Here is a 56518-nt window from a genome sequence, read left to right as displayed (position 1 = left end):
CTTCGGCACGCAGGTCAACTTCGACGCCGTCGAGATCGAGGGGATCGAACGCGTCAGCATCGATGACATCCACCGCGCCCGCGACATGGGCTATCGCATCAAGCTCTTGGGCGTGGCGCAGATGACCGCGCGCGGGCTGGAGCAGCGTATGTCCCCCTGCCTCGTGCCCGCCGACAGCCCCCTGGGGCAGCTGGTCGGCGGCACCAACATGGTGGTGATCGAAGGCGACAGCGTCGGTCAGATCGTCCTGCGCGGCGCCGGTGCCGGCGAAGGCCCCACCGCCAGCGCCGTCATGTCCGACATCGTGGAAATCGCCCGCGGTGTCCGCCTGCCGGTCTTCGGGCAGCCCGCCGATACGCTGACGGTGGCCCAGCCCGCCCGCACGGCCGTCCCCGCCGCCTATTACATCCGCCTGGAGCTGCAGGACAAACCCGGCGCCTTGGCCAAGGTCGCGACAGTCCTGGGCGATGCCGGCATCTCGATCGACCGGATGCGCCAATACGGTCAGCACAGCCCCGCCAGCGTCCCGGTCCTGGTCGTCACCCACAAGACCACCCCCGAGGCCATCGATTTCGCCATCGAGGCCCTGCCCCGCACCGGCGTCCTGGTCAGCGACCCGGTGGAGCTGCGTATCGAAGAGGTGTGAAAAAGGGGGCCGAAAGGCCCCCGTCCTGCGCCGTCAGGCGCTTGATGGCGTCGCGCCCCCTCGGGGGCGCGTCCGCTGGATCGCTCAGGTGTCCGCCGATCAGGCGCCCCCCGGATCAGGCACCCTTGTAGATGTCGACCAGCTTGCCCAGCATCTCCAGCGCATCCTCGCGCGACCGCTGAAAGCTGTTCCGCCCGATGATCGAGCCGTTGCCGCCGCCGTCACGGATCGCACGCGCGTCGTCGAACACCGCATCGACCCCCTTGGCCGCACCGCCCGAGAACACCACGATACGCCGCCCGCCAAAGCTGGCCTGCATGCAATGCGCGACCCGCTTGGCCTGGCTGGACACGTCGATGCCCTTTTCCTCATAGACCTTCTTGGCCTCGGGCAGCATCAGGTGGTCGGTGGACAGCTTGATCTTGATGATATGCGCGCCGATCAGCGCCGCGATCTGGGCGGCATAGGCTGCCACGTCGATGGCCGTCTCGCCGTCCTTGGTCACGGCCTCGCCGCGCGGATAGGACCAGATGACCGTGGCCACGCCCTTGGCGGCGGCCTCGCGGCGCATCTCGACGATCTCCTCGAACATGTCCAGCGCCATGTCCGAGCCGGGATAGATGGTGAATCCCACCGCCGCACAACCCAGACGCAGGGCATCGTCCACCGACGCGGTGATCGCCTGGTTCTTGCCCGCCGTGTCCGACATCAGGCTGTTGGCGCTGTTGACCTTCAGGATGGTCGGGATCTGGCCCGCGAACGTGTCCGCGCCCGCCTCGATCATGCCCAAGGGCGCGGCATAGGCGTTCAGCCCGGCATCGATCGCCAGCTGATAATGATAATGCGGGTCGTATCCGGCCGGGTTGGCCGCAAAGGACCGTGCGGGGCCATGCTCGAACCCCTGGTCGACGGGCAGGATGATCATCTTGCCGGTACCGGCCAGCTTGCCGGTCATCAGCATGCGCGCCAACTGCGCCTTCACGCCCGGCGTCTCGCCTTCGTAATTGGCCAGGATGCGGCGCACCGTGTCGGTCATCTGCATGGGACTCTCCTCTATTTCGGCTGCTGGATAGCATGCAGACCACCCGCGGCAATGCTGGTTACGCTAACAAATACAGGGGGATTTGCGAACGCCGCCAGCCCGCGCACGTTATCGCTAAAACCTTAACGACAGTTGAATCGAGTTTCAGGCGAATTTTCGTCATATCATGGGGTCAGGCCCGTGCCCGAAAGGAGAAGCCATGTTCATGACCACGACCCTGGCGCATTACCAGGTGCCGATCTTCGGCATCGGGTCCAGCGCCCTGGAGACCCGGATCGGCGCGGATCAGCGCGCGATCTGGATGCGCCCGATCTCATCCGGCGCCACCCAGACCGAGATGCTGCCCGCCCTGACGGTGCAAAGCCCCGAACGCGTCACCCCGCCCCTGGCCTATTTCCAATGGCTCAAGATGCTGTCGGATTATGAGACGCAGGCCCGGGGCCTTCCCCCGGCTGCCGGCCCCGAAGGGCCGACCGTGGTGCCGGGCGATGCAGGCCAGCCCGCATCACCCTAGGGGTCAGCGCCGCGCGGCCTCCAGGGCTGCGACGCCCGGTAGGGTCTTGCCTTCCATCCACTCCAGGAACGCGCCGCCCGCGGTGGAGATGAAGGTAAAGCTCTCTGCCGCCCCGGCCTTGTTCAGCGCCGCCACGGTATCGCCACCCCCGGCGACCGAGACCAGCGCGCCCTGCGCGGTCAGCTCTGCCGCCGCACGGGCTGCCGCATTGGTGGCGGCATCGAAGGGCTCGATCTCGAACGCGCCCAGCGGGCCGTTCCAGATCAGCGTCTTGCAGGCCGTCATGGCCTGGCGCAGCGCCTCGACCGTGTCGGGACCGGCATCCAGGATCATCGCATCCGCCGGGCACTGATCGACCGGCAGCGTCTCGGATGCGGCACCCGCCTTGAATTCGCGCGCGACAACGATGTCCACGGGCAGGTGGATCTTGCACCCCGTCGCCTCGGCCTTCTCCAGGATGGCGCGGGCGGTGTCGGCCATGTCGCGTTCGGCCAGCGACTTGCCGACCTCGACCCCCTTGGCCACCAGGAAGGTGTTGGCCATGCCGCCGCCGATCACCAGATGATCGACCTTTTCCACCAGGTTCGTCAGCAGCTCCAGCTTGGTCGAGACCTTGGCCCCGCCCACGACCGCCATGACCGGCCGCTGCGGATCGCCCAGAGCTGCGTCCAGCGCCTTCAACTCGGCTTCCATCAGACGGCCCGCACCGGCGTTCAGCAGCCGCGCCAGCGCCTCGGTCGAGGCATGTGCCCGGTGGGCTGCCGAAAACGCATCGTTCACATAGGCCCCGCCCAGCGCCGCCAGCGATGCCGCAAAGGTGGCGTCATTGGCCTCCTCTCCGGCATGGAACCGCGTGTTCTCCATCAGCGCGACCTGGCCCGGCTTCAGGGCCGCCACGACCCGCTTGGCCGGTCCGCCGATGCAGTCATCGGCAAAGACCACCTCCTGTCCCAGCGCGGCCTCCAGCGAGGGGACGATCTGGCGCAGGCTCATGGCGTCGACGCGCTGTCCCTTGGGGCGGTCGAAATGCGCCAGCAGCACCGGGATGCCGCCCTTGGCCTGGATGTCCTTGACGGTGGGGACGATCTTTTCGATCCGGGTGGCGTCCGTGACCTGCCCGTTCTCGACCGGCACGTTCACGTCGACGCGGGTCAGCACGACCTTTCCGGCAAGATCCATGTCGTCGATGGTATTGAACTTGGCCATGTCGCATCCTTCGGTGTCGCAATGTCGCGAACTTGTCCCGCATGGCGGTCGCGCCGTCAACCACAGCCGTTCGGCAAAGCCTTGCCGGGACCACCCGCGGCGGGCCTGTTCCGCGCACCGTCACGGTTTCGCGCGTTGCCCTTCGGCGCATCAATCCCTAGATCAGGGGACGAACACGGCAAAAGGAGGCCCGCATGGCCGAGATCAAGGATCCCGAGAACACCATCGTCATCACGCTGAAGGACGGTCCCGTCGTCATCGAGCTGCTGTCGGATGTCGCCCCCAAGCACACCGCGCGCATGAAGGAACTGGCTCGCGCCGGCGCCTACGACAACGTGGCCTTTCACCGGGTAATCGACGGCTTCATGGCCCAGACGGGCGATGTCGCGAATGCCAATATGGAAAAGAACTACAATCCGGGCCGCGCCGGCACGGGCGGTTCCGACATGCCGGACCTGCCGGCAGAGTTCTCCAAGCTGCCGCATGACCGGGGCACCATCGGCGCCGCACGGTCGCAGAACCCCAACAGCGCGAACAGCCAGTTCTTCATCAACTTTGGCGACAACCATTTCCTGAACGGTCAGTACACGGTCTATGGCCGCGTGATCGAGGGCATGGAGCATGTCGACAAGATCGCGCGCGGCGAACCCCCGGTGAACCCCGACCGCATGATCAGCGTCAAGGTGGCCGCCGATGCGTAAGGTCGCCCTGATCCCCGCCCTGCTGATGCTGGGCACCGCCGCCACCGCGCAGGGCACCAACCCGGCCGTCGAGGATACCGACGGCCCGAACATGGTGATCGAGGTCGCCGATGCCGAGGGCAATTCCAAGGGCACGATGGTTCTGGACCTGCGCGAGGACCTGGCCCCCAACCACGTCGCCCGCCTGGTCGAGCTGGCGCAGTCGGGTGCCTATGACGGCGTCGTCTTCCACCGCGTGATCGACGGCTTCATGGCGCAGACCGGCGACGTGCAGAACGGCCGCCAGGATGGCGACACCGCCATGGCCGGCATGGGCGGCAGCGACCTGCCCGATCTGGAGGCCGAGTTCAGCGACGCCACCTTCGATCGCGGCACCGTGGGCATGGCCCGCGCGATGGACCCCAACAGCGCGAACAGCCAGTTCTTCATCGACCTGGCCCCCGCGCCCTTCCTGGACGGCGAATACACCGTCGTCGGTCAGCTGATCGAGGGCTGGGACGTGCTGGACGGCATCAAGAAGGGCAACTCTGCCGCCAATGGCGCGGTCGAGGAACCCGACTACATGCTGTCGGTCACCATCGCCGATGGCAGTGAGCCCGCCGAGGACGCCGCCCCGGCCGAAGAGACCGAAGCCGAGGGCTGAGGCCCCGCGACACAAAGGATCAGGGGGCCTCGGCCCCCTTTTTCGCACTTGCGGCATTGGCGTCGGACCGCCATGCTCTGCCCCCATGGACATGCCCCACCCCTCTCAGGCGACGCTGATCACCCCCTCGGGGCGGATCGACCGTGCCGATCACGGCTGGCGCGCGAAATGCCTGCAGCGCCTGGTCCGCATGGACCTGCCCGTGCCGCGCAGCTTTGCGATCTCTGCCGATGCCGTGCGTATGATCGCGCAGGGGCGCCCCGTGGCCCCCGACGTGCTGAGCGAGGTGTTCGCGGGCAGCGGTCTGGTCAGCGTGCGCCCCTCGGCCGTCATGCCGGAATGGGGCGGGCCGGGCACGGTGCTGAACGTGGGCATCAACGACGCGCTGCACGGGCGGCTGGCCGCAGCCATCGGGCGGCAGAACGCCGATGCGGTCTATCTGTCCTTTGTTCAAAGCTATGCCATCCATATCGCGCGGCTGGACCCCGACATGTTCAGCCAGGATGGCGACGGCGCGCTGGCCGATGCCCTGCGCTGCTATCACGACGAGATGGACCAGCCCTTCCCCCAGGACCCGGTCGAACAGCTGAACCAGGTGCTGCGCAGCATGGCACGGGCCTGGGACGGCCCCACGGCGCGCCTGCTGCGTCAGGCCAAGGGCGCGCCCGCCGATGCGCCCCTGGGCCTGGTGGTGCAGGAGATGGCGCTGGCGCTTGGACCCGGCATCTGCGGCTCTGGCACGATCCAGTTCATCGACCCCGTCACAGGCACACCGCGCGTCACGGGGCGCTTTCGCGGCCAGCGCCACGGCGCCACCATCGGCACCGGGGCCGAGACGCTGTATCTGACCCGCGACGATCGCGGCCCCTCGCTGGAGGAGACCGCGCCCGAGATCTTTGCCGACCTGGTCCGCTTTGGCATCGCCGCGCGCGAGCGTCTGCGCGAGGAGATGCAGATCGAGTTCGTCGTCACCGGCGGCCGGATCAGCGTCATCGACGCGGTGCGCGTGACGCGCGGCAGCCGCGCCAGCGTGCGCATCGCCGTCAGCCTGGCCCGCGACGGCATCATCCCCCCCGAAGAGGCGCTGATGCGGGTCGAACCGCGCGCCCTGGCCGATCTGCTGCACCATCAGGTCGACCCGCGTGCGCCGCGTGACGTGATCGCGCGCGGCATCGACGCCAGCCCGGGCGCCGCCACCGGGCGCATCGTCTTTACCGCCGCCGCTGCGCAGTCGTCGCATGCCCGTGGAGAGCCCTGCATCCTGGTGCGCCGAGAGACCATCCCCGAGGATATCCGCGGCATGCATGCCTCGGTCGCGGTGCTGACCGAACGGGGCGGCACGACCAGCCACGCGGCGGTCATCGCACGCGGCCTGGGCCTGCCCTGCATCGTGGGCGCCAGCGGCCTGACCATCGACGCCCGCGCCCGCACCGTCCGCGCCGGCAGCCGCACCCTGCGCGAGGGCGACGAAATCACCATCGACGGCAGCTCGGGCGAGGTTCTGGCGGGCGCGGCCGTGCTGCTGCCCCCCGCGCTGGACGATGCCTTCACCCAGCTGATGGATTGGGCGGCCGAGGCCGGAGGTCTGGGCGTGCGCGCCAATGCCGACACCCCCGAGGATGCCGAGACCGCCCGCCGCTTTCAGGCCCAGGGCATCGGCCTCTGCCGGACCGAGCACATGTTCTTTGACGCCGAGCGCCTGCCCGCCATGCGCGAGATGATCTTTGCCGACACCCCCGAGGATCGCCGCCTGTCGCTGGATCGCATCCTGCCCATGCAGCGCCAGGACTTCACCCGCCTGTTCGAGATCATGGCCGGGCTGCCCGTCACCATCCGCCTGTTCGACCCGCCGTTGCACGAATTCCTGCCCCATGACCGCGAGGGGCTGCGCGAGCTGGCCGAATTGCTGGACCTGCCCTTGTCCGACGTCACCCGCCGCGTCGAGGCCCTGACCGAGTTCAACCCGATGTTGGGCATGCGGGGCGTGCGCTTGGGGATCACGGTGCCGGAAATCTATGACATGCAGGCCCGCGCCATCTTCGAGGCGACGGTCGATGCCAGCCTCAAGGGCGACCCCATCGTCCCCGAGATCATGATCCCCCTGGTCAGCGCCATGCGCGAGGTCGAGCTGGTCAAGACCCGCATCGACGCCGTCGCCGCCGCCGTCAGGAACGAACGCCGCACCGATTTCACCTATCGTTTGGGCGTGATGGTGGAAACGCCGCGCGCCGCCCTGCGTGCGGGCGACATCGCTGCGCATTCAGCCTTCCTGTCCTTTGGCACGAACGATCTGACGCAGATGACCTACGGCCTGTCGCGCGACGATGCAGGCCGCTTCATGGGCGCCTATGTCGGCCAGGGCGTCTATGCCGAGGACCCGTTCCACGTCCTGGACCAGGACGGCGTCGGAGAGCTGGTGCTGATCGGCGTGCAGCGCGCCCGCCAGCAGAAACCGGGCATCACCATCAGCGTCTGCGGCGAACATGGCGGCAACCCTGAATCCATCGCGTTCTGCCATCAGGCGGGGGTGGATTACGTGTCCTGCTCACCGTTCCGGGTGCCGGTCGCACGGCTTGCGGCGGCGCAATCCGCGATCCGGGGACGGGCTGCCGCGCCCCTGCGCTGATTCTGCAACTGGCAGTTGCGGATTTGCCATCCATATGGTTGCACATAACGCCAGATGCGCCGGAACCCGCCTGTCTGCACAAAACCGGCTGGCGGAATGCTGCCCAAATTCGGCCTGAACGGGCCTGTTCGGGATCTCACGCGGTTGTGGGATGGCCGTGTGGGTCGTGAAAAACCTAATTACTTCGTCAGCCCGCCCGGCGTGACAGTCTGCTCCTGTTCGACCGGGCATTAATGGCCCGTCAACACGGGTCCGATATAGGACTGACCATGCCCAAGCTGCCCAACCGGCTGGCGCGCGCCTGTCTCTGTGCCGTCACAGCCTTGCCCCTTTTGACCACGACCGCCTCGGCCGGAGGCAACGGATCGCTGTTTTCCGCCGATGCCGGGATGTTCGGTGCCCTTCAGGCCGCCGCCAATGCCCCCCGTCCCACGCCCCTGCTGTTCACCGATGCCGAACCCGCTCCGCTGGAGATCGCCCCCGATACCCCGGTCGAGACTCTGCACCTGGCCAGCACGCGCCGCGGCTTTTCGCGCGACGACCTGAACTGCATGGCCGAGGCGCTGTATCACGAGGCCCGCGGAGAGGGGCGTCAGGGCCAGCTGGCCGTAGCCGAGGTCATCCTGAACCGCGTGGACAGCGGCACCTTTCCCTCGACCGTCTGCGGCGTGATCAACCAGCCCAGCCAGTTCAGCTATACCATCGGCGGCGCCAAGCCGATCCGCAACAAGGCCGCCTATCTGCGCGCCCAGGACATCGCCTCCGAGGCGCTGGCCGGTGCGCCCCGGCAGCTGACCGGGGGCGCGACCTATTTCCACACCCCCGCCGTCAGCCCCGCCTGGTCGCACCGCTTCCAGCGCACCGTGCAGATCGGCCGGCACATCTTTTACCGTGGCAACCAGCGCGTCGCCTCGAACTGAGGGGGCTGCGGCCGCGGCGGGGCTTGCCCATGCCGCGGATTTCGGGTGAATGGCGGCTATGGAACATCCCGACCGCATCTTTCTGCGCGACCACGTGCTCTCGGCCGAAATCGGCGCCTTTCAGTCCGAGCGCGGGCAGGATCAGCGCCTGCGCTTCAACTTGACCGTCGACCTGCGCGAGAGCGTCGCGGGGGCCGAGGATCACGTCGATCACGTGCTGTCCTATGACGTGCTGACCCAGGCCGTGGACACGGCCATGGCCGATCAGCGCTATAACCTAGTCGAGACCCTGGCCGAACGCATCGCCGCCGAGGTCCTAGCCCATCCCCGCGCCGCCCGCATCCAGGTCAGCGTCGAAAAGCTGGATCGCGGTCCGGGCGCGCTTGGCGTGTCGATCATCCGCCATCGCGGTCGCGTGCCCGCCACCGGGGTCGAGGCGCCGGTGACGATTCTGGTGCACGGGCCGGACGCACCCGTCCCGCAGGGCGCGGTCGTGGTCGTGCCGCGCCATGATGCGCCCGTCCCGGCCGGTCCGCACGGCCGCAGGCTGGCGCTGCTGGCGCTGGACCAGGCGGCCTGGACCCTGGCCGGCGCGCTGTCGCTGGAGGTGGCCGAGACGCGGACCGAGCTGGACGCCGCGATCCAGCTGCGCCAGCCGGTGATCTGGGCCCCCACGCGGCTGGCCGCCGATGCCATGCCTGCGGGCGACACCGCCGACAGCCTGGCGCTGTGGCTGGCCGGGCGCCTTGGCGCGCATCGCGTTGATTTCGCGCTGCCGCCGCAGGTGCCGCTGCCCGAGGCGCCCGACGGCGTCACCGTGGCCCGCCTTCCCTGAGACTGATCCCTACCATGTCCACGGACCGCCTGTATTACCGCCCGATTCCCCAGGCCCAGGGGGGCCGCTGGCCGCTGGCCGGGGGCTGGACCGGGTTCAGCGCGCTGGAATGCCTGCAGCGCGGCCACGCCCCCCGCGTCGTGACCGACTCCCCCGATGCGGTGATCGCCGCGCTGACCGCGCCCCGCGCGGGCCTGATGGGTTTGGCGCTGGACCGCCCCCGCCTGATGGGCATCGTGAACGCCACCCCCGACAGCTTTTCCGATGGCGGTCATTACGATCCGGTGGCCCAGTGCCGCGCGCTGATGGAGGCAGGGGCCGACCTGCTGGATATCGGCGGCGAATCGACCCGCCCCGGCGCGGAGGAGATTGCCCCGGCTGATGAGATCGCGCGCATCCGCCCCGCGCTGGAGGCCGCGCGCGGGCTGCTGCCCGTATCGGTCGACACCCGCAAGGCGGCGGTGGCCCAGGCCGCGCTGCAGGCGGGCGCGGGAATGGTGAACGACGTGTCTGGGTTCGACTTTGATGCGGACCTGCCCGGATTGGTGGCGCAGGCAGGCGTGCCCGTCTGCCTGATGCACGCGCAGGGCCTGCCCCAGACCATGCAGGACGATCCGCGCTATGACGACGTGCTGCTGGACGTCTATGACGCGCTTGAGGCGCGGATCGCGCGGGCGGTGGCGGCGGGCATCCCAGCCCACCGCATCGTGATCGACCCCGGCATCGGCTTTGGCAAGACCGAGGCGCATAACCTGGCCATCCTGCGCCGGATTTCGCTGTATCATGGGCTGGGCTGTCCGATCCTGCTGGGCGTGTCGCGCAAACGCTTCATCGGCCGGATCGGGGGCGCGGAATTGCCTGCCGATCGTGTGCCGGGTACGCTGGCCTTGACCGTGGCGGCCATCGCCCAGGGCGTTCAGATCCACCGCGTCCACGACGTGGCAGAGCATGCACAGGCGCTGCGGCTGGTCGCCGCGCTGAACGAGACGAGGGAGGCAGGGCAATGACCCGCAAGCTGTTCGGAACCGACGGGGTGCGCGGTCGCGCCAATACCCATCCGATGACCGCCGAGATGGCGCTGCGCCTTGGTGCCGCCGCCGGGCGCTATTTCCGGCGCGACGGGCGCAACCGGCATCGCGTGGTGATCGGCAAGGACACGCGCCTGTCGGGCTACATGCTGGAGAACGCGCTGACGGCGGGGCTGACCAGCACCGGCATGAACGTGCTGCTGCTGGGGCCGGTGCCGACGCCTGCGGTGGGGTTCCTGACGCGGTCGATGCGGGCGGATCTGGGGATCATGATCTCGGCCAGCCACAACCCGGCCGAGGACAACGGTATCAAGTTCTTCGGCCCCGACGGCTTCAAGCTGTCCGACGAGGCGGAGGCCGAGATCGAGGCCATCGTCACGGGCCAGATCGACCCGGCCCAGCCCGGCAATATCGGCCGCGCCAAGCGGATCGAGGACGGGCGCGGCCGCTATATGGAATATGCCAAGACCACCTTTCCGGCGGGCCTGCGTCTGGACGGGCTGAAGGTGGTGCTGGATTGCGCCCATGGCGCGGCCTATCGCGCCGCCCCCGAGGTCCTGTGGGAGCTGGGCGCGGATGTGATCCCCCTGGGGGTCAAGCCGGACGGCTTCAACATCAATGACGGTGTGGGCAGCACCCATCCTCAGGCCTGCGCCGATGCGGTCCGCGCCCATGGTGCGCATCTGGGCATCAGTCTGGACGGCGATGCCGACCGGGTGGTGATCGTGGATCAGACCGGGCGCGTGGCCGATGGCGATCAGATCATGGCGCTGCTGGCGGGCCGGTGGGCCGATCAGGGCCGCCTGGCGGGGGGCGCGCTGGTCGCCACCGTCATGTCGAACCTGGGGCTGGAGCATTACCTGTCGGCGCGCGGCCTGCGGCTGGAGCGCACGCAGGTCGGCGACCGCTATGTGGTCGAGCGGATGCGCGAGGGCGGATTCAACCTGGGTGGAGAGCAGTCGGGCCATATCGTGATGACCGACTATGCCACCACCGGAGACGGGCTGGTCGCGGCGATGCAGGTTCTGGGCGCGATGGCCGAGACGGGACTGGCGGCCAGCGATCTGGTCAGCCAATTCGACCCGGTGCCGCAGATGCTGAAGAACGTGCGCTATGCCGCGGGGGCCGACCCGCTGGCGGCGGAGCCGGTCAAGCGGGTGATCGCGGATGCCGAGGCGCGGCTGGCCGGGTCAGGCCGGGTGCTGATCCGCAAGTCGGGGACCGAGCCGCTGATCCGGGTAATGGCCGAGGCCGAGGACGAGGCCGTCCTGCGCGAGGTCGTCGACGGGATCGTCGCCGCGGTCGAGCACGCCGCCTGATTGCGTCCCGCGACGGCGGGGGGCCAGCCCCCCGCACCCCCGCCGTCGCACTGGGTTCTCAGGGGGTCACGGCAACCGGGTCGTGGTCGTAGAGCCAGTCGAAGCGCCCGGGCACCAGCCCCGGTGCCAGCCGGTCTGCAAGGCGCAGCACGCCGTGCGCGACCACCCGTTTCGCGCCGCCGAGGTGATAGTTCCCGGCATTGGCGTTGGCCGCGTCAATGATCCGCGTGACACGCGGCACGCGCAGCGCCTGATAGCGGGCCAGGGCGCGCGGCTGATCGGCGTCGGCGTCGAGGCAGGCGGCGAGGGTCCAGGCATCCTCGATCGCCATGCCGGCGCCCTGTGCCAGGAAGGGCAGCGTCGGGTGGGCGGCATCCCCTAACAGGACCAGGCGGTCGTCGTGCCAGCGCGGCGCCACGGGGTGGCGGAACAGGCCCCAGAGATGCACTTGAGTCACCGCTGCCAGCCAGCCGGGCACCGGGCCGGCAATTCCCGCGAAATTGCGCCGCAGCAGCGCCGGGTCGCCGGGGTGGGACCAGCCCTCGTCCTGCCAGTCGCGGCGCTCCTCTACGGCGACGATATTGCGCAGGCCGCCGCGCAGCGGATAGCTGACGAGGTGGCGACCGGGGGCCATGAAGACCTGTGCCTCGGGCGGGCCGCCTGCATCGGGGATCAGCGCGCGCCATGCGGTCTGGCCGGTGAAGAACGGGGCCTGCGTGCCGTTCAGCGTGCCGCGATGGGTGCTGCGCAACCCGTCCGCGGCGATGGTCAGCAGGTCGTCCGGCGCGGACGTGGCGTCAAGGCCCAGCCGGAGGGTGACGCCCGCTTGCGTCGCGGCATCGGCCAGCAGGTCTATCAGCCGGGCGCGATGGATCAGCAGGAACCGGGCATCGGGGCGGTGGCGCATCAGGTCCATGCGCAGCACGCGGCGGCCCCGCGCATCGTTCAGCTGCACCGCGCGGTTGCGCAGGGCGGCGGCGTCCAAAGCCGGGCCAAGGTCCAGCGCATCCAGGACCCGGACCGCGTTGGCCGAGATCTGGATGCCCGCGCCGACCTCGGTCAGGGCGGGCGCGCGTTCCAGCACCGTCACCCGCGCGCCGCGCCGGGCCAGCGCCAGGGCGGCGGTCAGCCCGCCGATGCCAGCGCCGATCACGGTCACGGGGCGGTCGCGCAGCGCGGTCATGCGGGTTCCTTTCGGATGTGGCCTCGGATGCCAGAAGGCCCCGCGCGGGGGCGGGGCCTTGCTACGGCGGATCGCCAGCGCTGGTCAGTCGTCGCGGTGGACGCGTTCCTTGCGCTCGTGACGCTCCTGCGCCTCCAGCGTCATGGTGGCGATGGGGCGGGCGTCCAGACGGCGCAGGCTGATCGGTTCGCCGGTCATCTCGCAATAGCCGAAATCGCCGGTCTCGATGCGGCGCAGGGCCTGGTCGATCTTGCTGACCAGCTTGCGCTGACGGTCGCGGGTGCGCAGTTCCAGCGCGCGGTCGGTTTCCTCGCTGGCGCGGTCGGCCAGGTCGGGAACGGCGCGGGCGCTGTCCTGCAGACCCTCCAGCGTTTCGGCCGACTGGTCCAGCAGTTCCTGTTTCCAGGCTTCCAGTTTCCGCCGGAAATATTCGAGCTGACGCTCGTTCATGAAGGGTTCGTCCTCGGCGGGACGATAATCCTGGGGAAGGAAGGTCTGGGCTTTCATACGTCCTCCGGCGGCGCCGGGCGGAGCAAAATTTCCGGCACCTTGCGCGCCCCCATAAAGTATGACGTCCTGCTTGTCACTAGGGTTCAGGGCACAGATCATGCGTTATGTGCAGACCGGCCGCCCCGACCGGGCAGGTTCGGCCAAGCGGCTCACGCAAAAGGAGAGTTTTCATGCAGTTTACCGGCACCGACCGCTATGTGGCGCCACCCGACCTGGCGATGGCCGTCAATGCCGCCATGACGCTGGAACGCCCGCTGCTGGTCAAGGGCGAGCCGGGCACAGGCAAGACCGAACTGGCGCGGCAGGTGGCGACCAGCCTGGGGATGCCGATCATCGAGTGGCATGTGAAGTCCACCACCAAGGCGCAGCAAGGGCTGTATGAATACGATGCCGTCAGCCGGTTGCGCGACAGCCAGCTGGGCGATGCGCGGGTCAATGACGTGTCGAACTATATCCGCCGCGGCAAGCTGTGGCAGGCCTTTGCCGCGCCGTCCCGCGTGGTGCTGCTGATCGACGAGGTGGACAAGGCCGATATCGAGTTCCCGAACGACCTGCTGCAGGAGCTGGACCGGATGGAGTTCCATGTCTACGAGACGGGAGAGACGGTGCGCGCGGCGCATCGGCCGGTGGTCATCATCACCTCGAACAACGAGAAGGAGCTGCCCGACGCGTTCCTGCGGCGGTGCTTTTTCCACTATATCCGCTTTCCCGATGCCGAGACGCTGAAGGCCATCGTGGCGGTCCATCACCCCGGGCTGAAGCCGCGCCTGCTGGAGACGGCGCTGGCGCAGTTCATGGAGCTGCGCGATGTGCCGGGGCTGAAGAAGAAGCCCTCGACCAGCGAATTCCTGGACTGGCTGAAGCTGATCCTGGCCGAGGATCTGGCGCCCGAGGATCTGAAGCGCGATGCGGCGACGATGCTGCCCCGCCTGCACGGCGCGCTGCTGAAGAACGAGCAGGATGTGGCGTTGTTCGAGAAGCTGGCCTTTATGGCGCGCCGACAGGGTCGCTAGGGGGGCGCTGCCCCCCGTCCTGCGGACTCCCCCCGGGATATTTTTCTGAAGAAGAAGGGTCGGGGATTGGCGGGGCGTGGGGTGACGGACTAGGGTTCAGGCGGTTTTCAGGGAGGAGGATGCGATGAGGGGACAGGGATTTGACACGCGGGCGATCCATGCGGGGGCCGAGGCCGATCCCGCCACGGGCGCGCGGCAGGTGCCGATCTATCAGACGACGGCCTATGCGTTTCGCGATGCCGATCATGCGGCGCGGTTGTTCAACCTGGAGGAGGTCGGGTACATCTATTCGCGCCTGACCAACCCGACCGTGGCCGCGCTGCAGGCGCGGGTGGCGGCGCTGGAGGGGGGCGCGGGTGCGGTCTGCTGTTCGTCGGGCCATGCCGCGCAGATCATGGCGCTGTTCCCGCTGATGGCGCCGGGACGCAACATCGTGGCCTCCACCCGGCTGTATGGTGGGACGGTCACGCAGTTCAGCCACACGATCCGGCGGTTCGGCTGGTCCGCGAAATTCGTCGATTTCGACGATTCTGAGGCGCTGCGGGCGGCCATCGACGATGACACGCGGGCGGTGTTCTGCGAATCGATCAGCAATCCGGGCGGCGCGGTGACCGACATTCCGGCGGTGGCGGCCATCACCGATGCGGCGGGGGTGCCGCTGATCGTGGACAGCACGCTGGCCACGCCCTATCTGTGCCGCCCGATCGAGATGGGTGCCACGCTGGTCGTGCACAGCCTGACGAAGTACATGACCGGCAATGGCACCGTCACCGGCGGCGTGGTCGTGGACAGCGGCACCTTCGACTGGTCGGCCAGCGACAAGTTCCCCAGCCTGTCCGCGCCCGAGCCCGCCTATCACGGCACCGTCTTTCACCAGACCTTCGGCGCGATGGCCTTCACCTTTCACGGAATCGCCGTTGGGCTGCGCGATCTGGGCATGACGATGAACCCGCAGGGCGCGCATTACACGCTGATGGGGATCGAGACCCTGCCCCTGCGCATGGCCCGCCATGTCGAGAACGCGCAGAAGGTCGCCGCCTGGCTGGAGGCTGATCCGCGGGTCGAGCGGGTGACTTATGCGGGGCTGGAAAGCTCTCCCTGGAACGCCACGGCGCGGCGGCTCTATCCCAAGGGAGCGGGCGCGCTGTTCACCTTTGCGGTGAAGGGCGGCTATCAGGCGGCGGTCCGGCTGGTCGATGCGCTGGCGCTGTTCAGCCATGTGGCGAACCTGGGCGATGCGCGGTCGCTGGTCATCCATTCGGCCTCGACCACGCACCGCCAGCTCACCGAAGAGCAGCAGCGTGCCGCCGGTGCCGCCCCCGAGATCGTGCGCTTGTCGGTGGGCATCGAGGATGCGGACGATCTGATCGCCGATCTGGATCAGGCGCTGGCACGCGCCACCGCCTGAAGGATGCGGGCCGGGGTAACCCGGCCCGCATGAGGATCAGTTCGCCGGAGCTTCGGTCTCGCCGGCCTCGGGCGCGTCCATCTGGGGGGCGTCGGGCAGCGGTTCGACGATGCCCGGCACGATAGGCTCATTCGGGGTGGGCGCGCCGTCGCCATGCATCGGCGGGTGGACCGGGCCGCCCTGGCGCGGGCCGCGCATTGGCGCGCAGGCGGCGTCGCCCGCCAGGGCATAGTCGATCTCGACCTGGGCGGTCATCTCGACCTGGCCGGGCTGGACGGGGGTGCTGTCAGCCATCGCGGCCTCCATGCGCATCATCGGGCGCGGGCCGCCCTGGCCGGTCTGGATGTCCCGCAGCGTCAGGATCGGCCCCAGCTCGACGCCCGCGGCCTCGGCCAGCAGCTCGGCCTTGCGGCGGGCATCGGTGACGGCGTCCCGGCGCGCGTCGTCCAGCGCCTCGGTGCCGTCCTCGCGGGTGAAGGTGATGCCGTTGATCTCGTTCGCGCCGGCGCCGACGATGGCGTCCAGAACCTCGCCCAGACGGGCCATGTCGGTCACGCGCACCTGCACGGTGTTCGTCGCCTGATAGCCGGTGACGGTCGGCGCTTGGTTCTCTCCGTACTGCATCAGCGGGTTCAGGTTCAGACCGGCGGTCTGGATCTGCGCCTCGTCGATGCCCGCGCCGGTCAGCGCGTCGATCACGGCACGCTGCTGGGCGCTGTTCTCTTCCATCGCGGCGCTGGCGGTGTCGGCCTGGGTGGTCACGCCCAGCTGGACGGTCGCCATGTCGGGGGCGATGCGGGACTGGCCCTCGCCGGTGACGGTCAGGCGCGAGGGGCCGGCATGGCCGCAGGCCATGGGTGCGGCCAGCGCAGGCGCCGCCAGCAGGGCGGTCATGGCGGCGGACAGCGCAAGCCTGCGGGCGGCAGTGGCACGAAGGTGGGGTCGCATCAGGATATCCTTTCCGATGGCGGGGTCACTGCGATGGTTGATGCCCTGCGCCGGGGCGGCTTCCTAGCCCTTTCACGCGCAAAAGCGATCACAGATCTGGCAGTTCTTCTTTCAACACTCCACAATTTGCGGTAGTGATGGAAGATGAACAACGACGTTGCGGGCACGCCCACGCGACGCACCCCGAGCAGTGAAGACAGCCATGAACCAGCACGCAGCGCCTCCCGAATTTGCCATGAGCTTTACCCAGGAGGCCGTGCGGCTGGAATGCCGGGACGGCACCGGCTGGCAATCCCTGGGCCAGGCCCGCTTTGCCGGGGGCGACCTGGCCGCGGTCCTGAACAGCCTGCGCGAGGAGGCCGGCGGCCAGGCCGGAGAGCTGGACACCGTCTTGGTGATCCCGGACGACCAGATCCTGTACACCGTGCTGACGGTGCCCTTCGGGTCGGACACGGCCGCAACCATCGCGCGTGCGCTGGAGGCCTCGACCCCCTATGGCGCCGATGACCTGGCCTTTGACTGGTGCCCCGCCGCCAATGGCGACATCGAGACGCTGCGCGTCGCCGCCGTGGCCCGCCGCACCCTGGACGAGGCCGAGGATTTCGCCCGCGCGCAGGGGTTCCGCCCCTCGGGCTTTCAGGCGCGTCCGGGCGATGACCGCTTTGACGGCCACCCCGATTTCGGCCCCTCGCGTCTTGTGCAGGAGCAGTTCAACCGCCGCCCCTTCAGCGCGCCCGATCTGACCCAGGCCCGCGTCACCGCCCCGGTGATCGAGGTCGAGGCCACCTCCCCGCCCGCGCCCGCCGCACCCGTCGTGTCGCGCATCACCCCGCATGTGGTCATCGCGCCCGTCGTCACGGCAGCCGCCGCACCGGTGGAGGCAACCGCCGCCGATACGGCCCGCGCCGCGGTGATCCGCCACGGCCAGACGCCGCCCCTTTCGGCCAAGCGCCTGTCGCCCCGGGCCGAGGCCGTCCACACCCGCGCCGCCGCCGCGCGGCTGAACCGCACCGACGCGCCCGCAGCCGCCGCCAGCGCCCCCGGCCTGGCCGAGCGGCTGCGCAGGCTGGACCCTGCGCGCCTGCCGGTGATGGTGGGCGGGCTGGCCTTCCTGCTGGTCATGGCGCTGCTGTTTCTGGGTCGCCCGGCCCCCGACCAGCAGATCGCCCAGGCTCCCGTCGCGGCGACCGAGGTCGTGCCCGAACCGGCCCCCGCCCCTGAACCCGTGGCAGAGCCTGCCGCCGCCCTGCCAGCCACGCCCGCGCCTGAGGCCGCCCAGCCCGATGCACAGCCCGATGCGCTGGACATCGCCCTGGCCGAGGCCCTGGCGCAGGCCCGCGTGACCACCCCCGAGCCTGCACAGGCCCAGCAGCCCGCATCGCCCGAACCCACTGCCGCCGCACCTGCCGCCGCACAGGAGGCCGCGGCGCCGTCGGCACTGCTGCCTGCCAGCCCGCCGACCACGCAGGCGGCCGATCCAGCCAGCCCGCCGCCCGCACAGGCGGCTCAGCTGGTCGATCCAGCCCGGATGGCCGGGCCCAACCTGCCCGCCGACCCCGAACCGCAGGAAACCGCAGCGGCAGAGCCCGTGGCCCAGCAGCCCGCGCCGCCGCCTGCGGCGCCCGCTGCGCCCGCCCCCTCGGCCGAGGCCGCTGCCGCCGCGACCCAGGCCGCACGGCTGGCAAGCTCCGCCCGTCCGCCGCGCGCCACGCCGGCAGCGGCCTCGGCACCCGCCGCGCCCGATCCGCGCCCGACCGTGCCCGACAACCCCCTGCCCTATCAGGCGCAGCAGCGCCCCGACGCAGCACCGGTCACAGCATCACGCCCGCCAGCGCGCCCAGCAGCACCCCCCGCCCGTCCGGCGGAGGCCACTGCGGCCCCTGCGACAGCGGCCCCTGCCACCCCGGCACCGGTTGCCGCGCGTCCGCCTTCGGCGCCGCCCGCCCCGGCCCCCCGCCCCACCCAGCCCGAGGCCACCGCCGCGCAAAGCACACCGGCGCAGGCCACGCCTGCCCAAGCCACACCAGCTCAGACCCCTGCCGTGCGCCCGCCCTCGCGGCCCGACCGGCTGTCGTTGCTGGAGGAGGGCAGCCGGGTCGAGGACGCACAGCCCCGCCGCCTGACCGCCGCCGAGCGTGCGCTGATCGAGGCGCAGCTGCGCGACCTGCGCACCGCCCAGGCCGGCGCGGCGCCCCTGTCAGAGGCCGAGCGCGGTCTGGTCTTTCAGCTGGCCGATGCCCGCCCGACCCGCAAGCCGGTCTCGGTCCGCGCGCCGTCTCAGCAGGCCGTCCAGGACGCTGTGGCCGAGGCCGTCAGTGCCCCGCGCCCCTCGGCACGCGCCAGTACCGCCGCCGCGGTGATCGCCCCGCGCGCGGAGGCGCCCGCAGCCAGCGCCCCGGCAGCCGCAGGCACCATCTCGCGCTCGGCCCGGCCCGCCAGCCGCCCGGGCAACCGCACCGTCGCCGCCGCGCCGTCGGGCGCGGATGTGGAACAGGCCATCGCCTCTGCCATCGGCAGCAGCACCGCGACGCCGGGTGCGGTGGCGCTGACGGCGCTGACCTCGTCCCAGATCCCGCCGCGTCGGGCCGGGGGTGCGGCCGCCGTCGCAGCCGCCGCGGGCGCCGTTGCCGCCCCGACGAACGCGATGGTCGCGGCAGCGCCTGCCGCAGCCGCCCTGGCGCCGTCCTCACCCGATCTGCGCGCCGCAGCCGAGGCGCAATCCGCCGAGGCCGCCATGGCCGAACAGCGCCGCATGGACGCCGAGCTGCAGGCCCAGGCCGAGGCCCGCGCCCGCAACCAGGCCGCCGCCGACGCCCGCGCCGATGCCCAGGCCCGCGCCCAGGCCGAGGCCCGCGCCCGCGCCCAGGCCGAGGCCGAGGCCCGCGCCGCCGCCTCGCGCAACCAGCAGTACCGCCCCCCCGAGGTCGACAGCGAACCCGATGTCGTCGCCGCCGTCCCCCAGAACGCCATCGGCAATGCCGGTGCCAGCGCCACGGTCAAGGACGGCATCCAGCTGAACAGCACCCAGATCATCGGCACGGTCGGCGCCGGTCAGGCCAGCCGCGCGCTGGTCCGCCTGTCGAACGGGCGCGTGCTGACGCTGCGGATTGGCGACCGGATCAATGGCGGCACCATCACCGCCATCGGCGACAGCCGCATCACTTATCAAAAACAGGGCCGCGCCCATGCCTTGGGCGTGCTGAACGGCCAGTGACCGACGCGATCACCCGTCCAGGCGGGTGATCGTGAAGCCCTCGTCCTGCAACAGGGACAGCACGCCCGCCTCTCCGGGCAGGTGCAGGGCGCCAAAGGCCGCGACCACGCCCCGGTCGCCCGCCTGCTCTGCCGCCTGCAGCAGGGGCGCGATCCAGGCGCGGTTGCGGTCATCCATCAGCCGGGTCTGGGCAAAGTCCATCTGGCGGTCGACCGCCTCGCGCGACAGGCCGGAATTTGCATAGGCGTCAAAGCGCCCGAACTCCCAGATCTTCCAGACATCGCCGTCGAAATAGGCATCGGTCAGGGTGACCGCGTAATCGTCGGCATAGCTGGCGGCAGGCAGGCCCGCGCGGATCATGTCCAGCTCCTGCTCCGGGGTCAGCCCGGCGAAAAGGCCAAAAATCGTGTCCCAGGCCTCCAGCGAACGCACCGGGACATCCGCCGCCTGCGCCTCGGCGACCAACAGGTGATCGAGGCCCCCCGCATCGCCGATCTCGGCCATGGTCCGCACCATGCAGGGCGAAATGCCCAGCATCAGCGCCACATACCAGGGCCGCAGGCGGGCGGTGACCACGCCGGGCGTGCCGCGTTCGGTCATCGCCTGCGACAGCGCCGCCCATTCGTCGGGCGACAGCCGTTCCGGCAGGGTCGGGCCGTCGGGATCGACCATCAGCGTCGGATCGCTGGCAAGCGCCTCGGCCAGGCGCGCCTCCTCTTCGGGGCCCGCCTCGACATAAAGGGCGTGGGCATCGGCGATGACCGGGCGCAGGCGGTCCACCATGGGCTGATGGCGCGAATCGCCGAAATGATAGGTGCCGACCAGAGTGATCCGCTGGTCGTCGCGGACAGCCTCGAACAGCAGTCCCTGACGGAAGGGCACGTCGCGGCTGGCCTCCTCGATGGCGGCGGCGCGTTCGGGGGGCATCGTCTGGAACAGGTTCTGGCCGGTGCAGGCGGCCAGCGCGGCATGACCGGACAGGGTGAACAAAGCGGCGGCGATCGTCAGGCGCATCGGGGTCCTTTCGGCGGCAAGGTTGGGCGGCAGGCTGTCACATCCGGGCGGCGGGAACCACCCGTCAGACCGCCCGACCCCGTTGACAAGGCCGCGCGCGGAGCCTAGATGAGCGTCATTGGCACTCGCACCCGGTGAGTGCCAACAGAGAAACACTGCAACCTGAATCAAGGAGTGTTCGACAATGGCATTCACCCCGCTGCATGACCGCGTGCTGGTCCGTCGCGTCCAGTCGGAAGAAAAGACCAAGGGCGGTCTGATCATTCCGGACAACGCCAAGGAAAAGCCCGCCGAGGGCGAGATCATCTCGACCGGCGAAGGCGCACGCAAGGATTCGGGCGAACTGATCGCACCGAGCGTCAAGGCAGGCGACAAGGTTCTGTTCGGCAAATGGTCGGGCACCGAAGTCACGATCGATGGCGAAGAGCTGCTGATCATGAAGGAAAGCGACATCCTGGGCGTGATCCACTGAGCCACGGCCAGTGATCCCCGGATCGTTCCATCCTTCCAACCAGACTACAGGAGAATTTTCTCATGGCTGCTAAAGAAGTCAAGTTCGGCACCGATGCCCGCGACCGCATGCTGCGCGGCGTCAACATCCTGGCCGATGCCGTCAAGGTGACCCTGGGCCCGAAAGGCCGCAACGTGGTCATCGACAAGTCGTTCGGTGCGCCCCGCATCACCAAGGACGGTGTGTCGGTCGCCAAAGAGATCGAGCTGTCCGACAAGTTCGAGAACATGGGCGCCCAGATGGTCCGCGAAGTTGCTTCGCGCACCAATGATGAGGCCGGCGACGGCACCACCACCGCCACCGTTCTGGCACAAGCCATCGTCAAAGAGGGCATGAAGGCCGTTGCGGCCGGCATGAACCCGATGGACCTCAAGCGCGGCATCGATCTGGCCACGCTGAAAGTCGTCGAGGCCATCAAGGCCGCGTCGCGTCCGGTCACCGACAGCGACGAAGTCGCCCAGGTCGGCACGATCTCGGCCAATGGCGAGGCGAATATCGGCCGCTTCATCGCCGACGCGATGCAGAAGGTCGGCAACGAGGGTGTCATCACCGTCGAAGAGAACAAGGGGATGGAGACCGAGGTCGAAGTCGTCGAAGGCATGCAGTTCGACCGCGGCTACCTGTCGCCCTATTTCGTCACCAATCCCGACAAGATGATCGCGGATCTGGAAGACGCCTATATCCTGCTGCACGAGAAAAAGCTGTCGTCGCTGCAGCCGATGGTTCCGCTGCTGGAAGCCGTTATCCAGTCGGGCAAGCCGCTGGTCATCGTCGCTGAAGACGTCGAAGGCGAGGCCCTGGCCACGCTGGTCGTCAACAAGCTGCGCGGCGGCCTGAAGATCGCGGCCGTCAAGGCACCGGGCTTCGGCGATCGTCGCAAGGCGATGCTGCAGGATCTGGCGATCCTGACCGGCGGTCAGGTCATCAGCGAAGATCTGGGCATGAAGCTGGAGAATGTCGGCATCGACATGCTGGGCCGTGCGAAAAAGATCACGATCAACAAGGACAACACCACCATCGTCGACGGCGCCGGTGAGAAGTCCGAGATCGAGGCCCGCGTCGCCCAGATCCGTCAGCAGATCGAGGAAACCACCTCGGACTATGACAAGGAGAAGCTGCAGGAGCGTGTGGCCAAGCTGGCCGGCGGTGTTGCCGTGATCCGCGTCGGCGGCATGTCCGAAATCGAAGTCAAAGAGCGCAAGGACCGCGTCGATGACGCGCTGAACGCAACCCGTGCAGCTGTCCAGGAAGGCGTTGTCGTCGGCGGCGGCGTGGCTCTGGTTCAGGGTGGCAAGGTGCTGGAAGGTCTGACGGGCGCGAACAGCGACCAGGACGCCGGTATCGCCATCGTCCGCCGTGCGCTGGAGGCTCCGATGCGCCAGATCGCCGAAAACGCAGGCGTCGACGGCGCCGTCGTGGCCGGCAAGGTGCGGGAATCGAACGACAAAGCGTTCGGCTTCAACGCCCAGACCGAAGAATATGGCGACATGTTCAAGTTCGGCGTCATCGACCCCGCAAAGGTCGTCCGCACCGCGCTTGAGGATGCCTCGTCGGTGGCCGGTCTGCTGATCACGACCGAAGCCATGATCGCCGAAAAGCCCGAGCCCAAGGGCCAGGGTGGCGGCGGCGGCATGCCCGACATGGGCGGCATGGGCGGGATGATGTAATCATCCCCCTGCCCCACGGCAGAGACGGAAAAGGGCGCCCGATCGGGCGCCCTTTTTCATGTCCGGGTCAGTGGTGGGAGTAGGATCAGCGGGTGACCCCTTCGACCCCCATCGACTTGCACAGCGACAGGAACCGCGACTGCGCGACCTCTCCCATCAGATGGCGGCCGGTGGCGGCCAGGCGCAGCTCCACCCGGCCCTCGCTCATGCGCAGGCTGGCGGCCTCGGACGGATCGTCCGTCGCGAACATCGCGCCAAAGCGCATGGCCTTGCCCAGCACCTCCGCATCGCGGATCTGGTCGTCGTCCAGCAGCGCGAACAGCGGCGCCATCTGCGACTGCGCGCGGTTGTTCTTGTAGCGGTGCAGCAGCGCCAGGCCCAGAAACACCCGTTCGGGGTGGCTGAGCGCGGCCATATTGGCGCGGGTGACATTGTCGAAACACGCCTCGGCCCGGTAATCGGGATGCGCCCGCCAGGCGGTGTCGTGCAGCAGGCAGGCCGCCAGCATCAGGCGGTCGCGTTCCGGGGTCAGGCCGGGGAACAGCGGCAGCAGGAACTGATACAGCTTCTTGCCGAAGCCCGGCATGCGGGCCATCTGCTTTTCGGTAAAGCGCGCCGCCTCGATCAGCGGGTCACGCTTGCGCAGCGTGTCGGACATATGCTCATAGAGCAGCCCCTCGCGGATGCCATAGCTGGAGATGGCCAGCTCCCTGGGGCCGAACACCTCGATCAGCTGCGACAGCACCTGCGATGCCAGCGGCACCAGCTCGATCCGCGAGGCCGAGATGCCGACCTTGGCGCGCAGCGCGCCCAGCTCGTGCCGCCCGATCCAGGCGACGGTGTCGGCCACCGCCTGCGGCGTCATGCGGTATTCATGCAGCACGGTCATGGGATAGCCCACGCGCTCCATGTCCAGCCGCGCGATGGCCCGCCATGATCCGCCGACCAGGTAGATGCGATCGTGATCGGTGCCCATCTGGGCGGCCAGCCCCGCCAGGATGCCCGCGATATGGTCGCGCAGCCGCTCTGGCGCGACCTGCTGCAGGCGGAACGGCCCCAGCTGAGAGGTCACGCGCCGACCGACCTTGCCATCCGCGACCTCTGCCAGCTCAAGGGAGTTGCCGCCGATATCGCAGACCAGCCCCCGCGCATCGGGCCAGCCCAGCAGGACGCCCTGCGCGGACAGGCGGGCCTCCTCCTCGCCGTCGATGACGTGGAGCGTCAGGCCGGTCTCCTTCTCGACGCGGCGCTGAAAGGCGGGGCCATCCTCGGCCTCGCGCACGGCGGCGGTGGCCACGCAGGTCAGCGGCTCGATATCCATGCTGCGCGCCAAGGCGGCAAAGCGCGCCAGCGCCGAAAAGCCCCGCTTGACCCCGTCGGGGTTCAGCCGACCGGTGCGGGCCATGTCCTGACCCAGGCCCGCCATGACCTTCTCATTATAGAAATACGCGGGCGACCGGGCCGCCCCGTCGAACACGACCAACCGGATCGAGTTCGAGCCCACATCCACGACACCCAGCCGCTTCAGCGCCCGCTTGGGCAGTTTCCGGAATTTCCGGCCGAACGGGTCGACCTTGTGGCCACTGGTGGTTCGCACGCCATTCATCCTTGCGCCCCTTGGCTTGTCGCTGGTCCTGTCTTGGCCCGGCAGGTCCGGACCGTCAATCCGCCGAATGGGTCAGGGCCGGAACGTCACGCGCCCCCGCCGTGCCCCGCCCCGACAGGGACGGGTTTTCCATGAAGAAACGGTGACAGTTGAACAGATCGTCGCGCCCTTCGGGAAGGTAACGCAGGAAACGGCCATCCGGCTGCAACAGCCAGCTTTGCGCCTCGTCGGCCATGTTGGCGGCCATGACCTGGTTGACGATCTGCGCCTTGACGGTGTCGTTGACGCATTCGACCAGCGTCTCGACCCGGCGGTTCAGGTTGCGGTCCATCCAGTCGGCCGAGCTGATGAACACCCGCGCCTTGGGCGACGGCAGCCCGTGGCCCGACCCGAAACACACGATGCGGCTGTGTTCCAGATAGCGGCCGACAATAGACTTGACGCGAATATTCTCGGACAATCCCTTGATACCGGGGCGAATTCCGCAGATTCCGCGCACGATCAGGCTGATCCTGACGCCGGCGGCGCTGGCCGCATACAGCGCCTCGATCACGTCCTTTTCGATCAGCGAATTCATCTTGGCCCAGATGGCGGCGGGGCGGCCCTGGCGGGCATATTCGGCCTCGCGGCCGATCAGGTCGATCAGCCGCGCCTTGAGGTCGATCGGAGAGATCGACAGATTCTCCAGCCCCGCGGGCTGCACATAGCCCGACAGATAGTTGAACACCTTGGTCGCGTCCCGCCCCAGCGCGGGGTTGCAGGTGAACAGCGACAGGTCGGTATAGATGCGCGCGGTGATCGGGTGATAGTTGCCGGTGCCGTAATGGGTATAGGTCACCAGCCCCTCGCCCTCGCGGCGCACGATGGTGCTGATCTTGGCATGCGTCTTGTAGTTCACAAAGCCATAGACGACATGCGCGCCCGACCGCTCCAGCCGCCGCGACTGGCGGATGTTGGCGGCCTCGTCAAAGCGGGCCTTCAGCTCGACCAGCGCAGTCACCGACTTGCCCGCCTCGGCCGCCTCGCACAGGGCGTCGACGATGGGGCTGTCGCGGCTGGTGCGGTACAGCGTCTGCTTGATCGCCAGCACATCCGGGTCGCGCGCGGCCTGCGCCAGATAGCGGACCACCATGTCGAAGGTCTCGTAGGGGTGGTGCAGCAGCATGTCCTTCTGGCGGATCGCCGCGAACATGTCGCCGTCATGGTCCTGGATGCGCTCGGGGACGCGGGGGGTAAAGGCGGGCCACATCAGGTCGCGGCGGCTGTCCAGCACCAGTTCGCGCAGGTCGGCCATGCCCAGAAGGCCCTCGACCTCGATGACCTCGTCGGGGCTGACCTCCAGCTCCTCCATGATCAGGCGGCGCAGGCGGTCGGGGGCGCCGGCGGTGATCTTGAGCCGGATGACGCTGCCGCGGCGGCGGCGTTTCAGTGCGGTCTCGAACTCGCGGACCAGATCCTCGGCCTCCTCCTCGACCTCCAGATCGCTGTCGCGCAGCACGCGAAAGCTGCAATGGCCGGTGTCGCGATAGCCCGGGAACAGGCTGGACAGATGCATCAGCAGCAGATCCTCCAGCCGCAGGAACCGCTGCCCCCCCGGCAGGGGCACGAAACGCGGCAGCTGCGCCGGGATGGGCAGCAGGGCCTGCATCTTGCGGCCGTCCGTCTCGCGCGCCAGCTCCAGCGCCAGCGAAAAGCCGGTGTTCGGGATGAAGGGGAACGGGTGCGCCGGGTCGATGGCCAGCGGCGACAGGACCGGAAAGACCAGGTTCTGGAAATGGTCGTTCAGGAATTCCTCCTCGGCGCGGGTCAGGCGCTGGCGGGACAGGATGCAGATGCCCGCCTGCTCCATTTCCTTGCGCAACCCGTTCCAGACGCCCTGCTGCGCGCCCATCAGGCGGCGGGCATCGGCATTGATCAGGGCCAGCTGCTCGGCGGGGGTCAGACCGTCATCCGAGGGCGTCGTGCTGCCCTCGCGCAGCAGTTCGCGCAGGCCCGCGACGCGGACGGTGTAGAATTCGTCCAGGTTGGTCGCGCTGATCGACACAAAGCGCAACCGCTCCAACAGGGGGACGCGGGGGTTGCGCGCTTCGTCCAGCACGCGCCAATTGAAGGACAGCCAGGACAATTCCCGGTTGAAAAAGCGCGCGGCGCCTTCGGGGGTGCCTCCGGGCAGGTCCTTGGGTTCGGGAAAGGGCGTGCGGAGGAAGTCGGCTTGGGTCATGGTCATCCGGCGGCTGGCGTGGCCCCGATCATGCGTCAGCCTCGGACAGCTTGTCCAGCAGGTCGGCGGCGATGCGACGCGTGACCGGACCCTTCTGGGCCATGGCGGCGGCGTCCATCGCGGCGACCAGGCGGCGCGCCAGGCCCAGGTCGCGGTCCATGTGCAGGACCAGCCAGTCGATCAGCCCTGCCGGCACCACCAGCTGGCGGTCCGCGAACAGCTTGACCAGCACCGCGGCCAGCAGTGCCTCGTCCGGGGGGCCCAAGCGGACTTGGGGCATGGCGTCCATCCGCGAGCGCAGATCAGGCAGCACCAGCCCCCAGTCGCGCGGCGGCGTGCGCGCCGTCAGCAGCAGCAGGCAGTCGCGCGGTGCGCACAGGTTCCACAGGTGGAACAGCGCCTGTTCGGCACCCGCTGCAAAGCCTGCATGGTCGGCATCCTCGACCACCACCGCGCCGCCCTCGGAGGCCAGCAGATCGGCCGCATCGGGCCGCAGCGCCGAGGCGCTGATGCGCCGGGCGCCGTTCTCGGCCGCCCAGAAGGCCGCCAGATGCGTCTTGCCCGACCCCTCGGGGCCGATCAGCAGCATGCGGCCCGCGGGCCAGTCCTGCGGCCGGTCCAGCGCCTTGAGGGCTGCGTGATTGGCGGGCGCGGGCAGGAAATCGGCCCGCGCATGGGCGGGCGGCGTGGTCAGGTCCAGCGTCAGCTGGCGCGAGGCGGGAAACAGGCTCAACCCGTCAGCCCTTGGCGTCGCGGCGGGCCAGATCATCCTGCATCGCCTCCACCTGCTGGCGGCTGAGCGCGCGGTCGGCGGCCATGCGCGCGTGGCGCAGCCGTTCCGCCACCGTGCCCGCAGGGACCATCTCGACCAGGATGGGCTGGGCAGGCTCATCGGGCAGCCCCTGCCCGGTGAACAGCGAGCTTTCGCGATAGCGCGCGATCAGGAACCGCGCCAGCACGCCAAGGGCCGCGGCCATCGGCACCGCCATGACCAGCCCGACGAACCCGAACAGCGCGCCGAACACCGACAGCGCCAGCAGCAGCCAGACGGGATGCAGGCCGACATGGCCGCCCACGATCTTGGGTTGCAGATAGTTGCCCTCGACGATCTGGCCGATGGCAAAGATCGCCACGACCGCGCCGATCCACAGCGGATCGCCCCAAAAGCTGAACAGCGCGACCCCGATGGCCGTCGCCCCCCCGATCAGCACGCCCACATAGGGGATGAAGGACAGCACCGCCGCCATGATCCCGATGAAAAAGCCGAAGGGCAGCCCCACGAACATCAGCCCCAGCGCGTACCACGTCCCCAGGATGGCGATGACGACGGCCTGCCCGCGCAGAAAGCCCGACAGGGCGTCGTCGATCTCTCGGGCCAACTGGCGGATGGTGGCGGCATGTTCGCGCGGCAACAGCCCGTCCACCGCCGCGACCAGGTGATCCCAGTCCAGCAGCAGATAGAAGGCCACCACCGGCACGATGACCAGCAGCGCCACCGTTCCCAGCACCCCCGTCACCGAACCCAGCACCGTCGAGGCCAGCCGCCCGGCCTGTTCGCCCATCGTCGCCTGCAGGTCGGCCAAGGTCTGCTGCAGCCCCGCGCCCTGCGGGATCAGGTCGGGAAAGCGGGCGTCCAGAAAGGCGCGCCCCTGCTCGATCATCGCGGGCGTGGTCTCGATCAGGGCGGTCGCCTGGCGCAGCAGGACCGGCACGATCAGCAGCACGACCGTGACGAAGGCCAGCACCACCGCCACCGTGATCACCACGACCGACATGGTGCGCGACAGGCCCGCGCGTTCCAGCCGGTCGGCGACCGGGTCCAGCAGATAGGCGATGCCCGCCCCCAGGATGAAGGGCAGCACCGCCTGGCCCAACAGCCACAATGTCAGCAGCAGCGTCAGGGCCGCGATGCCCCACCACATGATCTGCTTGCGTACGGGGATGCGCATGGCTTGACCCTTGTCCAGAAACCTGCGGCGAATGTGCCGCCCCGCGTCTGTGGTTGCAAGCGCGATGCTTGGCAAGGCGGGACCGATCCGGTAACGCTGCCCCGAACCGCTTTGAAGGACTTCGGCCATGCGTCTGTCGCGTTATTTCCTGCCCGTGCTCAAGGAAGACCCCAAGGAGGCGCAGATCGTCAGTCACCGGCTGATGCTGCGCGCGGGCATGATCAAGCAGCAGACGGCGGGCATCTATTCCTGGCTGCCGATGGGCTTCAAGGTGCTGAAGCGCATCGAGCAGATCGTCCATGAGGAGCAGCAACGCGCGGGCCACATCCCGATGCTGATGCCCACCCTGCAGCCCGCCGACCTGTGGCGCGAAAGCGGCCGCTATGACGATTACGGCGAAGAGATGCTGCGCATCAAGGACCGCCACAAGCGCGACCTGCTGTACGGTCCCACCAACGAGGAGATGATCACCGACATCTTCCGCAGCCACGTGAACAGCTACAAGGACCTGCCCCTGACGCTGTATCACATCCAGTGGAAGTTCCGCGACGAGATCCGCCCCCGCTTTGGCGTGATGCGGGGCCGCGAGTTCCTGATGAAGGACGGCTACAATTTCGATCTGACCAAGGAAGCCGCGCTGCACGCCTATAACCGCCATCTGGTCAGCTATCTGCGCAGCTATGAGCGGATGGGCCTGCAGGCCATCCCGATGCGCGCCGATGGCGGGCCGATCGGCGGCGATTACACCCATGAATTCCTGGTCTTGGCAGAGACCGGCGAATCCGAGGTGTTCTATGACAGCCAGATCACCGACCTGACCTTTGGCGACCGCGCCATCGACTATGACGATGTGGCGGAATGCCAGGCCGTGCTGGAGGAGTTCACCAGCCGCTATGCCCGCACCGACGAGACCCATGACGAGGCCGTCTATGCCGAGGTCCCCGAAGAGCGGCGCCGCACCGCGCGCGGCATCGAGGTCGGCCAGATCTTCTATTTCGGGACCAAGTATTCCGAACCGATGGGCGCCACGGTCGTGGGCCCCGACGGCGTGCGCGTGCCCGTCCACATGGGCAGCCACGGCATCGGCGTGTCGCGCCTGCTGGGCGCGATCATCGAGGCCAATCACGACGACAAGGGCATCATCTGGCCCGAGGGCGTGACCCCCTTCCATGTCGGCATCGTCAACCTGAAGCAGGGCGACAACTCCACCGACGCCGCCTGCGAGGCGATCTATGCCGAGTTGCAGGCCCGCGGTCTGGACCCGCTTTACGACGACCGGGATGAGCGGGCGGGCGCGAAATTCGCCTCGATGGACCTGATCGGCCTGCCCTGGCGGATCACCGTCGGCCCGCGCGGCCTGGCCGCCAACAAGATCGAACTGACCAACCGCCGCACCGGCGCATCCGAGGAACTGTCGCCCCAGGAGGCCATCGCGCGCCTGGCGCAGATCTATCAGCCCGTGCTGGGCCTGTCCGTCCAGGACAAGTGACGCAGCCGCGGGCGGCCCCTCCCGGTCGCCCGCGCCGCTGACCTAGCGTCAGCCGTCAAGCTGTCCAAAAACCATGCAAATCCACGCGACAACGCGCTTTCTTTTTCAGAGGGCCGATTATAGCGTGACGCGCAGGACAATGTTCCAACTGGGAGACAACCAATGAAAAAGCTTCTTCTTGCGACCGCCGCCGGGGCGTTGCTGGCCGGTGCCGCGGGCGCCGAAGAAATCAAGCTGGGCGTCTCGCTCGGCTTTACCGGTCCGCTGGAATCAATGGCCCCCGCGATGCAGCAGGGCGCCGAGATGGCCATGAAGGAGGTCAGCGATTCCGGTCTGCTGCTGGACGGATCGACGGTCGTGTCGGTCACCGGCGACAGCACCTGCATCGACGCCGCCGCGGCCACCGCGACGGTCGAGCGTCTGATCGCCTCGGAAGGGGTCAAGGGCATCATCGGCGGCATGTGCTCGGGCGAGACGATCGCCTCGCTGGAGAACGTGGCCAAGGCGAACGGGATCGTCATGATCTCGCCCTCGGCGACGTCTCCGGCGCTGACCGACATCGAGGATGACGGCCTGTTCTTCCGCACCGCACCGTCGGATGCCCGCCAGGGCGAGGTCATGGCCGCAATCGTGCAGGATCGCGGCATCGGCAGCGTCGCCGTGACCTATACCAACAACGACTATGGCAAGGGCCTGGCCGACAGCTTTGCGGCGGCCTTCACCGCGGCGGGCGGCACGGTCACCACCAACAGCGCCCATGACGACGGCAAGGCCGACTATTCGGCCGAGGTCGCGGCCCTGGCAGCGGCCGGTGGCGATGCGCTGGTCGTGGTCGGCTATGTCGACCAGGGCGGTTCGGGCGTCGTGCGCGCGGCCCTGGACACCGGCGCGTTCGAGACCTTCGTGTTCCCAGACGGCATGGTCGGTCAGGCGCTGGAGGACAATTTCGGCTCCGAGATCGAGGGCAGCTTTGGCCAGAACCCTGCCGCCGAGGGCGAGGGCCGCGAGACCTATCTGAGCATGGCGACCGAGGCGGGCTTTGACGGTTCGGGCGCCTTCTCGGCCGAGGCCTATGACGCGGCGGCGCTGATGCTGCTGGCGATGGCCAAGGCGGGCTCGTCGGACCCGGCGGTCTACAAGGACCACATCATGGACGTGGCCAACGGCCCCGGCGAAGAGATCCTGCCCGGCCAGCTGGCGCAGGCGCTGGAGATCATCAACGGCGGCGGCGACGTGGACTATGTCGGCGGCACCGCGGTCGAACTGGTGGGTCCGGGCGAATCCGCCGGCACCTTCCGCGAGATCCAGTTCACCAACGGCGTGCTGGAGGTGGTCGGCTATCGCTGACCCCCACCCCTGACACGATGGCCCGGCACCTTGGGGTGTCGGGCCGTTTCATAACGATAACAGCCGCTTGACGGCACATCTTCACCCAGAATGTGAAGACGGGGATGTAGAAGAATGATCAGGGTCGAGGACCTTCACAGACATTTCGGCGGCTTTCGCGCCGTCGATGGCGCCAGCCTGACCATCGAGACCGGATCGATCACCGGGTTGATCGGCCCCAACGGCGCGGGCAAGTCGACGCTGTTCAACGTGATCGCCGGCGTGCTGCCCCCCACCTCGGGGCGCGTCTTCATGGACGGAGAGGACATCACCGGCCTGCCGCCGCACGCGCTGTTCCACAAGGGCCTGCTGCGCACCTTCCAGCTGGCGCATGAGTTCAGCTCGATGACGGTGCGCGAGAACCTGATGATGGTGCCCGGCGCGCAATCCGGAGAGACCATCTGGAAGACCTGGTTCCAGCGCGGCCGGATCGAGCGCGAGGAGGCCGAGCTGCGCCGCAAGGCCGACGAGGTGCTGGATTTCCTGACCATCCGCCACCTGACCCACGAAAAGGCCGGCAACCTGTCGGGCGGCCAGAAAAAGCTGCTGGAGCTGGGCCGCACGATGATGGTCGATGCCAAGATCGTGTTCCTTGACGAGGTCGGCGCGGGCGTGAACCGCACCCTGCTGATGACCATCGCCGACGCAATCATCCGCCTGAACAAGGAACGCGGCTATACCTTCTGCGTGATCGAGCATGACATGGATTTCATCGGCAAGCTGTGCGACCCGGTGATCGTCATGGCCGAGGGCAAGGTCCTGGCCAAGGGCAGCGCCCGGGACATCATGAAGAACGAGGCCGTGATCGAGGCCTATCTGGGCACCGGCCTGAAGAACAAGGACATGGTGGGCGCATGAGCGACGCAGGCTTTGGCAATCGCGGCAACCGCGACGCCTCGGTGGTCAACCTCAAGGGGATGGGCCAGATTGACGGCACGCGGCGGTCGGGCCCGGTGGGCGCCGGTCGCGCGGGCGACCCGTTCCTGATCGGAGAGAACATGACCGGCGGATACGGCAAGGGCGCCGATATCCTGCACGACTGCACGATCGCCGTCGAACAGGGCCAGATCGCAGTGATCGTGGGCCCCAACGGCGCCGGCAAATCCACCGCGATGAAGGCGATCTTTGGCATGCTGAACCTGCGCCAGGGGTCGGTCCGGCTGAACGGTCAGGACATCACCGCGCTGAACCCGCAGGACCGGGTCAAGGCGGGCATGGGCTTTGTGCCGCAGGTCAACAACATCTTCCCGTCCATGACGGTCGAGGAGAACCTGGAGATGGGCGCCTATATCCGCCGAGACGACATCAAGGCCACGATGGAGCAGGTCTATGAGTTGTTCCCTGCCGTCGCCGCCAAGCGCCGTCAGGCCGCGGGCGAGCTGTCGGGCGGCCAGCGCCAGCAGGTGGCCGTGGGCCGCGCGCTGATGACGCAGCCGCAGGTGCTCATGCTGGACGAACCGACCGCGGGCGTCAGCCCCATCGTCATGGACGAGCTGTTCGACCGCATCATCGCCATCGCGCGGGGCGGGCTGCCCGTGCTGATGGTCGAACAGAATGCACGCCAGGCGATGATGATCGCCGACAAGGCCTATGTGCTGGTGCAGGGTGCGAACGCCCATACCGGCACCGGGCACGAGTTGATGCAGAACGACGAGGTGCGCCGCACCTTCCTGGGGGGCTGAGCCGTGGATATCCTGAACGCCCTCGTGGTCTTTCTGAACTTTGTCTTCATCCCGGCGGCCGCCTATGGCGCGCAGCTGGCGCTTGGCGCGCTTGGCGTCACGCTGATCTATGGCATCCTGCGGTTCTCGAACTTCGCCCATGGCGACACGATGGCTTTTGGCACCGGGGTGGTGATCCTGCTGACCTGGGGGCTGCAATCCTTGGGCATCAGCGCGGGGCCGCTGCCCACCGCGCTGATCGCCCTGCCCTTCGGCATCGCGCTGACCGCGCTTCTGGTGCTGGGCACCGACCGGGCGGTGTATAAATTCTATCGCAAGCAGAAGGCCGCGCCGATCATCCTGGTCATGGCCTCGGTCGGCGTGATGTTCGTGATGAACGGGCTGACGCGCATCCTGATCGGGGTGGATGAATACCGCTTTGACGACGGCGCGCGCTTCATCATGGACGTGCGCACGTTTCGTGAGATGACCGGCCTGCCCGAGGGGCTGGCCCTGCGCTCGACCCAGGCGCTGACCGTGGTGGTGGCGCTGATCGTGATGGTCGCGCTGTTCTGGTTCCTGAACCGCACGAAATCCGGCAAGGCCATGCGCGCCTATTCCGACAACGAGGATCTGGCGCTGCTGTCGGGCATCGACCCCGAACGCGTGGTGCGCCTGACCTGGATCATCGCGGCGGGTCTGGCGACCATCGCAGGCACGCTGTACGGATTGGACAAGTCGTTCAAGGCATTCAACTATTTCCAGATCCTGCTGCCCATCTTTGCCGCCGCCATCGTGGGGGGCCTGGGCAACCCGCTTGGCGCCATCGCGGGCGGGTTTCTGGTGGCCTTCTCCGAGGTCGCGGTGACCTATCCCTGGGTGCGCGTCGTGGGCTATCTGTTCCCCGGCTATGAGCCGTCGGGCCTGATGCAGCTCTTGGGCACCGAATACAAGTTCGCCGTCAGTTTCGTCATTCTGATTGTCGTCCTGCTGTTCCGGCCCACGGGCCTGTTCCGCGGCAAATCGGTGTAAGGGGAAGATCATGGCAACCAACCGTCAAGCCGCCTCGACCCACAGCCGCTGGCGCGCGCCGATCCTGTTCGCGGTGCTGGCCGTCCTGTTCGTGCTGGAGGGGACCGTGCGCAACAGCATGTTCTCGGGCAGCTGGAACACCTCGCTGGCGATCCTGAACATGGGGCTGATCTCGGCCATCACGGCCCTGGGCGTGAACATGCAATGGGGCTATGCGGGCCTGTTCAACGTGGGCGTCGTGGGCTTTCTGGCGATGGGTGCGCTGGCGCCCGTGCTGATCTCGCTCCCTCCGGTCGAGGGCGCGTGGGAGGCCGGCGGCACCCGCCTGATGCTGGCGCTGGCCGTGGGGCTGGGGACGCTGGCCATGGCCAAGCTGGCCTGGACCCGCACCCGCAGCGGCATCCTGACCGTGGCCGTGCTGATCGGCGGCTTCATCGTCTATCGCTGGCTGTTCGACCCCGCCGTCACCGCGATCGAGGCGAACAACCCCGCCCGCCACGGCAATATCGGCGGCCTGGGCCTGCCGGTTCTGCTGTCTTGGGTGGTGGGCGGCGTCTTTGCCGCCGCCGCGGCCTGGGCCATCGGCAAGGTCGCCCTGGGCCTGCGCTCCGACTATCTGGCCATCGCCACCCTGGGCATCGGCGAGATCATCGTCGCCGTCATGAAGAACGAGGACTGGCTGGCCCGCGGCGTCAAGAACATCACGGCCATCCCGCGCCCCGTGGCGCAGGAGGTCGAGCTGCAGCGCAATCCCGAATTCGTCGAATTCGCGGCCAGCTGGGGCTTTCCGGCGGCCGAGGCGTCGGGCATCTGGGTCAAGCTGTCCTACATGTCGCTGTTCCTGGTCGCGCTGCTGGTGATCATCCTGCTGGCAGAGCTGGCGTTGAAATCGCCCTGGGGCCGCATGATGCGCGCCATTCGCGACAACGAGACCGCGGCCGAGGCGATGGGCAAGGACGTCACCCGCCGCCACCTGCAGGTGTTCATCCTGGGCTCGGCGGTGATCGGGGTCGCGGGCGCGATGATGGTGACGCTGGACGGGCTGCTGGCGCCGACCAGCTATAACCCGCTGCGCTATACCTTCCTGATCTGGGTGATGGTGATCGTCGGCGGGTCCGGCAACAACTGGGGCGCGGTACTGGGCGCCGTAACGATCTGGTTCCTGTGGATCAAGGCCGAGGTCTGGGGCCCTGCCCTGATCGCCATGCTGACCGGCCCTATGGCCGATGGCCCGGTCAAGGCGCATCTGCTGGACAGCGCGCCGCACATGCGCTTCATCGCGATGGGGGCGGTGCTGCTGTTGGTGCTGCGCTTTGCGCCACGGGGGCTGCTGCCCGAGCAATAAGTAAAGGGGCGCGGATCACACCGCGCCCCTTGTCCCTTCAACGGCAGTTGTTGCCCAGCACCGTGCTGTGCCACAACCGCCCATCCGCGCCGCGCGCGACGCCGCTGCCGATCTGATAGCTCAGCTGGCCCAGAACCTGCTCGCGCAGCGGGCCGGGAACCAGCCAGGCGGACACGGTGCCCTCGGGCGTGCCGCCCGCGCTGACCAGTTGAACGACGCCGCAGGTCGGATACCCCACCGACCGCGCCCGATCGACCACGTTCGAGCCGTTCGATCCCGCCACATCCGCCCGCCCCGTGCGCGCCATGTCGCAGGCATGGGCCAGCGCGATCCGATCCAGCTGGTCGTTGGCGGCCAGCACGGTCTTGCCCTCGGACAGGCGGGCGGCGTTCACGGTGGCCGACAGCCGCGCCCCGGCCTCGGGTTCGCCCCGGCATTCGACGGCCAGCGCCTCTTCGGCGGAGGCCTGCGGGGCGGTGACGCCCAGGCCCGGCACCTGACAGGCGGCCAGAGACAGGACGCAGCCTGCGGCCAGGGACAATCGGATCATCGGAACATACCTTTTGAACGGAACAGGGCGATTGCTGCCGAACGCGCGCCGGGTGGCACGGTTCCCCCGCACCACAGTGCCGAAAGGCTTGCAAGGTGCTGAAACCGCGCTTAAAGCGCACCCATGACCCAGCACCAGCGCCTTCTGATCATCGACTTCGGCAGCCAGGTGACGCAGCTGATCGCGCGTCGCCTGCGTGAACTGAACGTCTATTGCGAAATCCACCCGTTCAACACGGTGACCGACGACCGGCTGCGCCAGATGGCGCCGCAGGCGATCATCCTGTCCGGCGGCCCGGCCAGCGTCACGACCGATGGCAGCCCCCGCGCGCCCCAGGCCGTGTTCGAGCTGGGCGTGCCCGTCTTTGGCATCTGCTATGGCCAGCAGGTGATGATGGAGCAGCTGGGCGGCACGGTCGAGGCCGGACACCACGCCGAATACGGCCGCGCCTTCATCGCGCCCGCGCCCGGACACAAGTCCGACGGCATCTTCGCGGGTCTTTTCGGGACCGGTCGCGAAGAGGTCTGGATGAGCCATGGCGACCGCGTGACCGCGCTGGCGCCGGGCTTTCAGGTCATCGGCACCTCGCCCAACGCGCCCATGGCGATGATTGCGGACGAGGCGCGGCATTTCTATGCCGTCCAGTTCCACCCCGAGGTGCACCACACCCCGAACGGCCGCACCATGCTGGAGAACTTCGTCCGGCTGGCGGGGTTCACCGGCGACTGGACCATGGCCTCCTACAAGGACGAGGCGATCCGCAAGATCCGCGAGACGGTGGGCGACCGCCGCGTCATCTGCGGCCTGTCGGGCGGCGTCGATTCGTCGGTGGCGGCGGTCCTGATCCACGAGGCGATCGGCGACCAGCTGACCTGCGTCTTTGTCGATCACGGGCTGCTGCGCCTGAACGAGGGCGAAGACGTCGTCAAGATGTTCCGCGATAACTACAACATCCCGCTGATCCACGCGAACGAGAGCGACCTGTTCCTGGGCGCGCTGGAGGGCGTCAGCGACCCCGAGGTCAAGCGCAAGACCATCGGCCGGCTGTTCATCGACGTGTTCCAGAAATACGCCAGCCAGATCGACGGCGCCGACTTCCTGGCCCAGGGCACGCTCTATCCGGACGTCATCGAAAGCGTCAGCTTCAGCGGCGGGCCATCGGTCACGATCAAGTCGCACCACAACGTGGGCGGCCTGCCCGAAAAGATGGGCCTGAAGCTGGTCGAGCCCCTGCGCGAGCTGTTCAAGGACGAGGTCAGGGAACTGGGCCGCGAACTGGGCCTGCCCGAGAGCTTCATCGGCCGCCACCCCTTCCCCGGCCCGGGCCTGGCCATCCGCTGCCCCGGAGAGATCACCCGCGAAAAGCTGGAGATCCTGCGCAAGGCCGATGCGGTCTTCATCGACCAGATCCGCAAGCACGGTCTGTACGATGAGATCTGGCAGGCATTCGTGGCGATCCTTCCGGTCCGCACCGTGGGCGTGATGGGCGACGGGCGGACCTATGATTTCGCCTGCGCGCTGCGTGCGGTGACATCGGTCGACGGGATGACCGCGGATTACTATCCCTTCACCCACGAATTCCTGGGCGAGACCGCGACGCGGATCATCAACGAGGTCAAGGGCATCAACCGCTGCACCTATGACATCACGTCCAAGCCGCCGGGCACGATTGAATGGGAATGACGCGGCACCGCGCCGCATCGTGACCGGGGAACGCGCAGGGCAACCTGCGCGTCCTTGTCATTCCGGGGGTGTGCGATGCGTCTGATCCTGATCCTGGGCGACCAGCTGTCGCATGACCTGTCGGCCCTGCGCGCAGCCCGGCCCGACGACATCATCGTCATGGCCGAGGTCGCGTCCGAGGCGGGCTGTGTCCCCCACCACCCGCAAAAAATCGCCTTTCTGTTCGCCGCCATGCGCAAGTTCGCCGCCGAACTGCGTGCCAAGGGCCACACCGTCGCCTATGCCACGCTGGACGACCCCGACAACAGCCAGTCGATCCCCGGGGAACTGCTGCGCCGGGCCGCAGATCATGGCGCGACATTGGTGATCGCGACCGAGCCGGGCGAGTGGCGGCTGATCGCGGCGCTGTCCGACCTGCCCATCCCGGTCACGCAGCTGCCCGATGACCGCTTTCTGGCCAGCCACGCCGAATTCGAGGCCTGGGCCGATGGCCGCAAGGAATTGCGGATGGAGTGGTTCTATCGCGACATGCGCCGCAAGACCGGCCTGCTGATGGAGGGCGACCAGCCTGCGGGCGGCCAGTGGAACTTTGACCACGACAACCGCAAGCCCGCCCGCGCCGATCTGCTGCGCGCCAGACCGCCGCGCTTTGAGCCCGATGCGGTCACCGCGCAGGTGCTGGATCTGGTCGAGGCGCGGTTTCCCGACAATTTCGGGCGGTTGCGCCCGTTCACCTATGCCACCGACCGGGCGGGCGCGCTGCAGGTGCTGGACCATTTCATCGCCCATTCGCTGGACGAATTCGGCCCCTATCAGGACGCCATGCTGCAGGACGACCCGTTCCTGCACCATTCGATCCTGTCGCCCTATATCAACGCGGGCCTGCTGTCCCCGCTGGAGGTGTGCCAGGCCGCAGCCGACGCCCATGCCGCAGGCAAGGTCCGCCTGAATTCGGCCGAGGGGTTCATCCGCCAGATCATCGGCTGGCGCGAATACATGCGCGGCATCTATTTCCTGGAAGGCCCCGACTATACCGCGCGCAACGTGCTGGGCCATGACCGCGCCCTGCCCCCGGTCTATTGGGGCGCGCCCACGCGGATGAACTGCATGGCGCAGGCGGTGGGGCAGACGCGCGATCACGCCTATGCCCATCACATCCAGCGACTGATGGTGACGGGCAATTTCGCGCTGCTGGCGGGAATCGATCCGCATCAGGTCCATGAATGGTATCTGGCGGTCTATATCGACGCCTATGAATGGGTCGAGGCCCCGAACGTCATCGGCATGAGCCAGTTCGCCGATGGGGGCGTGGTGGGGTCGAAACCCTATGTCAGCTCGGGGAACTACATCCACAAGATGTCCGATTATTGCGGCGGCTGCGCCTACAAGGTGGCGGACAAGACCGGCCCCAGGGCCTGTCCGTTCAACCTGCTCTATTGGGATTTCCTGGTGCGCCACCGCGAGCGGTTCGAACGCAACCCGCGCATCGGACGGGCCTTCGCCACCTGGGACCGGATGGATGCCGACCGCCGCGACCGCATCCGCGCCGATGCCGCGGCCTTCCTGACCCGCCTGGAGGCCGGTGAGGTCGTCTAGCCCGCTTGACGCGCGCCTGCCGCCCGGCCACCCTGCCCCATCCAGCGAAAGGACACGCCATGGACTGCGCCTGCGGCCACCACCACGCCCCGACCGCCGATCCGTCCGGCACGCCCCTGGCGATGGCGAACCCGCCCATCGCCCTGCACGGGCGCCTGATCTGCGCCGACATGGCGCAGCTGATGACCGCGCTGGAATTGCTGCCCGACCATGTCGCGGCCAGCCGCGCCGAGCCGGGCTGCCTGCGCTTTGACATCGCGCAATCGGACGACCCGATGGTCTGGACCCTGTCCGAGGTCTTTGCCGATTCCGCGGCCTTTGCCGCCCATCAGGCGCGCACCGCCGCCAGCCCCTGGGGCAAGCGCAGCCAGGCGCTGACCCGCGATTTTCACCGCCATGAGGCGCAGCCCCGCATCCGCCCGGCGACCCAGGCCGACGCCGCGTCCCTGTCCGCGCTGCTGCCCGCGGGCACCACGCCCCTTCCCGCGCTGATCGCGCATGTGGAGGGGGTGGCGGTGGCCCACCTGTCCCCGTCGGGCGTGGCGACCATCCACCCGGCCCTGCAGAATCGCGGCATCGCCGAGGCGCTGCAGGATCACGCAGCCCCCTGACCCCGGTTCAGGCCGCGTGACCGGGGCGCGCCCCCCTTGCACCCCCCGCCCCCAGGGTCCACATCTGATCCGACACACAGGAAAGGACCGATCATGGCAGGCAGAATGGTGTTCGACGCGGCGGAACCGGCAAAGGGCGATTTCGGCACCTTGCCCGAATGGGACCTCACCGACCTCTATCCCGCCCCTGACAGCCCCGAACTGACCGCCGATATCGAGGCGCTGGACGGCCAGGTCCGCGATTTCGCGGCCTCCTATCAGGGCAAGCTGGCCGAGCTGACGCCCGCACAGATGCTGGCCTGCATCGAGGCCTATCAGCAGATCGACATCCTGGCCGGGCGCATCATGTCCTATGTGGGCCTGCGCTATTACCAGAACACCACCGACCCGGTGCGGGCCAAGCAGATGGGCGACCTGCAGGGCAAGATCACCGACATGACCACGCCGCTGGTCTTCTTCAGCTTGGAGTTCAACCGCATTCCGGACGCGACCTATCAGGCGGTGTTCACCGCGCCCGACGGTCCCGCCCGCTACAAGCCGGTCTTTGACCGCATGCGCGCCATGCGCCCCCACCAGTTGTCCGATGAGCTGGAGCAGTTCCTGCACGACAATTCGGTCGTGGGCGCCGCCGCCTGGAACCGCCTGTTCGACGAGACGACCGCTGCGCTGACCTTTGACGTCGATGGCGAGACGATGGGCATGGAGGCCACGCTGAACCTGCTGTCGGATCACGACCGCAGCCGCCGCGAGGCCGGGGCCCGTGCGCTGGCCACCGTCTTTACCGCCAATGTCGGGCTCTTCGCGCGCATCCACAACACGCTGGCCAAGGAAAAGGCCATCGAGGACAAGTGGCGCAAGATGCCCACGCCCCAGCATGGCCGCCACCTGTCCAACCATGTCGAACCCGAGGTGGTCGAGGCGCTGCGCAATGCGGTGACCGCCGCCTATCCGCGCCTGTCGCACCGCTATTACGCGCTCAAGGCCCGCTGGCTGGGGCTGGATCGGCTGCAGGTCTGGGACCGCAACGCGCCGCTGCCCACCGACAGCCCGCGCCTGATCGACTGGCCCGAGGCGCAGGCGACGGTCATGGATGCCTATCGCGGCTTTTCGCCCGAACTGGCCGATCTGGCGCAGCCCTTTTTCGACAAGGGCTGGATCGATGCGGGGGTCAAGCCGGGCAAGGCGCCGGGCGCCTTCGCGCATCCGACCGTGACCACGGCGCATCCCTATATCCTGCTGAACTATTTGGGAAAACCGCGTGACGTGATGACGCTGGCGCATGAGCTGGGCCACGGTGTCCACCAGCGCCTGGCCGCGGGTCAGGGAGAGCTGCTGGCCTCCACCCCCCTGACGCTGGCCGAGACCGCGTCGGTGTTCGGAGAGATGCTGACCTTCCGCGCGCTGCTGGCGCGCACCACCGATCCGGCGCAGAAAAAGGCCCTGCTGGCGGGTAAGGTCGAGGACATGATCAACACGGTCGTGCGCCAGATCGCGTTTTATGATTTTGAATGCCGCCTGCACGCCGCCCGTGCCGAGGGAGAGCTGACCCCCGACGACATCAACGCGCTGTGGATGCAGATCCAGCACGAGAGCCTGGGGCCGGTCTTCGACTATATGCCGGGCTATGAGACATTCTGGACCTACATCCCGCATTTCGTACATTCGCCCTTCTACGTCTATGCCTATGCCTTCGGCGACGGGCTGGTGAACGCGCTCTATGCCGCCTACGAGGACGGGTTGCCCGACTTCCAGCAGAAATACTTTGACCTGCTGCGCGCGGGCGGGTCGCGCCATCACAGCGAATTGCTGGCGCCCTTCGGGCTGGACGCCTCCGACCCGGCCTTCTGGGACAAGGGCCTGTCGATGATCGAGGGGTTGATCGACCAGTTGGAGGCGCTGGAGGACTGATCGCCCCGCTCCGGTCCGCAGGCAGGACTTATGTCGGTATGCGGACCGGTATGCCCCGCCCCTGGGCTGTCGCGTTCGGGTGACGGACCAGGGGAGGCGATCGCCGACGCGTCGATGCCCCATCGTCACAGCCATTGTCGGCGATATGACGACCCCACAGCCTGTAGAAGAGAATCGCGATGAAACGAACCACCCTGCTGCATGCCGAACTGTCCGGCCTGATCGCCTCCTTTGGGCATGGCGATCTGCTGGTGATCGGCGATGCCGGTCTGCCGGTGCCGCCGGGTGTCCGCGTCATTGACCTGGCGCTGACCCGCGGCATTCCCGGCATCTTCGACGTGCTGGACGCCGTGCTGAGCGAACTGGTCGTCGAACGCGCCAGCTTGGCGGAGGAGGCCGCCCCCGATCTGCGCGCGCGCTTTGCGGAACGGGCGATCGGCCCGGTCACGCTGATGTCGCATGCGGCCTTCAAGGACCAGTCCCGTCAGGCCCGCGCCGTGGTGCGCACCGGCGAATGCACTCCCTATGCCAATATCGCGCTTTATTCAGGAGTTGCATTTTAGGGGGAACCGAACCGCTCAGATTGCGTTGCAAGGTCAGATGGTTATCCCAAAGGAGACTGAAGCTATGCAGAAGAAGATCCTGGGCCTGAGTGCCGTTCTGGCCATGATGACGCTGGCCGCCTGCGAGACCGTTCAGGGTGCGGGCCGCGATATTTCCACGGCCGGAGCCGTGGTTCAGCAGGAAAGCGCGCAGGTCCAGGCCGGGATGTGATCCCAAGCCCGCCACCTGCGATCAAGGCCCCCGCAGCACCGCTGTCGGGGGCTTTTTCACATCCGCCCTCAGGCCGCGTCGCTTTCATGCGCTGCGATGCGCATCGCGACCTGGGCCGAACCGGACCAGACCATGTCCAACGCATCCGGCCCCAGATCGGGGCGCGCATGGCGGCTGAGAAAACAGAACATGCCGAACACACTGCCATCGGCGCGGTGGATGGGCACGGACAGGTGGCTGCCGATGGGGATCATCTGCGTGATGGGCAGATCGACCGCGATGGCATGATCGCCGGTATCGGTGATCAGGTTGGGCAGGCCGCCATCCAGGATATGTTTGCAATAGACCTCTCTCAGATCCATGCTTTGGCTGGGGCTGATCATCGCCTCCAGGCCCGGGGCGCTGACCGCGCGAAACACGGCGCGGTCCTGGACGAATTCGGACAGATAGGCCACCTCCATCCCCAGGGTCTGGCGCAGGGTGTCCAACGTGGCCTGAATCGCGGCATTGTCGGCGGGATGGGCGGCGATGGTCGGAAAGGTGGCGGGTGACATGGGTCTGACCTTGTGGCTGCTGGATTTCAGGATACCCTGAATCAGGCCCGCATCGGCGCAGAGAACGACGTGGTTTTTAACGACCGGAAGGCCGCATCAGGCCCCGGCAGGAGAGGATCGGATGCGACTGGCACTCATGATTTTTCTGGCCTTGCCGCTGCCCGCCAGCGCCTTCACGGCCCGCAACGGCATGACCGTCGAACAGGCCGGCCCGACCGAGATCGCGGTGGCCTTTGCCTCGGGGCGCGCGGATACGGATTACTGGTGCGCTGCGGGCGATTTCGCCCAACGGGCGCTGAACAAGCCGGTCGGCACGCGCCTGTGGCGGGCCAGCCCCAAACCGCGAGGCTCGGGGTCCGGCATCCTGTTCACGCTGGATGAAACCAGGCAGGCGACGGGCGCGGGCCTGTCGCAATTCGGCGCGGGGCCGCGCGACGGCGCGATTTCAGTGGGACAGGCCGTGGCGGGGCATTGCCGGGTCGTGGTGCCCCTGTGGGACGACTGACGGTGGCCGTCAGCTGTCCATCTTGAGCGCCTGGATGAAGGCCGTCTGCGGGATCTCGACCTTGCCGAACTGACGCATCTTCTTCTTGCCGGCCTTCTGCTTTTCCAGCAGCTTTTTCTTGCGCGTCGCATCGCCGCCATAGCATTTGGCGGTCACGTCCTTGCGCATCGCCGACAGCGTCTCGCGTGCGATGACGCGGGCGCCGATGGCCGCCTGGATCGGAATCTTGAACATATGCCGCGGGATCAGGTCCTTGAGCTTTTCGACCATCGCCCGGCCACGGCTTTCGGCACGGTCGCGATGGACCATGATCGACAGCGCATCCACGGGTTCGTCATTCACCAGGATCGACATCTTGACCAGGAAATCCTCGCGGTATTCGCTGATCTGATAATCAAAGCTGGCATAGCCCTTGGTCACCGATTTCAGCCGGTCATAGAAATCGAACACCACCTCGGCCAGTGGCAGGTCATAGACGACCATGGCCCGCGCGCCCGCATAGGTCAGGTCCAGCTGGATGCCGCGGCGGTCCTGACACAGCTTCAGCACGTCGCCCAGGAATTCGTCCGGCACCATGATCGTGGCCTTGATGCGCGGCTCCTCGATATGGTCGACATAGGTCAGGTCGGGCATGTCGGCGGGGTTGTGCAGCTCGCGCACCTCACCGTCGCGCATGTGCAGCTTGAACACCACCGACGGCGCGGTGGTGATCAGGTCCAGATCGTATTCGCGCTCCAGTCGGTCGCGGATCACCTCCAGATGCAGCAGCCCCAGAAACCCGCAGCGAAAGCCAAAGCCCAGGGCCGCAGACGTCTCCATCTCATAGCTGAAGCTGGCGTCGTTCAGGGCCAGCTTTTCGATGGCATCCCGCAGAGGTTCAAAATCGTTGGCGTCGACCGGGAACAACCCGCAGAACACCACCGGTTGCGCAGGCTTGAAGCCCGGCAGCGCGGTCGTGCAGGCGCGTTTCTCATGCGTGATGGTATCGCCCACGCGCGTATCGCGGACCTGCTTGATCGAGCCGGTAAAGACCCCGATCTCTCCCGGTCCCAGTTCGGCGATGTCGACCATCTGCGGGGTCAGCACGGCCAGCTTGTCGATGCGGTGGCTGGCGCCCGTCTGCATCATCTTGATCTGGTCGCCCTTGCGGATCACCCCGTCCATGACGCGGATCATCACGACCACCCCCAGATAGGCGTCGTACCAGCTGTCGACCAGCATCGCCTTGAGCGGCGCGTCGCGGTCGCCCTTGGGCGCGGGCAGGCGCGTGACGATGGCCTCCAGCACCTCGGGGATGCCCAGGCCAGTCTTGGCCGAAATCGGGATCGCGTCCTGGGCGTCGATGCCGATGACTTCCTCGATGTTTTCCTTGACGCGCTCGGGCTCGGCCGCGGGCAGGTCGATCTTGTTCAGGACCGGCACGATCTCGTGTCCCGCATCGATCGCCTGATAGACGTTGGCAAGCGTCTGCGCCTCGACGCCCTGGCTGGCATCCACGACCAGCAGCGACCCCTCGACCGCGCGCATGGAGCGGCTGACCTCATAGGCAAAGTCGACGTGACCCGGCGTGTCGATCAGGTTCAGGACATAGGTCTTGCCGTCCTTGGCCGGATAGCTGATCCGCACCGTGTTGGCCTTGATGGTGATCCCGCGCTCGCGCTCGATATCCATGCTGTCCAGCATCTGGGCCTTCATGTCGCGGTCGGCGACAGTGCCCGTCGACTGGATCAGCCGGTCGGCCAGCGTGGATTTTCCGTGGTCGATATGCGCCACGATCGAGAAATTGCGGATGAGGTCAAGGTCGGTCATGGCCGGGCTATACAGGCCCACGCGGGCCGCGAAAAGAGGGTTTCGCGGCCCTGCGCCATTTGGTGTCAGTCGGCGGCGGGGGTGGTGCCCGCGGCCTCCAGCATCAGCTCGGCCACGCGGGCCGAGGATGCGGGGTTCTGGCCCGTCACCAGCTTGCCGTCCGCCAGCGCGAAGGGCGCCCAGTCCGGGCCTTTCTCATGCTTGCCGCCCTGCGCCTTCAACTGGTCCTCCAGCAGGAAGGGCACGGCATCGGACAGGCCGACCGCATCCTCCTCGCTGTTGGTAAAGCCCGCGACGCGGCGGCCATGGACCAGCGGGTCGCCCGACGACAGGCGCGCCGACAGCAGGCCCGCGGGGCCGTGACAGACCGCGCCGATCACCGCGCCCTTGTCCCAGGCCCGCGCCAGCAGATCGCCCAGGGCCTGCGATTTCGGCAGGTCCCACATCGTGCCGTGCCCACCCGGCAGATAGACGATGTCGCAGCCCGAGATGTCGACATCGTCGACCTTCTGCGTATGGGCCAGCTTGTTCATGGCGGCCTCGTCGGCCAGCAGGCGGCGGACCTCATCGGTCATCGCATCGCCCTCCTCGGAGGACGGGTCGGCCGGGGGCTTACCGCCCTTGATGCTGGCCAGCTCGATCTGCCAGCCCGCATCGGCCAGGATCCAGTAGGGGGCCGCCAGCTCCTCCCAGTAAAAGCCGGTGGGCTTGCCGGTCTCGCCCAACGTGTCGTGCGAGGTCAGGATGAAAAGGGCCTTGGGCATGGGGTGCTCCTCGTGGGGAATGTCGGATGGCGTCCCTGCGCCCGGATGGCGCAGCGACGTTCGCTCGCTCAATGCGGCCCCTGCCCCGCCGGTTCCCGGTCGCGATGTCGCACCGGCGCGATTCGCCAGGATCGCGCGGCCGGCAAGGCCCCTCGATGGGGCCGCAGCCGGCCACCCCCGCCCGCGTCCCGCGCGGGCATCAGCTGGGCCGGATCAGCCCGTCCACCGGCTTGCGCGCTCGGCGCAACCCCGCCTCGCGCCACATCGCATAGCCGCCCGCCAGCGCGATCAGCGCCGCCCCCGCCAGCGTCGCCGCATCGGGCCGCTCGCCAAAGATCACCGCCGCCACCACCAGCGCAAAGGCCAGCCGCGTATAGCGGAAGGGCGCCACCACCGACGCCTCGCCCAGACGCGAGGCCGCCACCAGCGTCGCATAGCCCACCACGCCAAAGACGACCGTCCCCGCCAGCAACGCACTCTCGACCGCGCCCGGCATCATCGGCGCGGGCCCCGCCAGCGCCCCCAGCACCAGCCCCGCCGGCACCATCGCCCCATAGGCCGATGCCGACAGCTGGTCCGACGCCACCCCCGCCGGGATGCGCCGCGTGGCCAGATCGCGCAGCGTCAGCCCCGCGACCCCCGCCACCGCCCACAGCATCGCGGGCTGGAACGCCGCCGTCCCGGGCCGCAGGATCAGCAGCACCCCCGCGAACCCCACCGCCACCGACAGCCAGCGCCGCCAGCCGACCTTTTCGCCCAGAAACAGCGCCGCCCCCAGCACCAGCGTCAGCGGCAGCACCTGCAGGATCGCCGATGTCACCGCCAGATCGCCCACCGCCAGCGCCGTCACCAGACAGATCGCGCCGACGATCTCTCCGGCATTGCGCAACAGCGCCATCGGGTGCCACAGATCGCGCGTCCACAGCCGCCCGCCCCGCCGCGCCAGCCGCAGCCAGAAGACCGCGCCCGCCATCACCCCCACCATCGCCAACAACTGCCAGACCGGCATCGTCCGGGTCAGCACCTTGAGGAACGCATCCTCGATGGCGAACATCGCCATCGAGCCCGACATGAACAGCGCCGCGCGCCCGTTATCGGTCACGCCCCGCCCTCCAGCCGCGCGATCAGCGCGGGCAGCCCGCCCATGTCGGGCAGCTGATGCAGACGCGGATGATCGGGCGCCTCGGCATGCTCATGGCTCCAGGTCAGATCATGGGGGATGAACACCCCCGTCCCGCCCAGCTCCAGCACCGGGATCACGTCGCTGCGCATCGAATTGCCAGCCATCAGGAACCGCGCGGCCTCGACCCCCTGCCCCATCAGCACCCGGGCATAGGCCTCGGGCGTCTTGTCGGCCAGGATCTGCACCGCGGCGAATCGCTCGGCCAGGCCGGATGCGGCGATCTTGCGCTCCTGATCCATCAGGTCGCCCTTGGTGATCAGGATCAGCCGCCGCCCCGCCAGCGCGTCCAGCGCCGCCTCCACCCCCGGCAGCAGCGTGACGGGATGAGCCAGCATCTCGGCGCCCAGGTCCAGGATGCGGGCGATCTGGCGGCCCTCGATGCGCCCGTCGGTCAACTCGATCGCGGTCTGCATCATCGACAGCATGAACCCCTTGATGCCATAGCCATAGCGCACCAGGTTCGCGCTCTCGGTGTCATAAAGCCGCGTGGCGATGGTCTCGGGGTCGCCGTGATCGGCCAGCAGGGCGCAGAATTCGGCCTCGGTCACGCGAAAGAAGGTCTCGTTCTCCCACAGGGTGTCATCGGCATCCAGACCGATGGCGTCGAACCGGGTCATCTGCATCTCCTCTTGCGGGGCGGCCCGCGCGCTTTCATCATGGGGCCTTGCCAAGAGGGTGCCCGATGATCTTTTCCGTTCCCGACATGAGCTGCGGCCATTGCCGCGCGGCCATCGAACAGGCCGTCACGGCGGCCGGCGGCCGCGCCACCGTCGATCTGCCCCAAAAGCGCGTCACCGTCGAGGGGCTGGACCCCGATCGCGCCGCATCCGTCCTGCAGGCCGCGGGCTTTCCCGCCGCGCGGCTTCCCGCCACCTGATCGCACCGGCCCTGCGCTGCGCGATTGAGCGGCGGGCCGCTTGCTGCTAGGATGGCCGGATCGGCCAAGGCGGAAAGAACCGGACCAACCGGCACGCGGCCATCCGAGGCATATCGAGGAGACAGTCCATGCTGAACCGATTCGTGATCGCGGCCGCCGCGATCGTCATGACCGCCCCCCTGGCCATGGCCGGACCCATCGACACCGCCTGCGTCCGGTCGGACCGCGCGCGGGGCAACGCGCCGCTGTGCGGTTGCATCCAGCAGGTGGCGAACCAGACCCTGTCGCGGTCAGACCAGCGCCAGGCCGCGCGGTTCTTCCGCGACCCGCACCGCGCCCAGGAGGTCCGCACCTCCAAGCGTGATGCCGACAACGCCTTCTGGGCCCGCTATCGCAACTTTGCCGCCCAGTCCGAGCGTCTCTGCCGCTGAGGCCGGTCAGCCCATCCGGGCCAGGATCTCGTCCGTCAGGGCGGCCATCTCGGCCTGGGCAGGGCCCTTCGGACGCTCGATCGCGCCCAGGCCCTGGCCAAGGCTCTCGGCATAGGCGACGCGGTTCGACACCTGCGTCGCCGCGACATCGGCCCCCAGTTCGGCGGCCTTTTCGGCGACCTCGACCGACAGGCGGGTGCCGGGGCGCGTGCGGTTCAGCACCACCAGCACCTTGGCCCTTTCGCGCCGCGCCAGATCCAGAACGCCTTCGGTCGCCCACAGATCGACATGGCTGGTCGCCACCGGCACCACCACCAGATCGGCCACGCGCAGCGCGGGCCGCAGGTCGCTGTCGATCTTGGGGGGCGTGTCGATGATGACGAAATCGAACCGCTTCCTCAGCTTTTCGGATTCGTAGCTGGCCCCCCAGGCCGAGGAGGTCGAGAAATCCAGCGCCTCGTCCTCGCCCTTGCGCTCCATCCGCTCCATGAACCAGCGGCCCATGCTGCCCTGCGGGTCGGTATCGACCAGCGCCACGGAATGCCCGCGCGCATGCAGGCACACGGCCAGATTGACCGCCAGCGTCGTCTTGCCCGATCCGCCCTTTTGCTGGGCCACCGTGATGATCCGACCTGCCATGCGCTAATCCCCCACGTTTGCCCCAGCCTAGGGACCAACGCGGCCGATTGCATCAAGTTTCTGCGGATGCAGCATCAGGGATGGACGGACTGAACCTCGTACATCACCGGCTCGAAGGATTTGCACATCGCGTGGATCTCGCGGTTGCGGCGGCGCATCTCGGGGTCGCGCAGCATCGCCTGATAATCGCGACGGTCGCGCCATTGCGAATAGGTGGCGATGCGGGTCTGCGCGTCGTTCAGGTGGATCGCACCGCCCAGGCAGCCCTCGCGCCGGCTGATGACCTGCGCCCAGGCCTCGGTCAGCAGGTCCAGCACGTCATGCGCACTGCCGGGCGTGACCTCGAAGGTGGTGATGACGGTCTGGCCGTCGAAATCGGACGTGATCCTGGGCATGGGCTGGCCTTTCGCTGGCGGAATGCCGGACCAGCCTAACCCGCAACCCTCAGAGGACAAAGCACCATTGCGGGCATCTGCATGATGTGCATCCTGTACCTTATTCGACGCAAAGGACCTGACATGATCCCCGTATTCGACGGCCACAATGATTTCCTGCAGCGCGTGGCGGCGGCGGGGCCGCAGGCCGCCCGGCTGTGGCTGGAGGGTGACGACCAGGGGCACATGGACCTGCCGCGCCTGAAGGCGGGGGGCATGGTGGGCGGGTTTTTTGCCATCTGGGTGCCCTCGCCCGCGGGCCTGACCGATCACGCGGCGGTGCACGCGATGGAGAACCCGCCCTTTGATCTGCCCCTGCCTCCGGCGATCCACCCCGACGCGGCCCTGCCCCACGCCTTTGCCCAGGCCGCAGCCCTGCTGGCGCTGGAGCGCACCGGCACGCTGGACATCGTGCGCGACGCGGCGGGGCTGCGCGCGACCATCGCCGCCGGTCGGATCGCCGCGATCATGCACATGGAGGGGGCCGAGGCGATCAGCGACCCCGATGCCCTGCACCTGTGGCACCGCGCCGGGCTGCGATCCCTGGGGCCGGTCTGGTCGCGTCCCACGCAATACGGGCATGGCGTGCCCTTTGCCCATCCGTCGTCGCCCGACCGGGGCAAGGCGCTGACCCCGCAGGGGCGCACGCTGGTGCAGACGTGCAACGCGCTTGGCATCATGCTGGACCTGTCGCATCTGAACGAGGCCGGGTTCAATGACGTCGCCCGCCTGTCGGACGCCCCCCTGGTTGCCAGCCACAGCGGCGTCCATGCACTCTGCGAAAGCAGCCGCAACCTGACCGACCGCCAGCTGCGCCAGATCGCGGACAGCGGCGGGCTGGTGGGGCTGAACTTTGCCTCCAGCTTTCTACGGCCCGACGGGCGGCGGCTGCCGCTGGAGGATCTGGGCGTGATGATCCGCCATCTGGACCACCTGCTGGCCATTCTGGGAGAGGAGGGCGTGGCGCTCGGCTCGGATTTCGACGGGGCGCTGATGCCGCGCGATCTGCCCGATGTGGCGGCCCTGCCCCGGCTGATCGACGCGATGCGGGGGGCGGGCTATGGCGAGGCGCTGATCCGCAAAATCGCCTGCGACAACTGGATCGGCCTGCTGGAACGGACCTGGTGGGGCTGAATGCGAAACGGCCGGCCCCCTGCCCGGGGACCGGCCGCATCGGCGCAGTGCGCGCGCTTATTCGGTGCCGGTCTCGGCGCCCTCGGTCGAAGGAATCTGCGCCACGGCGATCATCTGCGCCAGCTCCGGGTCCGCGCCCAGATCGGCCACGGCAAAGCGTTCCGACAGGCTGGTCGCCGACAGCTCGATCCCGCTGACGACCTGCGCGCCGGGTGCCGCCGGGCCATAGGTCTGGCCGTCCACAACGAAGTAGACACCGCCGGAATTGCCGGTGCGCAGGACGGGCGGCTGCTCAAGCGGCGGCAGGGCAAAGCGCTCGCCCGCATCCATGATCTTCTCCAGCAGCACCGTCCCCTCGGCCGAAGTCACCCGCACCCAGGCCGGGCGCACCGAGAGCAGCTCCAGCCCCGGCGCGGCGGGGGCCAGCGTGCGCACCGGCCCTTCGGCGGCGGGGGCCTGGGCGGTCTGCAGCGGGCCCACGTCGCCGGGCGTCGCGGTGGGGGCCTGGGCGACGCCGGTCTGCTGCGCCAGCGGGTTCTGCGGCAGCGGCACCTGGGTGATCTGTCCGGCCGAGGCGATGACCTCGTCGATGGTCGGCTGGCTTTCCAGCAGGCCCGGGTCGATGGCCGCGATGGGACCGTCGCGCGCCGTCAGGACCGGCGCCTCCAGGATCTGCGGACGATAGAGGCGGTCCATCGCCTCGGGCTGCGGCAGGGTGCGGGCCAGATCGCGGCCCTGCGCGCCGTCGATGGCCGGGTCGGACAGCCCGGCGCCGCTGGTCGGGTCCAGATCGGCCACCACCGTCGGCACGTCATCGCCCGGCGACAGGGTCACACGCTGAACCTCCTGCAGCAGCGCCCATCCGCCATAGGCCAGACCGCCGATCAGCATCATCAGCACGGCAATGGCACCGATAGCGCGCGGTTCGATCTCGGACCAGAAGCTGCGCTCCTGCGGGATGAACAGCGCGCGGGGATTGGCCAGGGCCTCGGCCGGGTCAGAAGGGCGGCGACCCGGCTTGGGCCCGGCAGCCGACGGGGCCATGCCATGCGTCGGCTGGAACCCCGATTCCTGGCAGAACCGGCGGAACACCCAATCAGGGTCCATGCCCAGATACCGTGCATAGGACCGCACATAACCGGAAATGAAACTGGGCGTATCAAAGGCAGAGATGTCGCAATTCTCGATCGCCGCCACATAGGACGCGCGAATGCGCAATTCGCGCTGAACGTCCAGCAGCGATTTGCCCAGCGTCGCACGCTCTCCGCGCATCAGATCGCCCAAACGCGTGTCGTCGTCGGGGAGATGACCGGCATCCCCAACTTGCACGAACTCTTCTGCCGGGTCATGTGCCCGCAGCCTGCTCATCGCCTATGCCCCATCCGCCCGTTATGTGCACCCGCCGAATCGGAAGATGCCACAGCTTCTTTAACTGCAGGTTATCACGCAGGCGAGAGGCGTTCACGCCCCGATTGAATCACGCGCTCAATTCGGCGCGATTCAGCGCGCAATGCGACCACAGCGCATCCATTGCCCGCACCAGGTGGTCGATCTGCTTGGGATCGTGCACCGGAGACGGGGTGAAGCGCAGCCGCTCCGTGCCGCGCGGCACGGTCGGGAAGTTGATCGGCTGGACATAGATGCCGTAATCGCGCAGCAGCATGTCCGACAGCGCCTTGCAATGCACCGGATGGCCGACATGCACCGGCACGATATGGCTGCCATGGTCGATGATCGGCATGCCAAGCGATTTCAGCCGCATCTTGAGGATACGGGCATGCAGCTGCTGGGCGTCGCGCAATTCCTGCCCTTCGGCGGTCTTGAGCAGCGCGATGGAGGCCGCGGCCCCGGCAGCCACCGCAGGCGGCAGCGAGGTCGTGAAGATAAAGCCCGGCGCATAGGAGCGGATCGCGTCGCACATCTTGGCGCTGGCAGCGATGTAGCCGCCGAAGACGCCGAAGGCCTTGCCCAGCGTGCCGTTGATGATGTCGATGCGGCCCGCCAGGCGGTCCCGCTCGGCCACGCCACCGCCGCGCGGGCCGTACATGCCCACGGCGTGAACCTCGTCCAGATAGGTCAGCGCGCCGAATTCGTCGGCCAGGTCGCAGAACCCCTTGATCGGGCCGAAATCGCCATCCATCGAATAGATCGATTCGAACGCGATCAGCTTGGGCGCGTCGGGATCGTCGGCGGCCATCAGCTCGCGCAGATGGGCCAGATCGTTGTGGCGGAAGATGCGCTTGGCGCCGCCGTTGCGCTTGATCCCCTCGATCATCGAGGCGTGGTTCAGCTCATCGGAATAGATGATCAGGCCGGGAAACAGCTTGGGCAGCGTCGAAAGCGTCGCGTCATTGGCGATATAGGCCGAGGAGAAGACCAGCGCGGCCTCCTTCTCGTGCAGATCGGCCAGCTCGGTCTCAAGGCGCTTGTGATAGACGGTGGTGCCGCTGATGTTGCGGGTGCCGCCCGAACCGGCGCCGGTGGCGTCCAGCGCCTCGTGCATGGCGGACAGGACCGCCGGATGCTGGCCCATGCCCAGATAGTCGTTGCCGCACCACACGGTGATGTCCTGCCGCTCTCCGTCGGGGCGGTTCCAGACAGCCTGGGGAAAGCGACCCTTGGCCCGCTCGATATCGATGAAGGTCCGATAACGGCCTTCCTCGTGCAGGCGGGACAGGGCCTTGTCCAGGGCGGCGTCATACTTCATTGCGGGCGATCCCTTGCGTAGCTGGCTGGGTGCGATCATTCTCCGACCGCGCGCTGTTTGCCTTGATAGAGGTCAAGTCGCGAAAAAAACAGGCCGAAAACGTCGCAATTCGACGAAAGACGCAGGCAAATACCTGTCATGCGCACTGCAAGAGGTAGGAATCATGGGCTTTGACGCAAGAGTTGGGGACATCCTGACGCATCTGGACCAGGGGTTGGACGCGGCGCTGGCGCGTCTGTCCGATTTTCTTCGAATCCCGTCGATTTCGACCGACCCGGCCCATGCGGGCGACGTGCGCCGCGCGGCGGAATGGCTGGCCGCCGATCTGGGCGCCCTGGGCTTTGACGTTCAGATCCACGACACGCCGGGCCACCCGATGGTCACCGCCCGCAGTCAGCCGGGCGACGCGCGGCCATTGCTGTTCTATGGCCATTACGACGTGCAGCCGGTCGACCCGCTGGAGCTGTGGAACCGCCCGCCCTTTGACCCGGCCATTGAGGACACGCCCCAGGGCCGGGTGATCCGCGCACGCGGCGCCTCGGACGACAAGGGGCAGCTGATGACCTTCGTCGAGGCGTTCCGCGCCTGGAAGGCTGTCCATGGCAGCCTGCCCAGCGACCTGATCCTGCTGTTCGAGGGAGAGGAGGAATCCGGCTCTCCCTCGCTGCGGCCCTTCCTCAAGGCGCATGCGGGCGATCTGCGCGCCGATCTGGCGATCATCTGCGACACGTCGCGCCATGCCGACGGGCGCCCCGCCATCACCACCCAGCTGCGCGGCCTGGTCGGGCAGGAGGTCGTGGTCCACGCGGCTGATCGCGACCTGCATTCGGGCAGCTTTGGCGGGCTGGCCGCCAATCCGATCATGATCCTTGCGCAGGCGCTGGCCGCGCTCAAGGACGACACCGGCCGCGTCACCTTGCCCGGCTTCTATGACGGCGTGGGCGATCTGTCGCCCGAACTGGCGCGCGACTGGCAGGCGCTGAATTTCGACGCGGGCGATTTCCTGGGCCGCGTGGGCCTCTCCGACCCCATCGGCGAACGCGGGCGCACGGCCCTGGAGATGGTCTGGAACCAGCCCACGGCTGAGATCAACGGCATCGCCGGAGGCTATGCGGGCGATGGGTTCAAGACCGTGCTGCCCGCCGTGGCCCGCGCCAAGGTCAGCTTTCGCCTGACCGGCACGCAGGACCCAGCGGCGGTGCGCCAGGCGTTCCAGGATCACGTCCGCCGCTTTGTCCCCGCCGATTGCCGCATCGATTTTCACGACCACGGCGCAAGTCCGGCCAGTGTCATGGACATCGCCGACCCGGCCTTTGGCACCGCGAAACAGACCCTGACCCAGGAATGGGGCCAGGAGGCCGCGTTCATCGGGGCGGGCGGATCGATCCCCATCGCGGGCGATTTCAAGGAATTGCTGGGCATGGATTCGATGCTGATCGGGTTTGCCCGCGACGACGACCGCATCCATTCCCCGAATGAGAAATACGACGTCGAGAGCTTTGCCAAGGGCGCCCGGTCCTGGGCGCGCATCCTGGCCGCGCTGCGCTGAGCGGCGCATGACAAAGCCGCCGGTCATGCCGGCGGCCCCCATCGCCCTGCGGGCGGATCAGCTTTCTGCGGTGCAATAGCTCTGGCTGGAGGTCCAGGCGGCGATATCGGCGCGCTTCTTGGGGCTGCGCATGGGCGCCCAGTCCCGCGCCACGCCGCGCCAGCCGCTGCCATCACGCGCCACGGCATTGTCGCGGGCGACCTGACGCGAGGCGATCTTGACCGCGCAGGCCATATTGTCGGCCCCGTCGCGGATGTTGCCGTCACAGCCGTAATGACGCCAGGTGGCTGGGGCGATCTGCATCAGCCCGATCCAGCGCCCGCCGCCGCCCGCGGCCTGCGGGTTGAAGGTGCTTTCGTGCCGCGCCACCGCCGACAGCAGCCCGGCCCAGAACGCCTTGCGGCCCGTCGGCGCCAGCTGGCGATAGTTCGGGCAGAATTCGGCGATGTCATGGGGCACGCTGGACAGCATGGTGACGCCCTCGCGGCCCAAGGCCTCCATCGTGGCGCGGGTCCATTCGTCGGCGCCATTGCGCTCTCCCCACCGCATCGGGGGTGCCTGGGTCAGGGCCATTTCCTGCGCCTCGACGGCGGCCGCGGACGGGCCGGAGGGCGTGGTGGAGCAGGCGGCGACCAGCACAAGGGCGGCCAGAGAGAGCGCAGCGCGCATTGGGACCTCAAGGGGTTGTTTCGTCAGCACCTGCCATAGCGGCAGAAAAAAATGCCGCAAGATGAAGGATATGACCTCGGCGGGAACCTGCCGCAGGCCTGGGTCCGCACTGACGGTTTTCCGCCGATGGACCGTGGAAGGTGACAGTTTCCGGCCTGTGGTCACGCGGAATTAACTGTTGCCGCGGCAATCGCCTGATTCGCATGCAGCCTGTCGGCAGGCCGTGACAATGCCCCGCCCTTGCCCTAAAACCGCCGCCAGACCGTTCCGCCAGACGAGGCCCGCCATGCTAGACCTGACCTATACCGCCCCGCAGCCCAAGGTGATTCACGGGGCGAAAGGCGATTGGGAGCTGGTGATCGGGCTGGAGGTCCACGCCCAGGTCGCCTCGAACGCCAAGCTGTTCTCGGGGGCCTCGACCCGCTTCGGGTCGGAACCCAACAGCAACGTGGCCTTTGTCGATGCGGCGATGCCGGGCATGCTGCCGGTCATCAACGAATTCTG

Annotated in this window: 53 protein-coding genes (2 of these 53 cut by a window edge); 32 read left to right on the top strand and 21 right to left on the bottom strand. The window is 68.1% G+C overall.

Features of this window, described 5'->3' with window-relative positions; all coding sequences use genetic code 11:
• A protein-coding gene (locus tag FA740_RS02180) for a homoserine dehydrogenase (RefSeq protein ID WP_136855138.1) crosses the window boundary here: on the top strand, positions 1-646 show its 3' portion. The gene continues 644 nt to the left of window position 1, outside the view; the window shows 646 of its 1290 coding nt (coding positions 645-1290); its start codon lies off the left edge, out of view; it ends in the stop codon at positions 644-646.
• 115 nt (positions 647-761) lie between these two features.
• Here FA740_RS02180 and FA740_RS02175 read toward each other — a convergent pair whose 3' ends face one another.
• Positions 762-1688 (bottom strand): class I fructose-bisphosphate aldolase, encoded by a 927-nt coding sequence (locus tag FA740_RS02175; protein ID WP_136855137.1) that lies wholly within the window; start codon positions 1686-1688, stop codon positions 762-764.
• Between the two features lie 199 nt (positions 1689-1887).
• Between FA740_RS02175 and FA740_RS02170 the strand changes: the two genes are divergently transcribed.
• A complete protein-coding gene (locus tag FA740_RS02170; RefSeq protein ID WP_136855136.1) occupies positions 1888-2202 on the top strand; it encodes a hypothetical protein in 315 nt (104 codons plus the stop codon).
• Positions 2203-2205: 3 nt separating this feature from the next.
• Here FA740_RS02170 and FA740_RS02165 read toward each other — a convergent pair whose 3' ends face one another.
• Positions 2206-3408 (bottom strand): phosphoglycerate kinase, encoded by a 1203-nt coding sequence (locus FA740_RS02165; protein ID WP_136855135.1) that lies wholly within the window; start codon positions 3406-3408, stop codon positions 2206-2208.
• 194 nt (positions 3409-3602) lie between these two features.
• Between FA740_RS02165 and FA740_RS02160 the strand changes: the two genes are divergently transcribed.
• From FA740_RS02160 to glmM, 7 genes are all read left to right on the top strand, one after another.
• A complete protein-coding gene (locus FA740_RS02160; protein WP_136855134.1) occupies positions 3603-4109 on the top strand; it encodes a peptidylprolyl isomerase in 507 nt (168 codons plus the stop codon).
• Positions 4102-4752, top strand: coding sequence for a peptidylprolyl isomerase (locus FA740_RS02155; RefSeq protein WP_136855133.1), 651 nt, complete (start codon positions 4102-4104; stop codon positions 4750-4752). Before FA740_RS02160 ends, FA740_RS02155 begins: the two co-directional genes overlap by 8 nt.
• A gap of 91 nt (positions 4753-4843) precedes the next feature.
• Positions 4844-7378, top strand: coding sequence for a putative PEP-binding protein (locus tag FA740_RS02150; RefSeq protein WP_169306192.1), 2535 nt, complete (start codon positions 4844-4846; stop codon positions 7376-7378).
• Between the two features lie 269 nt (positions 7379-7647).
• A complete protein-coding gene (locus FA740_RS02145; protein ID WP_246053411.1) occupies positions 7648-8298 on the top strand; it encodes a cell wall hydrolase in 651 nt (216 codons plus the stop codon).
• A 58-nt stretch (positions 8299-8356) separates the two neighbouring features.
• A complete protein-coding gene (locus FA740_RS02140; protein WP_136855131.1) occupies positions 8357-9133 on the top strand; it encodes a dihydroneopterin aldolase in 777 nt (258 codons plus the stop codon).
• Between the two features lie 14 nt (positions 9134-9147).
• Positions 9148-10140, top strand: coding sequence for a dihydropteroate synthase (gene folP, locus FA740_RS02135; protein WP_136855130.1), 993 nt, complete (start codon positions 9148-9150; stop codon positions 10138-10140).
• Entirely contained in the window at positions 10137-11480 is a 1344-nt protein-coding gene (gene glmM, locus FA740_RS02130; protein ID WP_136855129.1) for a phosphoglucosamine mutase, read from the top strand. Before folP ends, glmM begins: the two co-directional genes overlap by 4 nt.
• A gap of 58 nt (positions 11481-11538) precedes the next feature.
• On the opposite strand, the gene FA740_RS02125 is transcribed toward glmM, so the two are convergent.
• Together FA740_RS02125 and dksA are read right to left on the bottom strand one after the other, a co-directional pair.
• Positions 11539-12663, bottom strand: coding sequence for an FAD-dependent oxidoreductase (locus FA740_RS02125; RefSeq protein ID WP_136855128.1), 1125 nt, complete (start codon positions 12661-12663; stop codon positions 11539-11541).
• 84 nt (positions 12664-12747) lie between these two features.
• The gene (gene dksA / locus FA740_RS02120; protein ID WP_136855127.1) at positions 12748-13170 is read right to left on the bottom strand and encodes an RNA polymerase-binding protein DksA; all 423 of its coding nucleotides are present in this window, start codon (positions 13168-13170) and stop codon (positions 12748-12750) included.
• Between the two features lie 173 nt (positions 13171-13343).
• Between dksA and FA740_RS02115 the strand changes: the two genes are divergently transcribed.
• Entirely contained in the window at positions 13344-14186 is an 843-nt protein-coding gene (locus tag FA740_RS02115; RefSeq protein WP_136855126.1) for an AAA family ATPase, read from the top strand.
• A 124-nt stretch (positions 14187-14310) separates the two neighbouring features.
• The gene (locus tag FA740_RS02110; protein WP_136855125.1) at positions 14311-15594 is read left to right on the top strand and encodes an O-acetylhomoserine aminocarboxypropyltransferase/cysteine synthase family protein; all 1284 of its coding nucleotides are present in this window, start codon (positions 14311-14313) and stop codon (positions 15592-15594) included.
• Positions 15595-15630: 36 nt separating this feature from the next.
• On the opposite strand, the gene FA740_RS02105 is transcribed toward FA740_RS02110, so the two are convergent.
• A complete protein-coding gene (locus tag FA740_RS02105) occupies positions 15631-16542 on the bottom strand; it encodes an SIMPL domain-containing protein (protein WP_136855124.1) in 912 nt (303 codons plus the stop codon).
• 235 nt (positions 16543-16777) lie between these two features.
• On the opposite strand from FA740_RS02105, the gene FA740_RS02100 reads away from it, so the two are divergent.
• A complete protein-coding gene (locus FA740_RS02100) occupies positions 16778-19756 on the top strand; it encodes a hypothetical protein (protein WP_136855123.1) in 2979 nt (992 codons plus the stop codon).
• 9 nt (positions 19757-19765) lie between these two features.
• Here FA740_RS02100 and FA740_RS02095 read toward each other — a convergent pair whose 3' ends face one another.
• On the bottom strand, positions 19766-20770 hold the full coding sequence (locus FA740_RS02095; RefSeq protein WP_136855122.1) for a TraB/GumN family protein: 1005 nt from the start codon (positions 20768-20770) through the stop codon (positions 19766-19768).
• Between the two features lie 184 nt (positions 20771-20954).
• On the opposite strand from FA740_RS02095, the gene FA740_RS02090 reads away from it, so the two are divergent.
• Together FA740_RS02090 and groL are read left to right on the top strand one after the other, a co-directional pair.
• Complete coding sequence (locus tag FA740_RS02090; RefSeq protein WP_136855121.1) at positions 20955-21242, top strand: co-chaperone GroES; 288 nt, start codon at positions 20955-20957, stop codon at positions 21240-21242.
• 62 nt (positions 21243-21304) lie between these two features.
• The gene (gene groL / locus FA740_RS02085; protein WP_136855120.1) at positions 21305-22948 is read left to right on the top strand and encodes a chaperonin GroEL; all 1644 of its coding nucleotides are present in this window, start codon (positions 21305-21307) and stop codon (positions 22946-22948) included.
• Between the two features lie 85 nt (positions 22949-23033).
• Here the strand turns inward: groL and FA740_RS02080 are convergent, their stop codons facing one another.
• From FA740_RS02080 to FA740_RS02065, 4 genes are read right to left on the bottom strand one after another with little or no spacing between them, the layout of a single operon-like run.
• Positions 23034-24554 (bottom strand): Ppx/GppA family phosphatase, encoded by a 1521-nt coding sequence (locus FA740_RS02080; RefSeq protein WP_136855119.1) that lies wholly within the window; start codon positions 24552-24554, stop codon positions 23034-23036.
• A gap of 55 nt (positions 24555-24609) precedes the next feature.
• On the bottom strand, positions 24610-26775 hold the full coding sequence (locus FA740_RS02075; RefSeq protein WP_136855118.1) for an RNA degradosome polyphosphate kinase: 2166 nt from the start codon (positions 26773-26775) through the stop codon (positions 24610-24612).
• Positions 26776-26803: 28 nt separating this feature from the next.
• Positions 26804-27508: a P-loop NTPase family protein gene (locus tag FA740_RS02070; RefSeq protein WP_338119653.1), complete on the bottom strand. Its 705-nt coding sequence runs from the start codon at positions 27506-27508 to the stop codon at positions 26804-26806.
• A 4-nt stretch (positions 27509-27512) separates the two neighbouring features.
• Positions 27513-28724 carry an AI-2E family transporter gene (locus tag FA740_RS02065; protein ID WP_136855117.1) on the bottom strand — a complete coding sequence of 404 codons (1212 nt, stop codon included), beginning with the start codon at positions 28722-28724 and terminating at the stop codon, positions 27513-27515.
• 127 nt (positions 28725-28851) lie between these two features.
• Between FA740_RS02065 and proS the strand changes: the two genes are divergently transcribed.
• The 6 genes from proS to FA740_RS02035 all read left to right on the top strand — a co-directional run bounded on the left by proS (position 28852) and on the right by FA740_RS02035 (position 35637).
• Positions 28852-30213, top strand: a complete 1362-nt coding sequence (proS, locus tag FA740_RS02060) for a proline--tRNA ligase (RefSeq protein ID WP_136855116.1) — start codon at positions 28852-28854, stop codon at positions 30211-30213.
• Positions 30214-30375: 162 nt separating this feature from the next.
• Positions 30376-31560 carry an ABC transporter substrate-binding protein gene (locus FA740_RS02055; RefSeq protein ID WP_136855115.1) on the top strand — a complete coding sequence of 395 codons (1185 nt, stop codon included), beginning with the start codon at positions 30376-30378 and terminating at the stop codon, positions 31558-31560.
• A gap of 114 nt (positions 31561-31674) precedes the next feature.
• Entirely contained in the window at positions 31675-32457 is a 783-nt protein-coding gene (locus tag FA740_RS02050; RefSeq protein WP_136855114.1) for an ABC transporter ATP-binding protein, read from the top strand.
• A complete protein-coding gene (locus FA740_RS02045; RefSeq protein WP_136855113.1) occupies positions 32454-33281 on the top strand; it encodes an ABC transporter ATP-binding protein in 828 nt (275 codons plus the stop codon). Before FA740_RS02050 ends, FA740_RS02045 begins: the two co-directional genes overlap by 4 nt.
• Before the next feature lie 3 nt (positions 33282-33284).
• The gene (locus FA740_RS02040) at positions 33285-34292 is read left to right on the top strand and encodes a branched-chain amino acid ABC transporter permease (RefSeq protein ID WP_136855112.1); all 1008 of its coding nucleotides are present in this window, start codon (positions 33285-33287) and stop codon (positions 34290-34292) included.
• A 10-nt stretch (positions 34293-34302) separates the two neighbouring features.
• Complete coding sequence (locus FA740_RS02035; protein WP_136855111.1) at positions 34303-35637, top strand: branched-chain amino acid ABC transporter permease; 1335 nt, start codon at positions 34303-34305, stop codon at positions 35635-35637.
• Between the two features lie 37 nt (positions 35638-35674).
• Here FA740_RS02035 and FA740_RS02030 read toward each other — a convergent pair whose 3' ends face one another.
• Positions 35675-36187, bottom strand: a complete 513-nt coding sequence (locus tag FA740_RS02030) for a CAP domain-containing protein (protein ID WP_136855110.1) — start codon at positions 36185-36187, stop codon at positions 35675-35677.
• 123 nt (positions 36188-36310) lie between these two features.
• Here FA740_RS02030 and guaA point away from each other — a divergent pair, with 123 nt between their 5' ends.
• The 6 genes from guaA (at position 36311) to FA740_RS02000 (ending at position 42759) form a co-directional block, all read left to right on the top strand.
• The gene (gene guaA / locus FA740_RS02025; protein WP_136855109.1) at positions 36311-37870 is read left to right on the top strand and encodes a glutamine-hydrolyzing GMP synthase; all 1560 of its coding nucleotides are present in this window, start codon (positions 36311-36313) and stop codon (positions 37868-37870) included.
• 75 nt (positions 37871-37945) lie between these two features.
• Complete coding sequence (locus FA740_RS02020) at positions 37946-39466, top strand: cryptochrome/photolyase family protein (RefSeq protein WP_136855108.1); 1521 nt, start codon at positions 37946-37948, stop codon at positions 39464-39466.
• 59 nt (positions 39467-39525) lie between these two features.
• A complete protein-coding gene (locus FA740_RS02015) occupies positions 39526-40077 on the top strand; it encodes a putative quinol monooxygenase (RefSeq protein ID WP_136855107.1) in 552 nt (183 codons plus the stop codon).
• Positions 40078-40170: 93 nt separating this feature from the next.
• Positions 40171-41985, top strand: coding sequence for a M3 family oligoendopeptidase (locus FA740_RS02010; RefSeq protein WP_136855106.1), 1815 nt, complete (start codon positions 40171-40173; stop codon positions 41983-41985).
• 179 nt (positions 41986-42164) lie between these two features.
• Complete coding sequence (rbsD, locus tag FA740_RS02005; RefSeq protein WP_136855105.1) at positions 42165-42548, top strand: D-ribose pyranase; 384 nt, start codon at positions 42165-42167, stop codon at positions 42546-42548.
• A 64-nt stretch (positions 42549-42612) separates the two neighbouring features.
• Complete coding sequence (locus tag FA740_RS02000) at positions 42613-42759, top strand: entericidin A/B family lipoprotein (protein WP_136855104.1); 147 nt, start codon at positions 42613-42615, stop codon at positions 42757-42759.
• Positions 42760-42827: 68 nt separating this feature from the next.
• Here the strand turns inward: FA740_RS02000 and FA740_RS01995 are convergent, their stop codons facing one another.
• Positions 42828-43313 (bottom strand): GAF domain-containing protein, encoded by a 486-nt coding sequence (locus FA740_RS01995; RefSeq protein WP_136855103.1) that lies wholly within the window; start codon positions 43311-43313, stop codon positions 42828-42830.
• A gap of 121 nt (positions 43314-43434) precedes the next feature.
• On the opposite strand from FA740_RS01995, the gene FA740_RS01990 reads away from it, so the two are divergent.
• On the top strand, positions 43435-43818 hold the full coding sequence (locus FA740_RS01990) for a hypothetical protein (RefSeq protein ID WP_136855102.1): 384 nt from the start codon (positions 43435-43437) through the stop codon (positions 43816-43818).
• A 9-nt stretch (positions 43819-43827) separates the two neighbouring features.
• Here the strand turns inward: FA740_RS01990 and lepA are convergent, their stop codons facing one another.
• From lepA to FA740_RS01970, 4 genes are all read right to left on the bottom strand, one after another.
• Positions 43828-45627 carry a translation elongation factor 4 gene (gene lepA / locus FA740_RS01985; RefSeq protein ID WP_136855101.1) on the bottom strand — a complete coding sequence of 600 codons (1800 nt, stop codon included), beginning with the start codon at positions 45625-45627 and terminating at the stop codon, positions 43828-43830.
• A gap of 65 nt (positions 45628-45692) precedes the next feature.
• Complete coding sequence (locus FA740_RS01980; protein ID WP_136855100.1) at positions 45693-46391, bottom strand: type 1 glutamine amidotransferase domain-containing protein; 699 nt, start codon at positions 46389-46391, stop codon at positions 45693-45695.
• A gap of 199 nt (positions 46392-46590) precedes the next feature.
• Positions 46591-47493, bottom strand: coding sequence for a DMT family transporter (locus FA740_RS01975; protein WP_246053408.1), 903 nt, complete (start codon positions 47491-47493; stop codon positions 46591-46593).
• Positions 47490-48191, bottom strand: a complete 702-nt coding sequence (locus FA740_RS01970; protein ID WP_136855099.1) for an HAD family hydrolase — start codon at positions 48189-48191, stop codon at positions 47490-47492. Before FA740_RS01970 ends, FA740_RS01975 begins: the two co-directional genes overlap by 4 nt.
• Before the next feature lie 65 nt (positions 48192-48256).
• On the opposite strand from FA740_RS01970, the gene FA740_RS01965 reads away from it, so the two are divergent.
• Positions 48257-48451: a heavy-metal-associated domain-containing protein gene (locus FA740_RS01965; RefSeq protein WP_136855098.1), complete on the top strand. Its 195-nt coding sequence runs from the start codon at positions 48257-48259 to the stop codon at positions 48449-48451.
• A 128-nt stretch (positions 48452-48579) separates the two neighbouring features.
• Complete coding sequence (locus tag FA740_RS01960; RefSeq protein ID WP_211243626.1) at positions 48580-48882, top strand: hypothetical protein; 303 nt, start codon at positions 48580-48582, stop codon at positions 48880-48882.
• A gap of 6 nt (positions 48883-48888) precedes the next feature.
• Here FA740_RS01960 and parA read toward each other — a convergent pair whose 3' ends face one another.
• The gene (gene parA / locus FA740_RS01955) at positions 48889-49521 is read right to left on the bottom strand and encodes a ParA family partition ATPase (protein WP_136855097.1); all 633 of its coding nucleotides are present in this window, start codon (positions 49519-49521) and stop codon (positions 48889-48891) included.
• 74 nt (positions 49522-49595) lie between these two features.
• Complete coding sequence (locus FA740_RS01950; RefSeq protein ID WP_136855096.1) at positions 49596-49916, bottom strand: antibiotic biosynthesis monooxygenase family protein; 321 nt, start codon at positions 49914-49916, stop codon at positions 49596-49598.
• A gap of 123 nt (positions 49917-50039) precedes the next feature.
• Here FA740_RS01950 and FA740_RS01945 point away from each other — a divergent pair, with 123 nt between their 5' ends.
• Positions 50040-51089: a dipeptidase gene (locus FA740_RS01945; protein ID WP_136855095.1), complete on the top strand. Its 1050-nt coding sequence runs from the start codon at positions 50040-50042 to the stop codon at positions 51087-51089.
• Positions 51090-51146: 57 nt separating this feature from the next.
• Here the strand turns inward: FA740_RS01945 and FA740_RS01940 are convergent, their stop codons facing one another.
• Together FA740_RS01940 and hemA are read right to left on the bottom strand one after the other, a co-directional pair.
• Positions 51147-52457 carry a helix-turn-helix domain-containing protein gene (locus tag FA740_RS01940; RefSeq protein ID WP_136855094.1) on the bottom strand — a complete coding sequence of 437 codons (1311 nt, stop codon included), beginning with the start codon at positions 52455-52457 and terminating at the stop codon, positions 51147-51149.
• A 109-nt stretch (positions 52458-52566) separates the two neighbouring features.
• Positions 52567-53796, bottom strand: coding sequence for a 5-aminolevulinate synthase (gene hemA, locus FA740_RS01935; protein ID WP_136855093.1), 1230 nt, complete (start codon positions 53794-53796; stop codon positions 52567-52569).
• Between the two features lie 163 nt (positions 53797-53959).
• Between hemA and FA740_RS01930 the strand changes: the two genes are divergently transcribed.
• Positions 53960-55345: a M20/M25/M40 family metallo-hydrolase gene (locus tag FA740_RS01930; protein ID WP_136855092.1), complete on the top strand. Its 1386-nt coding sequence runs from the start codon at positions 53960-53962 to the stop codon at positions 55343-55345.
• Positions 55346-55402: 57 nt separating this feature from the next.
• Here FA740_RS01930 and FA740_RS01925 read toward each other — a convergent pair whose 3' ends face one another.
• A complete protein-coding gene (locus tag FA740_RS01925) occupies positions 55403-56014 on the bottom strand; it encodes a lytic transglycosylase domain-containing protein (protein ID WP_136855091.1) in 612 nt (203 codons plus the stop codon).
• Positions 56015-56300: 286 nt separating this feature from the next.
• Here FA740_RS01925 and gatB point away from each other — a divergent pair, with 286 nt between their 5' ends.
• On the top strand, positions 56301-56518 hold the 5' portion of the coding sequence (gatB, locus tag FA740_RS01920) for an Asp-tRNA(Asn)/Glu-tRNA(Gln) amidotransferase subunit GatB (RefSeq protein ID WP_136855090.1). Its footprint extends 1294 nt past the window's final position; 218 of the gene's 1512 nt are visible here — the first part of the coding sequence; the start codon lies at positions 56301-56303; the stop codon falls past the right edge of the window.

The organism is Paracoccus hibiscisoli (genome assembly GCF_005048265.1).
Lineage (GTDB): Bacteria > Pseudomonadota > Alphaproteobacteria > Rhodobacterales > Rhodobacteraceae > Paracoccus > Paracoccus hibiscisoli.
Note: the sequence above shows the minus strand (reverse complement) of the source record. Positions and strands in the feature narration are given on the sequence as shown.

Bases quoted from the DNA above. Each gene is read 5' to 3' on its own strand.
- FA740_RS02175 (WP_136855137.1), bottom strand. From the start codon at position 1,688: ATGCAGATGACCGACACGGTGCGCCGCATCCTGGCCAATTACGAAGGC.
- FA740_RS02170 (WP_136855136.1), top strand. From the start codon at position 1,888: ATGTTCATGACCACGACCCTGGCGCATTACCAGGTGCCGATCTTCGGC.
- FA740_RS02165 (WP_136855135.1), bottom strand. From the start codon at position 3,408: ATGGCCAAGTTCAATACCATCGACGACATGGATCTTGCCGGAAAGGTC.
- FA740_RS02160 (WP_136855134.1), top strand. From the start codon at position 3,603: ATGGCCGAGATCAAGGATCCCGAGAACACCATCGTCATCACGCTGAAG.
- FA740_RS02155 (WP_136855133.1), top strand. From the start codon at position 4,102: ATGCGTAAGGTCGCCCTGATCCCCGCCCTGCTGATGCTGGGCACCGCC.
- FA740_RS02150 (WP_169306192.1), top strand. From the start codon at position 4,844: ATGCCCCACCCCTCTCAGGCGACGCTGATCACCCCCTCGGGGCGGATC.
- FA740_RS02145 (WP_246053411.1), top strand. From the start codon at position 7,648: ATGCCCAAGCTGCCCAACCGGCTGGCGCGCGCCTGTCTCTGTGCCGTC.
- FA740_RS02140 (WP_136855131.1), top strand. From the start codon at position 8,357: ATGGAACATCCCGACCGCATCTTTCTGCGCGACCACGTGCTCTCGGCC.
- folP (WP_136855130.1), top strand. From the start codon at position 9,148: ATGTCCACGGACCGCCTGTATTACCGCCCGATTCCCCAGGCCCAGGGG.
- glmM (WP_136855129.1), top strand. From the start codon at position 10,137: ATGACCCGCAAGCTGTTCGGAACCGACGGGGTGCGCGGTCGCGCCAAT.
- FA740_RS02125 (WP_136855128.1), bottom strand. From the start codon at position 12,663: ATGACCGCGCTGCGCGACCGCCCCGTGACCGTGATCGGCGCTGGCATC.
- dksA (WP_136855127.1), bottom strand. From the start codon at position 13,170: ATGAAAGCCCAGACCTTCCTTCCCCAGGATTATCGTCCCGCCGAGGAC.
- FA740_RS02115 (WP_136855126.1), top strand. From the start codon at position 13,344: ATGCAGTTTACCGGCACCGACCGCTATGTGGCGCCACCCGACCTGGCG.
- FA740_RS02110 (WP_136855125.1), top strand. From the start codon at position 14,311: ATGAGGGGACAGGGATTTGACACGCGGGCGATCCATGCGGGGGCCGAG.
- FA740_RS02105 (WP_136855124.1), bottom strand. From the start codon at position 16,542: ATGCGACCCCACCTTCGTGCCACTGCCGCCCGCAGGCTTGCGCTGTCC.
- FA740_RS02100 (WP_136855123.1), top strand. From the start codon at position 16,778: ATGAGCTTTACCCAGGAGGCCGTGCGGCTGGAATGCCGGGACGGCACC.
- FA740_RS02095 (WP_136855122.1), bottom strand. From the start codon at position 20,770: ATGCGCCTGACGATCGCCGCCGCTTTGTTCACCCTGTCCGGTCATGCC.
- FA740_RS02090 (WP_136855121.1), top strand. From the start codon at position 20,955: ATGGCATTCACCCCGCTGCATGACCGCGTGCTGGTCCGTCGCGTCCAG.
- groL (WP_136855120.1), top strand. From the start codon at position 21,305: ATGGCTGCTAAAGAAGTCAAGTTCGGCACCGATGCCCGCGACCGCATG.
- FA740_RS02080 (WP_136855119.1), bottom strand. From the start codon at position 24,554: ATGAATGGCGTGCGAACCACCAGTGGCCACAAGGTCGACCCGTTCGGC.
- FA740_RS02075 (WP_136855118.1), bottom strand. From the start codon at position 26,775: ATGACCCAAGCCGACTTCCTCCGCACGCCCTTTCCCGAACCCAAGGAC.
- FA740_RS02065 (WP_136855117.1), bottom strand. From the start codon at position 28,724: ATGCGCATCCCCGTACGCAAGCAGATCATGTGGTGGGGCATCGCGGCC.
- proS (WP_136855116.1), top strand. From the start codon at position 28,852: ATGCGTCTGTCGCGTTATTTCCTGCCCGTGCTCAAGGAAGACCCCAAG.
- FA740_RS02055 (WP_136855115.1), top strand. From the start codon at position 30,376: ATGAAAAAGCTTCTTCTTGCGACCGCCGCCGGGGCGTTGCTGGCCGGT.
- FA740_RS02050 (WP_136855114.1), top strand. From the start codon at position 31,675: ATGATCAGGGTCGAGGACCTTCACAGACATTTCGGCGGCTTTCGCGCC.
- FA740_RS02045 (WP_136855113.1), top strand. From the start codon at position 32,454: ATGAGCGACGCAGGCTTTGGCAATCGCGGCAACCGCGACGCCTCGGTG.
- FA740_RS02035 (WP_136855111.1), top strand. From the start codon at position 34,303: ATGGCAACCAACCGTCAAGCCGCCTCGACCCACAGCCGCTGGCGCGCG.
- FA740_RS02030 (WP_136855110.1), bottom strand. From the start codon at position 36,187: ATGATCCGATTGTCCCTGGCCGCAGGCTGCGTCCTGTCTCTGGCCGCC.
- guaA (WP_136855109.1), top strand. From the start codon at position 36,311: ATGACCCAGCACCAGCGCCTTCTGATCATCGACTTCGGCAGCCAGGTG.
- FA740_RS02020 (WP_136855108.1), top strand. From the start codon at position 37,946: ATGCGTCTGATCCTGATCCTGGGCGACCAGCTGTCGCATGACCTGTCG.
- FA740_RS02015 (WP_136855107.1), top strand. From the start codon at position 39,526: ATGGACTGCGCCTGCGGCCACCACCACGCCCCGACCGCCGATCCGTCC.
- FA740_RS02010 (WP_136855106.1), top strand. From the start codon at position 40,171: ATGGCAGGCAGAATGGTGTTCGACGCGGCGGAACCGGCAAAGGGCGAT.
- rbsD (WP_136855105.1), top strand. From the start codon at position 42,165: ATGAAACGAACCACCCTGCTGCATGCCGAACTGTCCGGCCTGATCGCC.
- FA740_RS02000 (WP_136855104.1), top strand. From the start codon at position 42,613: ATGCAGAAGAAGATCCTGGGCCTGAGTGCCGTTCTGGCCATGATGACG.
- FA740_RS01995 (WP_136855103.1), bottom strand. From the start codon at position 43,313: ATGTCACCCGCCACCTTTCCGACCATCGCCGCCCATCCCGCCGACAAT.
- FA740_RS01990 (WP_136855102.1), top strand. From the start codon at position 43,435: ATGCGACTGGCACTCATGATTTTTCTGGCCTTGCCGCTGCCCGCCAGC.
- lepA (WP_136855101.1), bottom strand. From the start codon at position 45,627: ATGACCGACCTTGACCTCATCCGCAATTTCTCGATCGTGGCGCATATC.
- FA740_RS01980 (WP_136855100.1), bottom strand. From the start codon at position 46,391: ATGCCCAAGGCCCTTTTCATCCTGACCTCGCACGACACGTTGGGCGAG.
- FA740_RS01970 (WP_136855099.1), bottom strand. From the start codon at position 48,191: ATGACCCGGTTCGACGCCATCGGTCTGGATGCCGATGACACCCTGTGG.
- FA740_RS01965 (WP_136855098.1), top strand. From the start codon at position 48,257: ATGATCTTTTCCGTTCCCGACATGAGCTGCGGCCATTGCCGCGCGGCC.
- FA740_RS01960 (WP_211243626.1), top strand. From the start codon at position 48,580: ATGCTGAACCGATTCGTGATCGCGGCCGCCGCGATCGTCATGACCGCC.
- parA (WP_136855097.1), bottom strand. From the start codon at position 49,521: ATGGCAGGTCGGATCATCACGGTGGCCCAGCAAAAGGGCGGATCGGGC.
- FA740_RS01950 (WP_136855096.1), bottom strand. From the start codon at position 49,916: ATGCCCAGGATCACGTCCGATTTCGACGGCCAGACCGTCATCACCACC.
- FA740_RS01945 (WP_136855095.1), top strand. From the start codon at position 50,040: ATGATCCCCGTATTCGACGGCCACAATGATTTCCTGCAGCGCGTGGCG.
- FA740_RS01940 (WP_136855094.1), bottom strand. From the start codon at position 52,457: ATGAGCAGGCTGCGGGCACATGACCCGGCAGAAGAGTTCGTGCAAGTT.
- hemA (WP_136855093.1), bottom strand. From the start codon at position 53,796: ATGAAGTATGACGCCGCCCTGGACAAGGCCCTGTCCCGCCTGCACGAG.
- FA740_RS01930 (WP_136855092.1), top strand. From the start codon at position 53,960: ATGGGCTTTGACGCAAGAGTTGGGGACATCCTGACGCATCTGGACCAG.
- FA740_RS01925 (WP_136855091.1), bottom strand. From the start codon at position 56,014: ATGCGCGCTGCGCTCTCTCTGGCCGCCCTTGTGCTGGTCGCCGCCTGC.